General features: G+C 65.2%; 36 protein-coding genes and 3 pseudogenes (1 of these 39 cut by a window edge). 13 read left to right on the top strand and 26 right to left on the bottom strand.

Annotated elements, in window-relative coordinates; translation table 11 throughout:
- From BLA15945_RS11185 to BLA15945_RS11175, 3 genes and pseudogenes are all read right to left on the bottom strand, one after another.
- Positions 1 to 1,428: the 5' portion of a histidine kinase gene (locus BLA15945_RS11185; RefSeq protein ID WP_174992351.1), read on the bottom strand. The gene continues 342 nt to the left of window position 1, outside the view; 1,428 of the gene's 1,770 nt are visible here — the first part of the coding sequence; its start codon is at positions 1,426 to 1,428; the stop codon falls past the left edge of the window.
- Positions 1,429 to 1,512: 84 nt separating this feature from the next.
- On the bottom strand, positions 1,513 to 2,925 hold the full coding sequence (locus tag BLA15945_RS11180; protein WP_059241365.1) for an HD domain-containing phosphohydrolase: 1,413 nt from the start codon (positions 2,923 to 2,925) through the stop codon (positions 1,513 to 1,515).
- Between the two features lie 140 nt (positions 2,926 to 3,065).
- Positions 3,066 to 3,511: pseudogene (locus BLA15945_RS11175) on the bottom strand (GNAT family N-acetyltransferase); the annotation flags it as partial.
- A 974-nt stretch (positions 3,512 to 4,485) separates the two neighbouring features.
- Here BLA15945_RS11175 and BLA15945_RS11170 point away from each other — a divergent pair.
- Entirely contained in the window at positions 4,486 to 5,652 is a 1,167-nt protein-coding gene (locus tag BLA15945_RS11170; protein ID WP_174992417.1) for a porin, read from the top strand.
- Positions 5,653 to 5,778: 126 nt separating this feature from the next.
- On the opposite strand, the pseudogene BLA15945_RS37635 reads toward BLA15945_RS11170, so the two are convergent.
- From BLA15945_RS37635 to BLA15945_RS11160, 3 genes and pseudogenes are all read right to left on the bottom strand, one after another.
- Positions 5,779 to 5,892 (bottom strand): annotated as a pseudogene (locus BLA15945_RS37635) (LysR family transcriptional regulator); the annotation flags it as partial.
- A gap of 118 nt (positions 5,893 to 6,010) precedes the next feature.
- Complete coding sequence (locus BLA15945_RS11165; RefSeq protein ID WP_059241364.1) at positions 6,011 to 6,448, bottom strand: tetratricopeptide repeat protein; 438 nt, start codon at positions 6,446 to 6,448, stop codon at positions 6,011 to 6,013.
- 306 nt (positions 6,449 to 6,754) lie between these two features.
- On the bottom strand, positions 6,755 to 8,026 hold the full coding sequence (locus BLA15945_RS11160) for a peptidoglycan DD-metalloendopeptidase family protein (protein WP_407045097.1): 1,272 nt from the start codon (positions 8,024 to 8,026) through the stop codon (positions 6,755 to 6,757).
- Between the two features lie 1,046 nt (positions 8,027 to 9,072).
- On the opposite strand from BLA15945_RS11160, the gene BLA15945_RS11155 reads away from it, so the two are divergent.
- From BLA15945_RS11155 to BLA15945_RS11145, 3 genes are all read left to right on the top strand, one after another.
- Complete coding sequence (locus tag BLA15945_RS11155; RefSeq protein WP_059241362.1) at positions 9,073 to 9,375, top strand: ArsR/SmtB family transcription factor; 303 nt, start codon at positions 9,073 to 9,075, stop codon at positions 9,373 to 9,375.
- 61 nt (positions 9,376 to 9,436) lie between these two features.
- Positions 9,437 to 10,435 carry a zinc-dependent alcohol dehydrogenase family protein gene (locus BLA15945_RS11150; protein ID WP_174992350.1) on the top strand — a complete coding sequence of 333 codons (999 nt, stop codon included), beginning with the start codon at positions 9,437 to 9,439 and terminating at the stop codon, positions 10,433 to 10,435.
- A 187-nt stretch (positions 10,436 to 10,622) separates the two neighbouring features.
- A complete protein-coding gene (locus tag BLA15945_RS11145; protein ID WP_174992349.1) occupies positions 10,623 to 11,357 on the top strand; it encodes an ABC transporter substrate-binding protein in 735 nt (244 codons plus the stop codon).
- 81 nt (positions 11,358 to 11,438) lie between these two features.
- Here BLA15945_RS11145 and uvrA read toward each other — a convergent pair whose 3' ends face one another.
- The 9 genes from uvrA to BLA15945_RS11100 form a co-directional block, all read right to left on the bottom strand.
- Positions 11,439 to 17,333 carry an excinuclease ABC subunit UvrA gene (gene uvrA / locus BLA15945_RS11140; protein ID WP_059241359.1) on the bottom strand — a complete coding sequence of 1,965 codons (5,895 nt, stop codon included), beginning with the start codon at positions 17,331 to 17,333 and terminating at the stop codon, positions 11,439 to 11,441.
- A 204-nt stretch (positions 17,334 to 17,537) separates the two neighbouring features.
- Positions 17,538 to 17,879 (bottom strand): cytochrome C oxidase subunit IV family protein, encoded by a 342-nt coding sequence (locus BLA15945_RS11135; RefSeq protein WP_059241358.1) that lies wholly within the window; start codon positions 17,877 to 17,879, stop codon positions 17,538 to 17,540.
- An 8-nt stretch (positions 17,880 to 17,887) separates the two neighbouring features.
- Positions 17,888 to 18,595, bottom strand: coding sequence for a heme-copper oxidase subunit III family protein (locus BLA15945_RS11130; protein WP_059241357.1), 708 nt, complete (start codon positions 18,593 to 18,595; stop codon positions 17,888 to 17,890).
- Entirely contained in the window at positions 18,592 to 19,203 is a 612-nt protein-coding gene (locus BLA15945_RS11125; protein ID WP_174992348.1) for a cytochrome c oxidase subunit 3, read from the bottom strand. Before BLA15945_RS11125 ends, BLA15945_RS11130 begins: the two co-directional genes overlap by 4 nt.
- The gene (gene ctaD, locus BLA15945_RS11120; protein ID WP_174992347.1) at positions 19,200 to 20,963 is read right to left on the bottom strand and encodes a cytochrome c oxidase subunit I; all 1,764 of its coding nucleotides are present in this window, start codon (positions 20,961 to 20,963) and stop codon (positions 19,200 to 19,202) included. Before ctaD ends, BLA15945_RS11125 begins: the two co-directional genes overlap by 4 nt.
- 13 nt (positions 20,964 to 20,976) lie before the next feature.
- A complete protein-coding gene (locus tag BLA15945_RS11115; protein WP_059241354.1) occupies positions 20,977 to 22,125 on the bottom strand; it encodes a c-type cytochrome in 1,149 nt (382 codons plus the stop codon).
- 348 nt (positions 22,126 to 22,473) lie between these two features.
- Positions 22,474 to 22,989, bottom strand: coding sequence for a hypothetical protein (locus BLA15945_RS11110; protein WP_059241353.1), 516 nt, complete (start codon positions 22,987 to 22,989; stop codon positions 22,474 to 22,476).
- A gap of 424 nt (positions 22,990 to 23,413) precedes the next feature.
- Positions 23,414 to 23,923 (bottom strand): hypothetical protein, encoded by a 510-nt coding sequence (locus tag BLA15945_RS11105; protein ID WP_059241352.1) that lies wholly within the window; start codon positions 23,921 to 23,923, stop codon positions 23,414 to 23,416.
- 96 nt (positions 23,924 to 24,019) lie between these two features.
- Positions 24,020 to 24,235, bottom strand: a complete 216-nt coding sequence (locus BLA15945_RS11100; RefSeq protein ID WP_059241351.1) for a DUF3820 family protein — start codon at positions 24,233 to 24,235, stop codon at positions 24,020 to 24,022.
- A 164-nt stretch (positions 24,236 to 24,399) separates the two neighbouring features.
- Here BLA15945_RS11100 and BLA15945_RS11095 point away from each other — a divergent pair, with 164 nt between their 5' ends.
- Positions 24,400 to 24,588, top strand: coding sequence for a hypothetical protein (locus tag BLA15945_RS11095; protein ID WP_034192021.1), 189 nt, complete (start codon positions 24,400 to 24,402; stop codon positions 24,586 to 24,588).
- Positions 24,589 to 24,771: 183 nt separating this feature from the next.
- On the opposite strand, the gene cuyB is transcribed toward BLA15945_RS11095, so the two are convergent.
- The 3 genes from cuyB to BLA15945_RS11080 form a co-directional block, all read right to left on the bottom strand.
- Complete coding sequence (cuyB, locus tag BLA15945_RS11090) at positions 24,772 to 26,232, bottom strand: cysteate racemase (protein ID WP_174992346.1); 1,461 nt, start codon at positions 26,230 to 26,232, stop codon at positions 24,772 to 24,774.
- On the bottom strand, positions 26,229 to 27,503 hold the full coding sequence (locus tag BLA15945_RS11085; RefSeq protein WP_174992345.1) for a dicarboxylate/amino acid:cation symporter: 1,275 nt from the start codon (positions 27,501 to 27,503) through the stop codon (positions 26,229 to 26,231). Before BLA15945_RS11085 ends, cuyB begins: the two co-directional genes overlap by 4 nt.
- A gap of 182 nt (positions 27,504 to 27,685) precedes the next feature.
- Entirely contained in the window at positions 27,686 to 28,600 is a 915-nt protein-coding gene (locus BLA15945_RS11080) for a LysR substrate-binding domain-containing protein (RefSeq protein ID WP_059241349.1), read from the bottom strand.
- Positions 28,601 to 29,118: 518 nt separating this feature from the next.
- Here BLA15945_RS11080 and BLA15945_RS11075 point away from each other — a divergent pair.
- The 5 genes and pseudogenes from BLA15945_RS11075 (at position 29,119) to BLA15945_RS11060 (ending at position 37,975) form a co-directional block, all read left to right on the top strand.
- On the top strand, positions 29,119 to 29,868 hold the full coding sequence (locus BLA15945_RS11075) for a response regulator transcription factor (protein WP_174992344.1): 750 nt from the start codon (positions 29,119 to 29,121) through the stop codon (positions 29,866 to 29,868).
- A 952-nt stretch (positions 29,869 to 30,820) separates the two neighbouring features.
- Positions 30,821 to 30,919, top strand: a pseudogene (locus BLA15945_RS38025) (ESPR domain-containing protein); the annotation flags it as partial.
- A 234-nt stretch (positions 30,920 to 31,153) separates the two neighbouring features.
- Positions 31,154 to 35,929, top strand: a complete 4,776-nt coding sequence (locus tag BLA15945_RS11070) for a beta strand repeat-containing protein (RefSeq protein ID WP_455578878.1) — start codon at positions 31,154 to 31,156, stop codon at positions 35,927 to 35,929.
- Between the two features lie 111 nt (positions 35,930 to 36,040).
- The gene (locus tag BLA15945_RS11065; protein WP_174992415.1) at positions 36,041 to 36,835 is read left to right on the top strand and encodes an OmpA family protein; all 795 of its coding nucleotides are present in this window, start codon (positions 36,041 to 36,043) and stop codon (positions 36,833 to 36,835) included.
- Positions 36,836 to 37,165: 330 nt separating this feature from the next.
- Positions 37,166 to 37,975 (top strand): LabA-like NYN domain-containing protein, encoded by an 810-nt coding sequence (locus BLA15945_RS11060; protein ID WP_265095822.1) that lies wholly within the window; start codon positions 37,166 to 37,168, stop codon positions 37,973 to 37,975.
- 105 nt (positions 37,976 to 38,080) lie between these two features.
- Here BLA15945_RS11060 and BLA15945_RS11055 read toward each other — a convergent pair whose 3' ends face one another.
- The gene (locus tag BLA15945_RS11055) at positions 38,081 to 40,180 is read right to left on the bottom strand and encodes an ATP-binding protein (protein ID WP_233464187.1); all 2,100 of its coding nucleotides are present in this window, start codon (positions 40,178 to 40,180) and stop codon (positions 38,081 to 38,083) included.
- Between the two features lie 564 nt (positions 40,181 to 40,744).
- Here BLA15945_RS11055 and BLA15945_RS11050 point away from each other — a divergent pair.
- On the top strand, positions 40,745 to 41,629 hold the full coding sequence (locus BLA15945_RS11050; protein WP_233464185.1) for an EAL domain-containing protein: 885 nt from the start codon (positions 40,745 to 40,747) through the stop codon (positions 41,627 to 41,629).
- A gap of 252 nt (positions 41,630 to 41,881) precedes the next feature.
- Here the strand turns inward: BLA15945_RS11050 and BLA15945_RS11045 are convergent, their stop codons facing one another.
- From BLA15945_RS11045 to BLA15945_RS11025, 5 genes are all read right to left on the bottom strand, one after another.
- Positions 41,882 to 42,874: a beta-ketoacyl-ACP synthase III gene (locus BLA15945_RS11045; RefSeq protein WP_174992340.1), complete on the bottom strand. Its 993-nt coding sequence runs from the start codon at positions 42,872 to 42,874 to the stop codon at positions 41,882 to 41,884.
- A 68-nt stretch (positions 42,875 to 42,942) separates the two neighbouring features.
- Positions 42,943 to 43,272 carry an acyl carrier protein gene (locus tag BLA15945_RS11040; RefSeq protein WP_174992339.1) on the bottom strand — a complete coding sequence of 110 codons (330 nt, stop codon included), beginning with the start codon at positions 43,270 to 43,272 and terminating at the stop codon, positions 42,943 to 42,945.
- Positions 43,273 to 43,355: 83 nt separating this feature from the next.
- Entirely contained in the window at positions 43,356 to 47,216 is a 3,861-nt protein-coding gene (locus BLA15945_RS11035) for a type I polyketide synthase (RefSeq protein ID WP_233464184.1), read from the bottom strand.
- Between the two features lie 52 nt (positions 47,217 to 47,268).
- The gene (ccrA, locus tag BLA15945_RS11030; RefSeq protein WP_233464183.1) at positions 47,269 to 48,534 is read right to left on the bottom strand and encodes a crotonyl-CoA carboxylase/reductase; all 1,266 of its coding nucleotides are present in this window, start codon (positions 48,532 to 48,534) and stop codon (positions 47,269 to 47,271) included.
- 84 nt (positions 48,535 to 48,618) lie between these two features.
- Positions 48,619 to 49,377 carry an SDR family NAD(P)-dependent oxidoreductase gene (locus BLA15945_RS11025; RefSeq protein ID WP_174992336.1) on the bottom strand — a complete coding sequence of 253 codons (759 nt, stop codon included), beginning with the start codon at positions 49,375 to 49,377 and terminating at the stop codon, positions 48,619 to 48,621.
- Positions 49,378 to 49,593: 216 nt separating this feature from the next.
- Here BLA15945_RS11025 and BLA15945_RS11020 point away from each other — a divergent pair, with 216 nt between their 5' ends.
- Both BLA15945_RS11020 and BLA15945_RS11015 read left to right on the top strand, forming a co-directional pair.
- Positions 49,594 to 50,694: a carboxymuconolactone decarboxylase family protein gene (locus BLA15945_RS11020; RefSeq protein WP_233464182.1), complete on the top strand. Its 1,101-nt coding sequence runs from the start codon at positions 49,594 to 49,596 to the stop codon at positions 50,692 to 50,694.
- 64 nt (positions 50,695 to 50,758) lie between these two features.
- On the top strand, positions 50,759 to 51,229 hold the full coding sequence (locus tag BLA15945_RS11015) for a MaoC family dehydratase (protein WP_174992335.1): 471 nt from the start codon (positions 50,759 to 50,761) through the stop codon (positions 51,227 to 51,229).
- A 175-nt stretch (positions 51,230 to 51,404) separates the two neighbouring features.
- On the opposite strand, the gene BLA15945_RS11010 is transcribed toward BLA15945_RS11015, so the two are convergent.
- Both BLA15945_RS11010 and BLA15945_RS11005 read right to left on the bottom strand, forming a co-directional pair.
- The gene (locus BLA15945_RS11010) at positions 51,405 to 52,067 is read right to left on the bottom strand and encodes an OmpA family protein (protein WP_174992412.1); all 663 of its coding nucleotides are present in this window, start codon (positions 52,065 to 52,067) and stop codon (positions 51,405 to 51,407) included.
- A gap of 127 nt (positions 52,068 to 52,194) precedes the next feature.
- The gene (locus BLA15945_RS11005) at positions 52,195 to 56,718 is read right to left on the bottom strand and encodes a YadA-like family protein (RefSeq protein WP_174992334.1); all 4,524 of its coding nucleotides are present in this window, start codon (positions 56,716 to 56,718) and stop codon (positions 52,195 to 52,197) included.
- Positions 56,719 to 57,671 lie beyond the last annotated feature (953 nt).

Genomic DNA, 57,671 nt, shown 5'->3' with positions numbered 1-57,671 from the left:
GAATACCTGGTTCAGTTGCGAAGGCAGGCATTCGACGTGCGGCACCTCGCCGTAGTCGCGCACGACGTCGGCCTTGTACTTGAGTTCGTTATGAACGACGTTCAGCGTGCTCTCGAGCCCTGCATGCAGATCGACCACGCGCCATTCGTCGCTGGCCGGGCGCGAAAAATCGCGCAGGTCCTGCACGATCCGCCGCACGCGCAGCGCACCGTCGATCGACTCGTCGATCAGCGTCGCGATCTCGTCGCGCACGTAGTCGAGATCCGCTGTGCGGCGCGCGGCCGCCAGCGCGTCGCGGGTGGCCGGATCGAGCTGCGGCAGCGCGGCTTCATGCGCCGCGACCACGTCGAGCAGGCTGCGCACCCATGTCTTCAACGTATTGAGGTTCGCGCTGACGAAGCCGATCGGATTGTTGATCTCGTGCGCGACGCCGGCCGCGAGCTGGCCGATCGACGCGAGCTTTTCCGACTGCAGCAGCTGCTCGTGCGTTTCCTCGAGCACCTGCAGCAGGCGCCGCTGTTCGTCCTTCTCCTGTTCGAGCAGCGCGTGCGCAGCCTTGCGTTCGTCGATCTCGGTCGCCATGTTCTCGCGCGTGCGCTGCAGCATCTGTGTCGTCTGCTCGTAGCGGCGCAGTGCGCGTTCGAGCTCGTCGGTGCGCAAGCGCACGAGCCTCTCGAGCGTGTCGGTCATGCCGCGCAGGAAGGTTGTGCGCGCATCGAAGCGGCACAGCATCAGCGTGACGACCAGCGTCGCCATCGTGAACAACGCGACCGTCGTCGCGAGCCACGGCGCATCGACGCCTTGCGCCGCGCCACAGCGTGCGTCCGGCGCGAAATGCGCGGCCGCCATGCCCGTGTAGTGCATGCCGGTGATGGCGAGGCCCATGATGACGGCCGCGCCGACGCGTTGCGCGGTCGCATGGCGCGCCTGTTGCACGCGCAACGCCTGCGCAATCCAGAGCGCGGCCGTCGATGCGATCACGGCAATGCCGATCGAGGCGGCGAACAGCGCGGCATCGTAACGAATGCCCGGCTGCATGTGCATCGCGGCCATCCCCATGTAATGCATGCCGGCAATGCCGCCGCCCATCAGCACGCCGCCCGCGCACAGCCGCCGCCAGCCCAGCCGCGCGCGCGTGACGACGTTCAGCGCGAAATACGACACGAGCACAGCGATCGCCAGCGAGATGCCCGTGCCCTGCCATGCATAGCCGAGCGGAATCGGCAGCGAGAACGCGAGCATGCCGACGAAATGCATCGACCAGATGCCGGTGCCCATCGCGGCCGCGCCGCCGCCCAGCCACGCCCGCTTCAGCTTCGGGTTGTCGAGCAGCGAAATGAATGCCGCGAGATCGAGCGTCGTATAGGAGGCCAGCGTCGCGATCGCCAGCGACAGTACGACGAGCGGCAGGTTGTAGGTGCCATGCATGATCGGGCGCCTGGAGCGGGTTGAATGCATCGCCGCGGTGCGCGGTTGATCGCGCACCGCGGCCGTCACGCCATCGTTGCGCGGTCAGGCCGGCGGCGCGCCGGCGTTGGGCGCCTGCGCCGACGCAGCCGGGCCGGCCAGCACGAGGATGTCGAACGGCGTGCCTTCCCGCGTCTCGAAGCGCCGCACGAGTTCGATCTGGTGCGCCGACATCACGCTGCCCTTCGTCATCAGCAGCACGCCGCGATGCGTACGCAGATCGTCGGCGAGCCGCATCCCCTCGCGCAGCTGCGCCGACTTGATCTCGGCGACGGACGCCGCGATGCCGAGACTCGCGGGGTCCCGCATCAGCTCGACGAAGCGCGCGACGAGTTGCGGGTCGTAGCGGACGCTCGCCTGCGAGCGCAACACGTCGATTGCCTGCTCGATCGAATGCGGCACACCGATTTCACCGTGACGCAACCCTTCGAAATCGCGTGCGATCGCCACGATCCGCGAGCCGAGCGGGATCGCATCGCCGACCAGTCCGTCCGGCGTGCCGCGTCCGTTGAAGCGCTCGTACTGGTGCAGCACGATCGATGCGACCTTGTGCAATTGCGCGACCGGCGTCAGCACCATCTGCGCACGCAGCGGATGTTCGTGGAACAGCCGGTGCTCGTCCGTGCTCATGCGCGTGAGCGGCTTGTGCAGCAATTCGTCCGGCAGCGACAGCTTGCCGATGCCGTGCAACAGCCCCGCGAAATAGACGTCCTGCGCGTGCAGTTCGCTCATCTCCGCCGCGAGCGCGAGCCGGCGTGCGATCTCGCCGACCCGCATCGCATGCCCGCTTGCGGCCCCGCAGCGAAGCTCGATCATGCTCGCGCAGACCTGGACCATCGCCGTGAAGCTGCTTTTCAGGTCGCGTTGAGCGGCTTCCAGGAACATCACGGTCTGGCCGAGTTCCTCGGTACGCGCGCGCACCTGCGTTTCGAGCTCCGTATTGAACAGGCGCAGCGCGTCGTTCTGCGCTTCCGTCAGCGCGGCCAGCCGGGCCGCTTCGCGGCGCAGGCGACGCTGCTCCAGCGCCTGCTCGATGGTCAGCAGCAGGTCGTGATCGTCCCACGGCTTGTTCAGATAGCGATACACGCCGCCGTCGTTGACGGCCTGCACGACCGACGCGATTTCTGCATAACCGGTCAGCAGGATGCGCATCGTGTCCGGGTACAGCGCCCGTGCGCGCGCCAGAAACTCTGCGCCGCTCATGTGCGGCATCCGCATGTCGGACACGATCAGGTCGACATCGGTCGACGCCAGGATCCCGAGTGCGGCCTCGCCGCTCTCGGCAGTCAGGATGTCGTAGCCGGCGGGCCGGAACACGCGCCTGAGCGCCGACAGCACGTTCGGTTCGTCGTCGACCAGCAGGATCGATGGTACGCGGTCCGCGTCGCCGGATGCCGACGTTGAGCTGGATGTGTCGAGCAGCGCAGCATTGACGCCGTTTATTGCAGATGTCGTCATAATTGGCCTCGGTTCAATTATTCACACCCTCTCTGCAACATCGGCCGCCTTCGCGTTTTCCATATTGGTGGAAACGCTAATTCTTCCGATGACTTCCACTTCCGGCCTGGCTTCAACCCGCGTACAGCGCGCGGGCGCTGCGTCATTGCCGTGCGCGGCTCGCGCCGGTAGTCAATGTCCCATTCCGCTTCGTCGGCTCGCACGAAGCCGTGTCGTTCGGAGAAGCGGTTCGAGTCGCCATCGCGCAATGCGCCGACACGAACGGGCATCCAGTGTTCGCCGGCTTCGGCAAAACGCTCGCGCAGCACGGCGGCGCCGATGCCCTTGCCCTGTTGCTCGGGCGCGATGGACCGGTGATCGCGCCGCCAGCGATCTGCCGCCGGGCGAACCACGTCGAAGCGCACGCACGCCTTGCCGGCTTCGATGAAACGGCAGAACGCCGGGGCGAACGACGCGAGCAACCGGTCGCGCGCACGCTGCGGATCGAAACGACCGATGCGTTCGAGGCGGTCGCGCATCGCGGCGATGCGGATGGCGACGAGGGTTCGGCATCGGATTGCGCGACGGGGACGAAGGTCGGGTTCATCGGCTGGCGGGATGCTCGGAAGCAAGTGCTCGGCGTGGCGGCGCAGCGCTGCCCGGGTGCCGAGGGCGAACATCCGCGCGTGTCGATGCGTTGCGCTCGCATGGTCGGAAATCGCGGGTACTTGCCGCCCTCGTCTTCGGAAACGCCGTGCCGCCCCTCCCACGTCGGCGCGCACCAGCTTGTCTGCGGCGCGGTCGAGATTGCCGAATTCGAACTGGGACGCCCCGAGCGTCAAATGCTGGGACGGGTTGCCGATTGCATTGGGGAAACGCCTCGCGTAACCGGAATTGTCACGTCCCGCAGTGATCAGCGTGACGACGCGGACCTCGATAACACTTCGTCTCGATGCCGCTCCTATAAGGGAAACTCCGTAAAGCGTCAGGTTATCAAACGAGATTAACTTATATCAAACAAATTTTGACGTCGAATTATGTTCCTGATATGTTTTTTGCACTTGCAAAGCACAACCCGGCTGCGTGGGTGCTCGTCGAAAAAGTTCGTGCACGTCGCCTGTGACTGAACGGGACTCTCAATCAGTCTGCAAGGACGGCCGGTATTTCCGGCTCGCTTGTTGTCGCAGGTGGCGCATGGTCCGGTTCCCGCATCGCTGACCTCGCTCGCAGGAACTGCGCGAGCGTGAAGCACGGTGCTGCAGTACTTCTTCGAAATGCCATCGGAGAAGCGTCTGGTTCAGCACGGCGATCCGCCCGCGCTATTCGGCTGTGCGGATTCGGTACCGCAGTTCGCCCGGATTACGAATACGGCAGAAGGCAGGACAAGTCGACATGTTTAGCGTTTCACAACTAAAAATTTTAAGGACGCCAAAATGAGTAAATTCAGCAAGCCGATCTGACGAATATGACACCGGTCGTTGCGGCCGAGGCGACGCACGGGCCGTGCGCCGTCACCTGCATTCGAATACAACACACGCCGTTTCAATCCACCCCGAAACTATTCCTGACAGTGACATGCAGATGAAAAGCAAAATAATCAACGTCAGCGTTATCGCTGTTGCCGCCTTCGCAGCATCTTCGGCAGCAATGGCACAGTCGTCAGTCACCCTGTATGGCATGCTCGATGCGGGCATCGGCTACACGTCGAACGTCAATGGTCACAAGCGGTTCGGCCTCGATGGCGGTGCAGCCGGGTCGAACAAGTGGGGCCTCAAGGGGCAAGAGGATCTCGGCGGCGGCCTCCAGGCGGTCTTCAAGATCGAGAATGGTTTCAACATCTCGACAGGCGGCATTGGCGGTCAAGGGCCTATTGGTTCCACGCGTTCGCTGTTCAACCGCCAGGCCTACGTCGGCCTCGCGTCCGATCAGTACGGTACCCTGCGTATGGGGCGCCAGCTTGACGCCGTGACGGAAATGGTTCAAGGCCTCACGGGTGACGCCATTTCGGCGACGACATTCTCGACGCCAGGCGACGTCGACAACAACGACAACACGACGAACCAGAACAGCGCCGTGAAGTACATTTCGCCGATCATCCACGGCTTCCAGGCTGAAGGCGCGTACTCGTTCGGCGGCGTTGCCGGTGCAATGGGTTCGGGTCAATCGTGGTCGGCGGCTGCGACCTACGCTCAAGGCGGCCTGACGGTCGCCGGCGGGTACTTTCACGCAACGAACCAGGGTGAGAACGGCTGGCTGAACGCAACGGCGCAACCGAGTTTCGGCGGCGCGCTGGGCTATCCGAGTTCGGGCTACAACGGTGGCAATGCGTTCAAGAGCGCGGGCATCGCGCAAATCGCGACTCAGTACCAAATTGGGCCGTATACGGCTGGCTTGCGCTACTCGAACGCCCAATACCAGGGCAACAACGGCCAGCCGTCGATCCACTTCAACGTGCTGGGGGCCCTCCTGCAGTACCGGGTCACGCCGGCGCTGTCGCTGGCTACCGGGTACACCTACGTGTACGGTTCCGCAGCCACCCCCACGCAAGCTGCCGAAGGTCGCACGATGGCGTCGATCAACCAGGTGTCGCTGGGTGCAACGTACTCGCTGTCGAAGAGCACCGCGCTGTACGCGATGGGGGCCTACGTCCATGCTCAGGGCGCTCAGGCTTCGGCTGCCGACTTCGGCGCCACCTCATCGGGCGGCAACCAGGTTCAGGTCAACATCGGCATGTTCCACGGTTTTTGATCGCCACCCCGGAAGTCCGGAGTAATGGCCGCATTACTCCGGCAAAGAACACTTCTGCCGGCAGGGCTGTACGTCAAACATCCGGCTCGATGATGCGCAGCACATCAGTCTCGCCGGCCTCGAGCGTCGAAAGCCAGGCGACGCGACAGGACACACGCGGCGCCCCTCGGCGAGATCGCGCTGGATCGGCGGCAGCGATGCCGGCACCACGCCCAGCCCCTCGATGGCCGTGCCGAGCTGAAACGTGGCGCCGGGAAGACGACGGCGGGTCGGGTTCGTTGGATCGTGGGTTCGTGCGGGGCCACGTGCCCGTGTGGCGATGCAACGCGACACGGGACGTCGGTTGCGAACGACCTCGTCAGGGTGCCTCGATGCCTTCCGCCCGCGTGGCCAGGAACCGCAGATACTTGTCGTCCTCGTCTTCGAACAGCTCCGGCCCGCCGCCCATGTAGGCGCGCATCAACTCATCCGCTGCGCGGTCGAGATCGCCGAGTTCGAACTGGCACTGGCCGAGCCTCAAGTGCAGGAACGGGTTGCCGATCGCATTGGGGAAATGCATCGCGTGGCCGAGATTGTCGCGGCCGGCCGCGTAGTCTTCCTGGAAGAAATTCGCGTCGCCGATGGCGGCCATCAACCAGGTGCCGGCCTCCCAGTTGGTCTTGGGCTCGGGAAGCAGATCGAACGCCTCCCAGTACTTCGCCAGCGCGCCTTCGAAATCCTCGTCTTCCGCCAACGCGTCGCCTGCCTCGCTCAGCGCGCCGATGCGCTCGTAAAGTGCGTTGTCGAGTTCTGCCATGGGGGTCCTTGTCCGGGAGAGGGAAGTGGCGTCGTGGTGCGAACGGGGGCGATGCGATCGTGGTGTCGCCCGCTCCGCCCATCGTCGATGTCTGGTTGGCTCAACAGACCAACAGTGACGCAGCATACCCGAGCGGAGTGAAGGATGTGCGTCGGTTCCCTGTGTATCCACCCGGTTTGTACAGAATGATCGTCACGGCTGCATGGCGTTCACTCGCACGATCACCCTACGGCACAACGGCGCGACCGGAACCGTGACGGCCACGTCGGCGCTCTGGCTACAGCAGGCAGCACGAGACCGGCATGCTCACGAACTCACGCATTCCGGCACCACGGGGTCGTAGCTGCCCGTGTAGATGAATCCGTCGGAGATCCATTGATTCGAGTCGAGTCGATACCAAAGCCGCGTAGCGCCCCAGTTTCCATTCACGGAGTCGCCGTACTGGTGGCAAGCGAGCTGCACGGTGCGCCCATTCTCGAGCGAACCGACAATCGGCGCCGACAACGAAGGCGCGCTGCGCAGATTCGCCGGACCCGGTGCCTGTACACGTGCGCTCACGGGCGTGGGCGGATCGCCGGAATCCGCGCTCCCGTAGTTGACCAGCCATGCCTGCGGGGAGACGCGCCGCTGATTTCGAACCGCGTATCCCGAATACGGCCCAGTACCCTCGAAGAATTGCCAGCCGCCGATCGTCATGCCATTGACGGACACGTCATTGCCATCCTTGCTCAATGAAAAGTGAACATGCGGCCCCGTCGTTTGCCCGCCGCACGGCAAGCCGTTTCCGACGCTGCCGAGATATTCCCCCTGACGGACACGCGTGCCGCTGTTCAGCGACGTCAGCTGGACCATGTGGTAATAGGTCGTCGCATAGCCATTGTCGTGAACCACCTTCACGATTGCGCTGCCGTTGCGCTCGCAGCTCTTGTAAAGATAGCCGTCTCGCGCCGCCAGCACGCGGCCGTTACCCCCCGAGAAATCGAGGGAATTGTACGGCCTGCTTTGTCCGGACCAGCCGTGTGCGCCGCCGGTCCAGTACCACCCCGCATTCGATTCCCACGGCAACGCAAGGCCCGGTTGCGGCAACGCAGCCGACCGTGGTGCAAGCGCGGTGCGCCGTGACGCCAGATTCTTCCGCTCGTCGGCCGCGAGCAGTGTGGGGGGCGCCGCATCGAGCAACGCTCCGAACGTGCTGCTGCCCTCCACACCTGCGATCCACCGGCCATTCACGTTGCGTGCAATGAACAGCTTCGTGACGGGATCGGCAGATTCGTCATCACGCAGAATTTGCGTCGCAGTGCCAAATACCCACCTGGAAACGTCGTCGGTTCTTATTGCCTCGACCAGACTGCTGTCCGACTGGGCCGGCAGTTTCAGCGTCTTGCCCGACCGGGATTCAAGCGCCTCGTCGACCGAGCGTTGCAACGACGTCTCGATTGGCACCGCATGGGCGGTTTCGGCAAGGCTGGCTGCAATCAGCAGAATTCCAATGATGGATTGAATCGAATTCAATGCAGAACGACCTGATGAATTGCGCATAGTTAAATTCACCACGTATGGAGTTTTCAAGAAAATCATGACGACGGCCTCAAGCCTACCTCATTCATCATTCATTGCAAGGAAAATGCAATATATCCGAGCCAATTTCCCAATAGCCTGCTTCAGCTGAAATTCTTGACGCGATAATTTCACAATGATTTAAATGACCTTGAAACCGGAGTCGGTCGATATTGAATCATCTTGGGGGCCTGGATGGATTTTCCACGATTCAATTCGGCTTGATCGAACACGCTCCGCTCATGCATTTCCGCCCAAGCCAATGCCTCTCGCCACCGAGGGATGAAGGTGGCGCCGTGATGTGCGTTCACCGCCGCACGCAACCATTCCCTCGTCATTTATAAGCCGCGTCGAAATCACTCCATTCTCGCGACGTAGCGCTACCGCCTTGCGAATAACAATAAGGCTTGATGCCGCTCAGATTTTTGCCACTGCGTAATTGCATCTAATTGATTTGACGAGGCGAGCATTCGCGCCTTGCGGTCGGTTCACGTAGCGGGTCACCACGTGGCGCGCCCGGCAGGCTTTTAACTGCGAAATGGCCTCGATCGTTGCCCACGATCCCGCACCATGAAGCAGTCGGTCTCGATGAGCACGACCCGTCGCCGCGAACTTCCGGGCAAGCGGCGGCCCATCCGTGCTCCTGCAATAAATGTGTTTCGTCACGGTATCGCGGTGACGGCGCCGCTGGAGTGGCGGCGAACCGCACCCGAGGTGGACTGCGCCACGTCACATGCCTGCCTCGCAAGCCACGATGCTGAGGCGACTCGCGCATGAGTCTTGCAGCAACATGAGTCGAACACCTTGAAGTACCGATCGCCAGGTGGCGAAGCGAGAAGCATCCTGACCGGTTTTTCCCGCTCGATCGCGAACCCGAAAAATGGCGCCCCCGCTTCGGCTGCCAGATGCGCCTCGGGCCGACCTGGATACCCGTCTTCAAAGCTGCAACAGGCGCACGCAGCATCAGGTCCGACGGAGGCGTCGACCCAGCCAACCGCATCCCCCCTTCTCCATGACGACAGCGCGCCCCACATTGACATATCGGTAAATCTCGATATACTCGCGCCATGGACTTGCTCGAAATCTTCAAAGCTCTCTCGAACCGGACGCGCCTTGAAATCCTGAAGGGTTTGAAGGATCCCGCGAAGCACTTCCCTCCGCAGGACGAGGGGGACGTTCATACGGTGGGCGTCTGCGTCAGCAGCATTCAGGAAGGCGTCGGTTTGTCGCAGTCCACGGTGTCCGATTATCTGGCCACACTGCAACGCGCCGGCCTGGTCGAAGTCAGGCGCATCGGCCAGTGGACCTACTACAAGCGGAACGAAGCAGCCATCAGTGCCCTTGCCGCGAGCATCGGCAAGGACCTGTAATTTTTTGCCCCATGATATCGATAATTCCCGATATCCCTTTTTATCGAAACGAGGATGTGCGATGAAAGCAATGCAACTCAAGTCGTTTGGCGGCCCGGAATCGTTCGAACTTTGCGACGTGCCCACGCCGGTGCCGCACGCGGGACACGTGCTGGTCCGCGTACATGCCACCTCCATCAATCCGCTGGATTACCAGGTCCGACGGGGCGACTATCGCGACCTGGTGCCGCTGCCGGCCATTACCGGGCATGACGTCTCCGGCGTGGTCGAGGCAGTCGGCCCGGGGGTGACGACCTTCTCCCCGGGAGACGCAGTCTGGTACACCCCGCAGATTTTCGACGGCCCGGGAAGCTATGCCGAGTACCACGTTGCGGCAGAAGGCATCGTCGGGAAGAAGCCGTCGTCGCTGAGCCATCTTGAAGCGGCAAGCCTGACCCTGGTTGGCGGGACGGCGTGGGAAGCCCTGGTCGTGCGCGCGGCATTAAGAGTCGGGGAAAGCATTCTGGTACACGGCGGCGCGGGCGGCGTCGGTCATGTGGCGATCCAGCTCGCCAAAGCCATCGGTGCAAGGGTGTTCACGACCGTGCGCGAAACCAACTTCGCGTTCGCGCGAAGCCTGGGGGCCGACGTGGTGATCGACTACCAGAAGGACGATTACGTCGATGCCATCCTGCGGGAAACGGGCGGCCGCGGCGTCGATGTCGTGTTCGACACCATTGGCGGCAACACCTTGTCGCGTAGCCCCGACGCGCTCGCGCAACTCGGCCGCGTCGTGACGATCGTGGACATCGCACAGCCGCAAAACGTCCTTCAGGCCTGGGGCAAGAACGCGAGTTACCACTTCGTTTTCACCCGGCAGAACCGCGGCAAGCTCGACGAGTTGAGCGCGTTGGTCGAGCGCGGCCAGTTGCGGCCACACGTGGGCGCCGTCTATTCGCTTGCCGACATTCCGCTCGCCCATGCCCGGCTGGAGAGTCCTGACAACGGTGTTCGGGGAAAAATCGCGATCGCGGTTGCGCCGTCTGCTCAGCTCGTTTCCGGTCAGCACCGGAACGAATAGCCGAACCGTCATAGGCCACCCGGACGGGGGAGCTACGACCATGAAGCGGGCGTTCCGGCTCGACGTTTCGAAGCCGGCGCGCCCCGCGACACGCTCCCCCCGGCGTCCGGGTGATAAGCTCGACATCGACGCGCCGTTGCGCGTCCCCCGTCACCCTGCCGCCCCTACGCCGCCCACGAGCCCGCTCATGCCCATCGCCCCTTCCGCCGTCTCCGCCTTCACCCCGACCGGCAAGCTCCGCGCGTCGATCAACCTCGGCAACCCGATCCTCGCGAATCGCGACGCTGCCACGGGCGAACCCTTCGGCGTCTCGATCGACCTCGCGCGCGCGTTCGCCGAGCGCCTGTCGGCCGAACTGGAACTCGTGGTGTTCGACGCCGCCGGCAAATCGGTGCAGGCACTGACTGAAGAACGCGCCGATTTCGGCTTCTTCGCGGTGGATCCGCTGCGCGGCGAAACCGTCGCGTTCACCGCGCCGTACGTGCTGATCGAAGGCTTCTATCTCGTGCCCGACGCTTCGCCGATCCGGACCAACGACGACGTCGACCAGCCGCACAACCGCGTGGCCGTCGGCAAGGGCAGCGCATACGACCTGTTCCTCACGCGCGAACTGAAGTCCGCCCAGATCGTGCGCGCACCGACGTCGCCGGCTGTCGTCCCGACGTTTCTCGAACAGCGGCTGGAAGTGGCGGCCGGCGTGAAGCAGCAGCTCGAAGCCGACGCCGCGAAAACGACCGGCCTGCGCCTGCTCGACGAGCGCTTCATGGTGATCCGTCAGGCGATGGGCGTGCCGAAAAGCCGCGGCGATGCGGCCGCAACCATGCTGAATGCATTCGTCGAAGAAATGAAAGCGTCCGGCTTCGTCGCCGATTCCCTGCGTCGGCACGGCATCACGGGCGCGTCCGTCGCGCCGGCCGCCTGACCGGCCGCCGCATGACGAAATAAAAACGGCCCCGGTGTCCGCCAAGACACCGGGGCCGTCGGCTGACCGGCAAGGTCGCGCTCAACCGACGCGCGCTTCTCCCTGCCGCTCGGCCTCACCCTCAGCCGAATCCGTACGCGCCAGCACCGGCTTCAATGCCTGCCCCGTATGGCTCGCGCTCACCTTCGCCAGCGCTTCCGGCGGCGCCGCCGCGACGATCGTGCCGCCGCCCACACCGCCTTCCGGCCCGAGATCGATGATCCAGTCGGCTTCCGCGATCACGTCGAGGTCATGCTCGATCACGACGACGCTGTGCCCTGCATCGACGAGCCGGTGCAGCACGCGAATCAGCTTCGCGACGTCCGCCATGTGCAGGCCGACCGTCGGTTCGTCGAGCACATACAGCGTGTGCGGCGCCTTCTGGCCGCGCCGCGTGATGTCGTCGCGCACCTTCGTCAGTTCGGTGACAAGCTTGATGCGCTGCGCCTCGCCGCCGGACAGCGTCGGCGACGGCTGGCCGAGCGTCAGATACCCCAGCCCGACGTCCTTCATCAGCTGCAGCGGGTGCGCGATGTTCGAGATCGGCGCGAAAAACTCCACCGCCTCGTCGATCTCCATCGTCAGCACGTCCCCAATGTTCCGGCCGCGCCACGTGACGGCGAGCGTCTCCGGGTTGAAGCGCTGGCCGTGGCACACGTCGCACGGCACCTTCACGTCGGGCAGGAAGCTCATGCCGATCGTGCGTACGCCCTGCCCCTCGCATGCGGGACAACGCCCGTCGCCGGTATTGAACGAGAAACGCGACGCCGTATAGCCGCGTGCGCGCGCCTCCAGCGTGTCCGCGAACAGCTTGCGGATCGTGTCCCACACGCCGATGTAGGTGGCCGGACACGAACGCGGCGTCTTGCCGATCGGCGTCTGGTCGACTTCGAGCACGCGATCGATCTGCTCCCAGCCGCTCAGCGACTCGCAGCCCTGCCACGCATGCGTGACGTTCAGCGACGGCCGCGGCGCGCTGCGCGCGAGCACGCTCGAGCGGCGGTTGGCCGCTGGCGCGTCCTGCTGCGCGGCCTTGCGCGCACGCCGCGTGGCTGGCGACGACAGCACCGAGCGGCCGACCGCGTCGAGCAGGTTCGTCATCAGCACGTCGCGCGCGAGCGTCGATTTGCCCGAGCCGCTGACGCCCGTCACCGCGACGAGCCGCGCGAGCGGAATGCCGACCGTGACGTCGCGCAGGTTGTGCAGCCGTGCGCCGTGCACGGTCAGCCACGCTTCCGGCACCGCGTCGCCGCCCTTCTTGCCGGGCAGGCTCACGCTGCGGCGCGGCTGCAGCGGATGCGTCATCGGCTGCGCGAGCAGCCGGCCCGTGACCGAATCGGCCTGCGCGGCAAGATCGGCGACCGCGCCCTGCGCGACCAGCGTGCCGCCGCGCTTGCCGGCGCCCGGGCCGACGTCGATGATGTGATCGGCGCGGCGGATCGTGTCCTCGTCGTGCTCGACGACGACGAGCGTATTGCCCTTGTCGCCGAGCTTGCGCAGCGCATCGAGCAGGATCTGGTTGTCGCGCGGATGCAGGCCGATCGTCGGCTCGTCGAGCACGTAGCAGACACCCTGCAGGTTGCTGCCGAGCTGCGCGGCGAGCCGGATGCGCTGCGCTTCGCCGCCCGACAAGCTCGGCGCCGCGCGGTCGAGGCTCAGGTAGCCGAGCCCGACCTCCTCGAGAAACGCGAGGCGGCTGCCGATCTCGCTGACGATGTCGCGTGCGATCTGCGCATCGCGCCCGGTAAGTTCGAGCGCGTCGATCCAGCGGCGCGTGTCCGACACCGTCCACTGCGCGACCTCGACGATCGGATGCGCGTCGAACGTGACCGCGCGCGCCGCAGGGTTCAACCGCGTGCCGCCGCAATCCGGGCACGGTTCGTTGCCGACGCCTTCCGGTTCCTGCTCGTCCGACGGCAGCGTCTGCTCGCGGCCGCGGCCGTCCTCGGCGAGCACCGTGTCGTCGTACGCCGCGCGCTGTTCGCGCGTGAGCGTGACGCCAGTGCCGACGCAGGTCGTGCACCAGCCGTGCTTGCTGTTGTACGAGAACATCCGCGGGTCCAGCTCCGGATAGCTCGTGCCGCACACCGGGCACGCACGCTTGACCGACAGCACCTTGACCGTGCCGACGCGCGCGGTCGACCGATCGCCCTGCATCGCATCGTGCAGCCCGTCGAGCGGCGCGAGCAGGTGCATCACGCCCTTGCCGAGCTCGAGCGTCTCGTCGAGCTTGCGCCGCAACTCGGCCTCGTTGTCCGGCGACACGACGACATCGGCGACCGGCAATTCGATCGTGTGCTCACGGAAGCGGTCGAGCTTCGGCCACGGATCGACCGGCACGAACTCGCCGTCGACGCGCAGATGCGTGTTGCCGCGCGCCTTCGCCCATTTCGCGAGATCGGTATACACGCCCTTGCGGTTCACGACGAGCGGCGCGAGCAGCCCGACGTGTTCGCCGCGATGATCGCGCAGCAGCTGCGCGGCGATCGATTCGACCGATTGCGACGTGACCGGCGTGCCGTCGTGGATGCAATGCTGCAGGCCGAGCTTCACATACAGCAGCCGCAGGAAGTGCCACACTTCGGATGTGGTCGCGACCGTACTCTTGCGCCCGCCGCGCGACAGCCGCTGCTCGATCGCGACGGTCGGCGGAATGCCGTACACCGCATCGACTTCGGGGCGCCCGGCCGGCTGCACGATCGAGCGTGCGTACGCGTTCAGCGATTCGAGGTAGCGGCGCTGCCCTTCGTGGAACAGGATGTCGAACGCGAGCGTCGACTTGCCGGACCCCGACACGCCGGTGATCACGTTGAACTTGCCGTGCGGAATGTCGACGTCGAGCGCCTTCAGGTTGTGCTCGCGCGCGTTGACGATCCGCACGACGTCCTCGCCTTCGATCGCACGGCGCTCGCGCGCCGCATTCAGCACGGCCTGCAACGGCACGCCTTCGTCGGCGAGCGCCGCTTCGGCATCCATCGCGCGGTCGTACTGCAGCAGCGCCACGCCCGTATGCGATTCGGCGCAGGCCTTCACGTCGTCGGGCGTACCCGCGCACAGCACGAGGCCGCCGCCGTCGCCGCCTTCCGGGCCGAGATCGATCAGCCAGTCGGCCGCGCGGATCACGTCGAGGTTGTGCTCGATCACGATCAGCGAATGGCCGGCCGCGAGCAGCTTGCCGAACGCCTGCATCAGCTTCGCGATGTCGTCGAAGTGCAGCCCGGTGGTCGGCTCGTCGAACATGAACAGCTTCGCGCGGGCGACGCGCGCTTCTTCCGTCGCGACCCGGCGCCCGTTGGCCGCCGCCGCGGATTCGGCGAGGAAGCCGGCGAGCTTCAGGCGCTGCGCCTCGCCACCCGAGAGCGTCGGCACCGGCTGGCCGAGCTTCACGTATTCGAGGCCGACATCGACGATCGGCTGCAGCACGCGCAGCACCTCGGCGTCGGTCGCGAAGAACGCGGCCGCTTCGCTGACGGTGAGGTCGAGCACGTCGGCGATGTTCAGCGCACGGCCGTTGCGCTCGATGCGCACTTCGAGAATCTCGGCGCGGTAGCGGCTGCCGTCGCAGTCCGGGCAGCGCAGGTAGACGTCGCTCAGGAACTGCATTTCGATGTGTTCGAAGCCCGAGCCGCCGCAGGTCGGGCACCGGCCGTCTCCCGAGTTGAAGCTGAACGTGCCGGCGCCGTAGCCGCGCTGCAGCGCGAGCGGCGCCTTCGCGAACAGCTTGCGGATCTCGTCGAACGCGCCGACATAGCTCGCCGGGTTCGAGCGCGTGGTCTTGCCGATCGGCGACTGGTCGACGAACACGACGTCGCCGACCTGGTCGGCACCGGCGAGGCTGCGGTACGCGCCCGGCGACTCGGTCGCCTTGCCGTGGTGCCGCGCCATCGCCGGATACAGCACGTCCTGCAGCAGCGTCGATTTGCCGGAGCCGGACACGCCCGTCACGCAGACGAGCCGCTGCAACGGAATCTCGACCGTCACGTCGCGCAGGTTGTGTTCGCTCGCGCCTTCGAGCACGATGCGCGGCGTATTCGCGTCGACCGCCCGGCGCGCCCAGTTCGATGCATGCGCGACCTGCTTGCGGCCGCCGAGATATTCGCCCGTCAGCGTATGCGCCGAACGGATGTCGGCCGGCGTGCCGTCGTAGACGATCGTGCCGCCGCGCTCGCCCGGGCCGGGCCCCATGTCGATCAGCCGGTCGGCCGCGAGCATCACCGACGGATCGTGCTCGACGACGACCAGCGTATTGCCCGCATCGCGCAGCCGCTGCATCGCCTCGACGATCCGCGTCAGATCGCGCGGATGCAGCCCGATACTCGGTTCATCGAGGACGAACAGGGTTTTGGTCAGCGACGTGCCGAGCGCCGTCGTCAGGTTGATCCGCTGCACTTCGCCACCCGACAGCGTGCGGCTTTGCCGGTCGAGCGTCAGGTAGCCGAGCCCCACGTCGCACAGGTATTTCAGGCGCGTGCGCACCTCGGCGAGCAGCAGCTTCAACGCATCGTCGAGCAGCGCGCTCGGCAGGCTGATGTCGTCGAAGAAGCGGCGGATGCGCTCGATCGGCAGCAGCATCAGGTCGTGCACGGTCAGGCCCGGCAGCGCTTCGAGCTGCGTGCGGTTCCAGCCGACGCCGCGCGGCATGAAGCGGCCGGCCGGCGCGAGCACGCCGTCGGCGTTCTCTTTCGAGCCGAGCCGCCACTGCAGCGATTCCGTCTTCAGGCGCGCGCCGCCGCAGACGTCACACGGCGTGTAGCTGCGGTATTTCGACAGCAGCACGCGGATGTGCATCTTGTACGCTTTCGATTCGAGGTAGCCGAAGAAGCGCTTCACCCCATACCACTGGCTCTGCCACTTGCCGTTCCAGTCCGGCGAGCCGTTGACGACCCAGTCGCGCTCGGCGTCGGTCAGCTCGGACCATGCCACGTCGCGGCGGATGCCGGCTTTCGCCGCATAGCGCATCAGGTCGTCCTGGCACTCTTTCCATGCGGGTGTCTGCATCGGCTTGATCGCGCCGCCGCGCAGCGTCTTGCGCGCGTCGGGAATCACGAGGCCGAGATCGACGCCGATCACGCGGCCGAAGCCGCGGCAGGTTTCGCACGCGCCGTACGCCGAGTTGAACGAGAACATCGCCGCTTGCGGCTCCGCGTAGCGCAGGTCGCTGTCGGGATCATGCAGCCCGGTGGAGAACCGCCATACCTGCGGCTCGGCGATCGCGTTTTCCGCCTCCGGGGCAAGCACGTACACGTTCACGCGGCCGCCGCCGCGCTTCAGCGACGCCTCGATCGCCTCGACCACCCGCACCTTGTCGGCCTGCTGCACGCGGAAGCGGTCGGCCACCACGTCGAGCACCTTGCGCGGCCCGGTGGCCGACGCGACTTCGCGCTGCGCCTGCACGCGCGTGTACCCGCTCGCCGACAGCCACTGCGCGATTTCCTCGTCGGACACCGCTTCCGGCAGCTCGACCGGGAACGTGACGACGACACGCGGATCGTCCGCCTGCGTGCGCGCGACGAGATCCGCGTAGATCGTCTCCGGCGTGTCGTGGCGCACCTGCCGCGCGGTCTGGCGGTCGAACAGCTCGGCCGCGCGCGCATACAGCAGCTTCAGGTGATCGTTCAGCTCGGTCATCGTGCCGACGGTCGAACGCGAGCTGCGGACCGGGTTGGTCTGGTCGATCGCGATCGCGGGCGGCACGCCGTCGACCCGCTCGACCTGCGGGCGGTCCATCCGGTCGAGGAACTGGCGTGCGTACGCGCTGAAGGTTTCGACGTAGCGCCGCTGCCCTTCCGCATACAGCGTGTCGAACACGAGACTCGACTTGCCGGAGCCCGACGGGCCGGTGACGACCGTCATTTCGCCGGTGCGCAGGTCGAGATCGAGATTCTTGAGGTTGTGCTGACGTGCTCCGCGAATGCGGATCAGATTGCTGGATGACAATTTGCCTGCCCGTCTGAATGAGTTAGCCGGAATTCACGGTGCCGGAACGCTGCGGCGGATACCCGCAGGCGCGGCGCACGTGCCGCAAGGGTTGCACCTGTGCGGCTCGAGTTCGACGGGTACTATACTGTATATTCATACAGTTTTCCATGACGACCCTGCGGACGTCATGGGCAGGCGGCCGGGAAGCCGCCGGCAAAGGAATCAACGGAAGAAGAGCGCCCGCATGCCGAACGTGTGATGCGCTTCGGCCGCCATCAGCACCATGAGCACCAGCAGGCACAGGGGCGGAATCAGGATCGCGTACACCAGCGCCAGCCGCTCCCACATCATGTGCATGAAGATCGACACGATCAGCCCGGCCTTCGCGATCATGAGCACGACGATCAGCACCCAGCGCAGCAGGCCCTGCACGCGGAAGTAATCGACCAGGTACGACATCGTGCTCAGCAGGAACAGCAGGCCCCAGATCTTCACGTAGAGGCCGACCGGATGCTGCTGGCCGTGCGCGGCGCCGGGTCGATCGGCGGGATCGGAGTGGTCCATGGCCTGCCTCACCACAAATAGAACAGCGCGAAGATGAACACCCACACCAGGTCGACGAAGTGCCAGTACAGGCCGGCGATCTCGACGATCTGGAAGTTGCCGTGCTCGCTGAACCCCGGCTGCAGGATCTTGCGTGCGACCAGCAGCAGGTAGATCACGCCGCAGGTCACGTGAAAGCCGTGGAACCCGGTAATCGTGAAGAAGCACGCGCCGAACTGCGCCGCGCCCAGCGGGTTGCCCCACGGCCGGATCCCTTCGTGGACGATCAGCTTGGTCCATTCGAGGGCCTGCATCGACACGAAGGCCGCGCCCAGCAGCGCGGTCGCGAGCAACAGCGCGCCGGCGCGCCTGGCATTGCGCCGGTAGCCGAAGTTGACGGCCATCGCCATCGTGCCGCTGCTGGTGATCAGGATGAACGTCATGATGGCGATCAGCAGCAGCGGCACATCCAGCCCCCCCACCGTGAGCCCGAACACCTTCGACGTGTCGGGCCACGGCGCCGTGGTCGAGATGCGCACCGTCATGTAGCCGATCAGGAAGCTGCTGAAGACGAAGGTGTCCGACAGCAGGAAGATCCACATCATCGCCTTGCCCCACGGCACCTTGAAGGCTTCGCGGTCGGCCGACCAGTCCGTGACGATGCCGCGCCAGCCGTCAGGCCCGGCATCGTCCGGCGGGGAAGTCCCGGATTCGGTGGGGAGCAAGGGCGAGGTCACGGCGCGGCTCCATACAGCGGCCCGCAGATGGCGGCAACGATCCCGGGGGTGAGCCACCACATCGCCGCCAGCAGCACGAGCCAGACGGCGAGCAGGAAATGCCAGTAAAGGGCGCACAGCGCGACGGCGCGCCGGGCCTGGAACGGGTCCGCGCGCCGGAGCGTCGAAAGCGTCACGGCCCAGGCCGCCAGCCCGCCCAGCACATGCAGCCCGTGCAGCCCCGTCAGCAGGTACAGGAAGCTGTCGGACGGATTGACGACGACGGTCTGCCCGGCCGCCGACAGCAGGCGCCAGGCGGTCAGTTGCCCGGCCACGAATACGGCCGCCAGCACGCCGCCGCACACCAGCCATGCCGTGCGATGCAGGGTGAGTTGCCGCGCACGCTGCATGGCGAGGCTGGCCAGCGCCAGCGCAACGGTGTTCCACCCGAGCAGCGCCGGATGCGGAACCGGCTGCCAGTCGGGTTCGCGCATGCGCATTGCATAGGCGAGCAGCAGCAGCGAAAACAACGTCGTGGCGACCGCCATGAAGACCATCAGGCCGACGCGGCCCGCATCCGGCAGGCCGGGTCGCGCATCGGGAACGATGGGGCGCGGCAGCGTGGTCATTCGCGGGCCTCGCCGGGTTGAAGCGTCGGATGCGCCGGATGCGCCGGTTCGGGCGACGCCGCGGGCGGCCGGTTTTGCGGGACGAAGTCTTCCGCCTGCCCCGGCGGGCTGTATTCGTATGCCCAGCGGTAAACCACGGGCAGCGCGGCACCCCAGTTACCGTGCGCGGGCGGTGTTTGCGGCGTCTGCCACTCCAGCGTGGTGGCCCGCCACGGATTGCCGTCGGCGCGCTTGCCGCGCACGAGGCTCCACGCCAGGTTGAACAGGAACAGCAACTGTGCCGCCGCGACGATCAGCGCAACGACGGTGATGAAGGTGTTGAGCGTCTGTGCCGAATGCGGAATGAAGCTGTAGCCCTGATATGCGTAATACCGTCGCGGCATGCCCAGGATGCCGAGATAATGCATCGGGAAGTAGATCGCATAGGTCCCGACGAAGGTGATCCAGAAGTGCGCGCGCCCGAGCGTGTCGTCGAGCATGCGGCCCGTCACCTTCGGGTACCAGTGGTAGAGACCGCCGAACACCACCAGGATCGGCGACACGGCCATCACCATATGGAAGTGCGCGACCACGAAATACGTGTTCGACAGCGGAATGTCCACGCTCACGTTGCCGAGGTAGAGCCCCGTCAGCCCGCCCAGCACGAACGTGCTGATGAAGCCGATCGCGAACAGCATCGGCACGGTCAGGTGGATATCGCCGCGCCACAGCGTCAGCACCCAGTTGTAGACCTTGAGCGCGGTCGGGACGGCGATGATCAGTGTCGTGGTCGCGAAGAAGAAGCCGAAATACGGATTCATGCCGGCGATGAACATGTGGTGCGCCCAGACCACGAAGCTCAACGCGCCGATGATCACGATCGCCCACACCATCATCCTGTAACCGAAGATGCTCTTGCGCGCGTGCGTGCTGATCAGGTCCGACGCGATGCCGAAGGCCGGCAGCGCGACGATGTAGACCTCCGGATGCCCGAAGAACCAGAACAGGTGCTGGAACAGCAGCGGGCTGCCGCCGGCGTGCCTGAGCGTCTGCCCCATCGACACCACGGCCGGTATGAAGAAGCTGGTGCCGAGCGTCCGGTCGAGCAGCATCATCACCGCCGACACGAACAGCGCCGGAAACGCCAGCAGCGCCATGATGGTCGCGATGAAGATGCCCCATACCGTGAGCGGCATGCGCATCAGCGTCATGCCGCGCGTGCGCGCCTGCAGCGTGGTGGTCACGTAATTGAGGCCGCCCATGGTCGCCGCGACGATGAAGATCGCCAGCGACACGAGCATCAGCACGATGCCCCACTCCACGCCCGGCGTGCCCGGCAGGATCGCCTGCGGCGGATACAGCGTCCAGCCCGCGCCGGTCGGCCCGCCCGGCACGAAGAAGCTCGCCAGCAGCACCAGCACCGCCACCAGATAGACCCAGTAGCTCAACATGTTGAGAAACGGGAACACCATGTCGCGCGCGCCGAGCATCAGCGGGATCAGGTAGTTGCCGAAGCCGCCCAGAAACAGCGCCGTCAGCAGGTAGATCACCATGATCATCCCGTGCATGGTGACGAACTGGTAGTAGTGGTTGGCGTCGATGAAGGCGAACTTGCCCGGGAACCCGAGCTGCAACCGCATCAGGTCCGACAACACGAGGCCGACCAGGCCGATGGCGATGGCCGTCAGTGCATACTGCACCGCGATCACCTTGTGGTCCTGGCTCCACACATAGCGGGTCCAGAAGCTGTGCGGGGCGTGGTCGTTCTGCGCGTAGGGCATGACATCTACTCCGTCAGGGCTGCGCCGCGGCGCTGGCAGGCGGCCCGCCTTGTGCCTTGATGTAGGCCACCAGCGCAGTCAGTTCCTGGTCGCTCAGGTCGAAGTGCGGCATGATCGGCGAGAAGCCTTTCACGACGCGTGCCGTCGGGTCGCGGATGAACGCCCGCAGATAGGCTTCGTCCACCTTCGCGGTGCTGCCGTCGGCCATCGTTTCGGTCTTGCCGTACAGGCCCTTCCAGGTCGGGCCCACGCGCGGACTGCCGTCGACGGTATGGCAGGCGACGCAGCCCTTGGCCGCCGCGAGCGTCTTGCCCAGGTCGGCAAGTGCCTGCGCGCTGCCGCCGGCAGCGGCGGGCGCTGCCTGCACCCTGGCCTGCTGACGTTGCGCGAACGTGGTCTGCTGCGCCAGCCAGCGCGCGAACGATGCTTCGTCTTCCACCACCACCACGCCTCGCATGCTCGAATGCCCGATGCCGCAGAGCTGCGCGCACAGGATGTCGTAGCGCCCTGCCTTGGTCGGCGTGAACCAGAAGGTGGTCACCATGCCGGGCACCATGTTCATACGCGCCCGGAACGGCGGGACGTAGAAGTCGTGCAGCACGTCGCGCGACCGAGTCAGGACCTGGATCGGCCGGTTGAGCGGCAGGTGCACCTCGGGCGTCTCGACCAGGTAGTTGTCGCGGCCGTTCGGGTCGGCCGGGTTCAGCCCGAACGGATTGTCGTTGCTGATGTAGCGCACGTCCGTCGTGCCCAGCTTGCCGCCGGGGCCGGCGAAGCGGAAGCGCCATTGCCATTGCTGGCCGAGCACTTCCATCTGCAGCACGTTGCGCGGCGGCCGGATGTAGTCCGCGTAGACGAACAGCCCCGGCGCCAGCAACGCCGCCACGCCGGCGGCGGTCAGGCCGATCAGCCACCATTCGAGCCGCCTGTTGTGCGGCTCGTAGGCGGCGCGATGCCCGCTGCGATGGCGGTAGCGCACCAGTGCGATCGCGATGAACAGGTTGATGGCGATGAAAAACACGCCGGTAATGACGAGCGTGATCGTCAGCATGTCGTCCATGCGCACCCAGTTCGACGCAATCGGCGTGATCCACCAGGGGCTGGCAAAGTGAAACCCCACCGCCAGCATGACGATCAGAATCAGGGCAATCGCAAGCGCCACAGGCCGCCTCACTGCATGTCACTCGCCGGAGCCGCAAACACGTGCGCCAGCGTCGTCGTGCCGCCCCGCCGTTCTTCGTCTTGTTTTCGCCGGCAGTCCGCCAGGACCGATTCGCCTGGCGTTGTTAGCGGCCCTAAAGAAAAGGTAGTTCGCTCCCCGGCATCGTTCAAGACAGCGCATGAGCGACGCGCGCCGCCATACGAACCGCTCGCAAGACGACGTCGAATGGTTGCGTCGCGTGCGGCGACGCCGTGCGACACGGCCGCCTCCGGCACGGGTTGCCGACGCGGCCATCGCCGGACGAGCGCCGGCTGATCAGGGCCGGCGCATCGGGAAAAACGCGCCGCGTCAGTCCGCGGCGTGCTGCGTGCGTCGCCGTTCCAGCATGCCGTACGTAACCGCGGCCACCACGCCGAACAACAGGTTGGCCAGCAAGGGTCCGGAACCTCGTTCCGAGATGAACCAAGGGAACACGGCCGTCATCACATAGAAGTTCCAGCCATACGCGACGATCCCGAACGCAAGCCCGATGACCGCCTCCATGCCCACGCTCGAATCGAAGCGAAACGGCGCCATGATTGCGGCGAGGATCATCCCCATGATCGCGCCGAGCACGTAGTGCAGCAGCAGCGCCATCGCGACGATTTCGAGGCTGAATTGCGACAGCTGACCGAGCGCGCTGCGACCCATCACCATCGCCGCGATCTTGTGGGTCGGTTGCCACGGGCTTTCACCGATCACCAGGGTCGACCAGAAGAATTCCAGCGCGATCACCAGCGCGCCGCCCGCAAGACCGGCCACGGCAGCGCAGAGCCAGTCGGGCGTCCGCCGCTCCCAATGGTGTGATTGAATGTGCAGTTCCATACGACCTCCTTGCTGACGGTTCCACCTCAGCACACAAGTTCAGAAGGCGCCACGCGCGTCAGGCCGGAAGCACGTCCGTTGCGCGGTTCATCAGGGCAGACAGGCGAGCGAACGCACGGGTCGCCAACCCTGCGCGGTGCGTGGCACCACGACACGCAGCACCACGTTCGGCATCGGCGTGTCACGCAGGCAATTGGCGCGCGGTGTCGTTCCGTTCGCTCACCGGGCGGGAACGAGGCTGATGCACCGTAACGGGCGGGGCCCGTCACGCCGGTCCCGGCGCGCGCAACGCAGCAACGCAGCAACGCCCGAGTCGGCTGCATCGAGACGCAAGCGCCCGTCGCCCCAGGCCACGGCTATGCGACAACGCGTCAGGAAATACGCGTCGACGCGCTCGGGCGCCGTGCCTGCCGGTATTCGCGTGTCAGGGGAAGATCGGCGTCGTAGGCTCGCCACCCTCCAGGTCCGCCCGCGGGAAATGCTGGGCGACCATCTCCTCGATTTCCTGCTCTCGCAATCCCGGCACGTCGGCCATGATCAGGATCTGGCCTTCCTTGATCGCTTCACGAAATCGCTCGAGTCGCGCATTCGGCTCGGCGATGCCGATCATCGCGGCCGTCCACGCGCCGAAGCCTGCCCCCATCACCGTCAACGCGACGACGGCGCCGCCCGCGATCACGAGCTCCGCAGGAGGAAACACCAGCGCGACGAGGCCGATCAGCGCCCCCGTTGCGCCGCCGAATGCGACGCCGCGCTCCAGCGCGTGCACGACATCGCTGCTTTGCAGCAACGATGCTTCGGGCAACTGATCGAGTGTGACGCTGTGATTGGCGAGGACGTGGATATGTCGCCAGATGATGCGCGCGCGCAGCAAGTCATCGACGATCGCCTTGGCCATCTGCGTATCGGGTACGAGAAAATAAAGGCGTCTCATGTTGGCACCCCTTTTTGCCGTCAACTACTCTTTCCATTCTATGTCAGCAACGGCAACGTGGTAGGTGCACGCTGGGCCATTCGCCCCTGATTGACGCTATCCGCATTTGCGCAACGGCTCCAGCAAGTCCCTCAGGCCGTTGTGATCGATTTCGTGCATCAGCGCAAGCTGCCGGCCGATTTCGCCGCGCGGAAACCCCTCGCGGGCAAGCCAGTTGAGGTAAGGCCCGGGCAGGTCGGCAATGAGCCGGCCCTTGTACTTGCCAAAGGGCATCGTGACGGTGACGAGGTGTTCGAGGTCTGGGGTCTGCATGCGCGTATTGTGCACGGCTTTCCACTCCTGTCGCGCGCCGGGCCGACAGGCGACGCGGCGAACCGTCCGGCAACGACCTCGCGGAAAAGGTCGTTGCGAACCGCCCGCGCTCCCTTTCCGGCCTGCTAGACTGGAATTCCCCCCTGCAAACGATGGAGGGAATCATGTTGTCCGTCTACGTCGTGAAGACCGGCGAGCAGTTCCTCTGCACCGCCGAAGATGGCGATATCGGCATGGCACCGGCGGTTGAAGATGCCACGTCGTTTCGTTCGTATGAGGAAGCGGAAAAGGCGGCGCACGTGCATGCCGACCCCGGGTACGAAATCGTGGCCGTTTGCGTGCTGAGACACTGACATGGCGCCCGCTGCCGGGGGCCTTGCTTGCCCGCCTCCGGACACTGCTTCATCACGCGCGCGGTCGCCGCGCAATCGAACAAGGCCGGCCGCGGCCGATCGACGCCTGCGCCGCTCGAACGGCGCGACACATCGGGCATGCGCCGGCCGCAGCGTCGAAGGCGGCACGGCCGGCGGGGCCGCTCAAGCCCCGGCAGCCGTCGCGTACGCAACGCATTGGCGAGCGAGCACGTCGGTCGGATCGACCAGCGTCGCACGCGCACCGTTCGGCGCGACGTATTCGCGGCCCGGCAGCAGGATCGGAAGCTCGGTGCAGCCGAGAACGATCACTTCGACGCCGTCGGCAATCAGTGCCTCGACGGCGGCGCCGATATCCGCTTTGCACTGGCCGGTCGTAAAGCCGGCCTTGACGCCACGCTCTCCGTAGATCGCCTGCATGACGCGCGCCTGCAGCGCCGGTTCCGGCCTGACCTGTCGGAATCCGTACGATTCGAGCGCCTTTTCATACACGCCGCTTTCGATCGTGCCCGACGTTGCCAGCACGCCGACTTCGCACAGCCCCGGATACGCGTCGCGCAGATGGGCGGCCGTGACGGTCAGCATGTTCACGATCGGAATGCCGAGGTGCGGTTGAACCCGCTCGACAAACGCGTGCGCGGTATTGCACGGAATCGCGATGACATCCGCCTCCCCTTCCTCGAGCCTCCTGCACGTCGCATACAGCGAGATCGTGGGGTCCGTACCGCCACCGACGAGGTTCGCCGTCCGATCCGGAATTTGCGGATTCTGTTCGACCAGCAGCTTGATATGCTCCTGATCGCGCGAAGCCGGTGTGTTCCGGACGATCTTGTCCAGGAAGTCCACTGTCGCGGCCGGCCCGACGCCACCGACGACCCCGATCTTGAACACCGGCGCGCGGGCAACGCATCGTGCCGAAACCGCGTACTGCGCATACGCGAGATTCGAATCGATCAGCGGTATCCGCCGTGGCCCGATTTCGTCCGCGACGAGCGCGATCTCCGTCAGCCCCGGAACGATGACCTGCGCGCCCTGGTCTGCCAGATCCTCGCAGGCGTCGCGCAGCAGTTCGACCGGCCGGCCGCGAAGATGGCCGCGCTTGATGCCGTCCGGCCCGTAGATCGCCTCGGTAACGGGGTCGACATCGCCGCGCGGCCGCGGATAAACGATCTCGAACTGCGGCGACGGGAAATACCGGTCGAACAGCCCGTCGGCCCGCACATAGTCCGAAGCCAGCACGCCGATACGGGTGGTGCCGGGATACGTGCGCTGCACGTGGCTGCGAACGGCTTCGACGATATCCACGATCGGCAGGCGCGTATTGGCCTTCAGTTCGTCGATGAAGGTGTGGCTCAGGAAGCACGGCAACACCACGGTCGTCACGCCGCGTTTCTCGAACGCGCGGATCATGTCGAACACGTACAGCTTGCGCGCCGTCGTCGCCGCGCTGCCCGAACCCGAACCCCTGAACGGGTGCTGCTCGAAGATCAGATCGACATGATCCTCGTCGGACGACGCAGGTGTCGCCCTCACCAGCTTGAAGAACACGTCGGCGCTTCCCAACGGCCCGAGGCCGCCGACCACGCCGAACTTCCGTCCCGTGCCTGCGATTTCCCGGCGCGTCATGCGTTCAGCTCCTGCGAATCGAACGCGGCGCCATCCGGCTGCGCGGCCCGCGCGCCTTCCCACTTCGCGATCACGGCCGTCGCCACGCTGTTGCCGATCACGTTCGTCATCGTGCGGCCCATGTCGAGCACCTGGTCGATCGCCAGGATCATGGCCACGCCGGCGGCCGGCAAATGGAACATCGGCGCGACGGCCGCGACGACGACCACCGATCCGCGCGGCACGCTCGCCATGCCCTTGCTGCTCAACATCAGGATCAGCAGCATGAATACCTGCTGCGAAAGCGGCATGTGCACGCCGAACGCCTGCGCGATGAAGATGGCCGCAAACGCCTGATACATCATCGAACCGTCCAGGTTGAATGCATAACCCAGCGGCAGCGTGAAGCCGACGACCTTCTTGTCGACGCCGAACTTCTCGAGCTGCTCGGTCAGGCGCGGATACGCCGCTTCGCTGCTGGCGGTCGAAAACGCGATCAGCGCGGGTTCGCGCACGGCCTTCAGCAGCGCTCCCACGCGCCGCCCGAGAAACAGGTATCCGGCGCCGATCAGGATCGTCCAGAGGACGAGCAGCCCGAGATAGAACGCGCCGATCAGCTTGCCGTACGTGTAGATCACGTCGAGCCCGCGCAGCGCGACTGACGACGCAATCGCACCGAAGACCCCGAGCGGTGCCGCGCGCATCACGTAGTTCGTCAGGCGCAACATCACGGGAACCATGCCGTCGATCGACCGGATGACGATGCCGACGCGTGCATCGTGCTTCAGCGCGCTCAGCGCGACGCCGAGAAAGAGGGAGAAGACGAGGATCTGCAGGATGTCGTTGCGCGCCATCGCATCGAGCAGGCTGGTCGGAAACGCGTGCGTGATCACGTCCCTGGCGTTCAGCGCCGCGGTATTCAACCCGAGGTTGGCCTCGCCTGCGGTTTCCGCCAGGTTCAGTCCGGCTCCCGGTTGCAACGCGTTGGCCATGACGAGGCCGAGGCCCAGCGAAACCAGCGATGCGCAGAGGAACCACGCAACCGAGCGCAGGCCGATGCGCCCGACGTCTTCGCCGCCGTCCATGCCGGCCAGACCGGAAACGAGCGTCACGAACACCAGCGGCGCAATGATCATCTTGATCAGCCGAAGAAAGATGTCCGTCACGATCGAGAAATAACCTGCGATCGTCTTGAGCGTGCCCGGGTCCGCGATGCTCGTGTGACACGCATAGCCGGCCGCGACGCCGAGGATCATGCCGATTGCGATGCTTAAGGTAAGGCGATTTTTCATGTCCATCCGTCCTTGGGTGACACCCGACCGCCTGGAGGCGATGAGCAGGCGCTGCGATACGGGCCGCGCGACGCGGGCCATGCGTCACATTTGCCGTTGGAACGAATGGTAGGGACGGTCGAACACACCATGATGCCGGTGCATCATGGCGGTATGCGAGACTCGCATAAGGCGGGAAAACCCTAGCCGCGCCGCGACGGTTCGGCGCGCAGATGCTGCCAGAGCGTCTCCAGGAACTCGTTGCGATTGGACGCATCGCGATAGACGCGCAGCTCGATTTCGAGGTTCCATGCCGCCGGCCCGGCCGGTACGAGTTCGCCGGCCGCCAGCTCGGCGGCGATCGTGCTCCGCGGCAGCCACGCCACGCCCTCGCCTTCCATCACGAGCTTTTTCAGCACCTCGGCCATGTCCGATTCATAGTGCAGCTGCAACGCCGGCGCGTCGGCGGCACGATCGAGCAGCAACGCGAGGCAGCGCCCGAAGTAGCTGGTTTCCGTATAGGAGATGAGCGGCAGCGGTTGCTGCTTCGTTCCGGGAAGACGAAATGCGGGTGCCGACCGGCGGTTGGGCCGGCAGGCGGGCATCAATGTGTCGAGGCCGACCGTCAAGTGCTCGTATCTGACCGGATCCAGATGGAGCGGCAGCTCCGGATGGTGATAGGCGAACATGAGCTCGCAGTTGCCGTTGACGAGCATCAGGATCGAATCGTGGACGTTCGTCGGCACGACGCGTGCCCGCACCTCGCCGAAATGCGGCGCAAGCGCCTTGAGCCAGGACGGCAGGAAATTCAGCGCGATCGTGTGGCCCGCCGCGATCTGCAGGCTCTTGCCCGCGATGCGCTGCTCGGTGCGGATGATCGCCCGTGTGTCGAACAAGCGGCTGAGGACGTCTTCCGCCGTCTCGCGAAACAGCCGCCCTGCCGGCGTCAGCACCGGCGGAAAACTGCTGCGGTCGATCAGTTCGGCGCCGATCCATTGTTCGAGTGACTGGATGCGACGGCTGAAGCCCGACTGCGTGACGTTGCGGAACTCCGCAGCCCGGGAAAAGCTTTGATATTGAGCGAGGGCGATGAAATCCTCGATCCACTTGATTTCCATGTTTGCCTTGGAGGACTGCAACCGGATCGACTTGAAGCCGACCTGGGTCACGATGCTGGCCGGGATGGCGAAAAGTTTACGAGGCGGGCGCGCGATTCGTCAAACCGGGCGACTCGCGCCGCAGCGCCGCGTTGCGAGAACTTGCGCGGCGCGCCTGCGCCGAATTCCAGGCGCGCCGAAACGGAACGATCGCGGTTCGGCTCCGGCTGGCTTCCGGCAGCGCTGCTGCGGGGTCCGGGCGCTCTTCTCACCGCACGTGCGAAGCCGTTGGCGAGCCGAATCGAGATACGCGACGCGAGTAAAATTTACCCGGATATCGTCATTTTTTCCGGTTTTATCGGGCCATGCGATTCATCTGATGAATTTCACAAAAAGTCACATTTGGTTTCGGTTCCATTGCTTTATATTTCCCAACCGTTCATGTCGCATGCACCCAAACGCAAACGTTTGCTGCGTGACAAAAACATGTCCGACGGGTGCCGGTCGAGCAAGCCGGCCACGATATTTTGGGGGCACGAATGCGCATATTGGTGGTGGAGGATGATCCCGTTCAAGCCGAGGAAGTACAAAACGCGCTTGCCTCCTTCAGTCACATGATCAAGGTCGTCGTCAACGGGGAACAGGCGCTGCGGTTCCTGCGCGCCGAGTCCGTCGACGCGGTCGTGCTCGACTGGCATCTGCCCAACATGACCGGAATCGAGGTATTGAACTGGATTCGCACGCGCGCCGATGTCGAATACGGCGTGCTGTTCCTGACCAGCCGCGTCGAGGAACTCGATGTCGTGCGCGCGCTCGAGGCCGGCGCCGACGACTACCTCAGCAAACCGTTTCGCGCGGAAGAACTGGCCGCACGGGTCAATGCGCTGCTGAGGCGCGTCGCACGAAACGTCAAGCGCGACGAACAGATTCGGGCGGGCGAATACGTGCTGGACCCGGTGGAACGTGCGGTCTGGCTTCGGGACAGCAAGATCGAGCTCACGACCAAGGAATTTCAGCTCGTTGCCTGCCTGTTTCACAACCTCGGCAAGATCATGTCCCGCGAGCTTCTGGCGACGACCGCATGGGGCCGCGAGCTCGGGACGGAATCACGCTCGCTCGACACCCATATCTACAGGATCAGGCAAAAACTGAAGCTGAGCATCGAGAACGGCTTGCGCCTGTCGGCCGTCTATACGCTGGGATACCGGCTCGACCAGACCAAGGCGTCTGCCGATGCGCCGGACGATGTCCGCGGCGACGTCGACATGCTGATGGAAAGCCGCGTCTGAGTTTCGTCGCATGCGGGAGCCGGTGTTTGCGGCAGGAGGCGCTGCTTCCCGCATGCTTGCACGGGCGATACTCGCCGGCGCTTCGTCGTGGTAACGAAGCGCGATTCCGTAACGGGAATATCCGATTCCGGCGCCGCAAAGGTGTTACACATCCTGGCTATCGCCCCCCCTTCCCCATGAGTTGCCTCCACGGTGCGCGTGAAAGCCGCTGACCGATGCGCCCGGCTTTCTCGAGCTGCACTGGCGAGTCGCGCATTGGCTCGCTTTAATTTCGAATTCCTATTTATTGTCGATCTTCGGTTGATAATCGTCGGCACGCCGACAATGCGCCCGGCGTTTTCTCGCCGATTCACGCGCGGAGGATCGCCGCTGACCATCCACGCACAAGCGGATGCAATCAATTTCGGGTAATAGGCGTCACCGCACTTTATCAATTAACCAGGAAGTGACAAATGTTCACTTTTTAATTCAAAGCTTCCCTCCTAATATCTAACATCACAACGATCACTTAATTAATTCGACATTAATTTCAATGCTCAAACAAGCCCATCAAAATTAATCGACCGTCATTTTTTAAAGAACCGTCGTATAGAAAAAATTGTATTTTTTAAAGTAACGGCGGCCTGCCGCCGAGCAATACTTTTCATATTGAGATAAGTGAATGGAAAATATCGTGAAGCGCCCCAGGGTCGCCGAGAGTGCGTGCCGTCGTATCGCGAGCGACTTTTCCGGCACAACCGCACGCCCGATTCGTGCAACCTCGACCCAGCTCCACGCCCGGCCCGACATCCGTTTCCGGTCGAGCGAACTCGGTTCATTCCGGGCTTTCCATACAAGCATCACTTGATGCCTCGATCAGAAGATCGCTGCGTTGCTTCGTTTTCAATTCTCAGTTAGCACAACTACTCAGTCCGCATTGATATAGATTTCTCTTTTACAGAGGTCGGAAAAAATGAACCGAGTGCACAAGGTCATATGGAGCAAGGCGCGCGGCGCGCTCGTCGCCGTATCGGAAGTCGATACGGCCGGCGGAAAAGGGAAACCGGGAGCGTCAGGTGCCGTTGACCGACGTGGCGAAGCCATCGACGGCGAATGCTCCGTCAAGCATCGTGCAGCGGCTGCCCGGTCGATCGAACGCATGCGGCAACCGTCCATGCGAGCGGTCGTCGCCGCTTCAATCGGTATCTTCGCCGCGGGCATGCCGGCGTTGGGGTACGCGCAGGCACAGGGATCGGTCACGGTCAACGGCCTCAACTGCAACCCGGCCGCCGCATTCACCAACTCGATTGCTGCCGGTTGCTCCGCCAATGCCGCCGGCCCGGGAGCGATCGCACTCGGCTTCGCCGCCGGTGCGGGTGGCGGCAATGCAGTCGCACTGGGTGAACACACGCAATCGAACGGTAATGCGTCAACCGCCATCGGCGCTGCTGCGACCGCGACCGCGGACAGTAGCGTGGCGCTCGGTGTGCTGGCCACGGCCTCCGGAACGATCAATGCGATCGCGATCGGCGCGAATACCATAGCGAACGGGACCAGTGCGACAGCGACCGGAGCCAAAGCGCTCGCGAACAACACGGGCACGAGCGCTTACGGGCAGGCCGCGACGGCGTCCGGCAGCAGCGCTACGGCAATCGGCGGCAACGCCACGGCGAGCGGGACTGGAGCGACCACGTTGGGACAAGGATCGCTCGCGACCGGTACGAATGCGTCCGCGCTCGGGACCTGGTCGGTCGCTACCGCAGAGAACGCGAACGCAATCGGGGATTTCGCAACCGCGTCCGGGGTCGGCAGCACGGCATTGGGTCCGGGAGCCCGGGCTACCGCGGACAACGCGGTCGCGACCGGATTGAATGCAGTCGCTTCAGCCACGTCATCGATTTCCGTCGGTAACTCGTCGACGGCGTCCGGCAATTCCGCGACGACGCTCGGCGCGGGTGGCACCGCATCGGGCGATCACTCGACCGCGTTGAGTACGCAGTCGACGGCAGCAGGCGGCTATTCGATCGCCATGGGCTTCAAATCCATCACGGCCGGCACGGCCGATGCGGGCGTGGCATTGGGTTCCGGCGCGTCCGTCAGCGGCGCATCCGGCGTCGCGATCGGCGTCAACAGCGGCGTGTCGGGCGTGAACGCGGTCGCGATCGGCCCGGGCGGCACGGCTGGCGTCCCGGGTTCGGGCACGCAGGCGACCGGCAATCAATCGGTTGCGCTCGGCTACAACGCGCTCGCCAGCGGCACCACCGCGCAGGCATTCGGCAGTCAGGCAACGGCCAGCGGCACCAGTTCGATCGCCATCGGCAATACCGCCGCGGCGTCCACGCTGTTCGGCATTGCCGTCGGCAACCTGGCCTCCGCTTCCGGCGTTTCCGCCGTTGCATTGGGCCCGGGCGCCACCGCAAGCGCCGACAATACGGTCGCCCTCGGCGTGAATGCCAAAACCTCGGCAGCCAGCAGTGTCGCAATCGGTACGACTTCGCAGGCGCTAGCCGCATCGACCGTTGCAATCGGCGACACCAGCACGGTGGCGGCGGCCGCAGGCACCGGCTCCATCGCGGGCGGACACAACTCTCAGGTGACGAGCGGCACCGGCGCGGTCGCACTCGGCGAAGGTCAGACCGCAAGCGGCAACGGCGCGGTGGCGATCGGCGATCCGAACACGGCCACCGGCAACGGTGCAGTCGCGATGGGCGCCAACAACACCGCGAACGGCAATGGCGCAATCGCGCTGGGCAATACGAACGTCGCGGCCGGACAAGGCGCGGTTGCGCTCGGCAACGCGTCGCAAGCCAATGTCGCGGGCGCAGTCGCGATCGGAGACAGCGCGAACGTGCAGGCCGCAGCGACGAACGGCGTCGCACTCGGCTCGGGCGCCACGACCAGCGTGGCCAACAGCGTCGCACTCGGGGCGAGTTCGACGACCACGGCAGCTACGCCCACTGCCGGCGCGACGATCGGCGGCGTCGCCTACACCTTCGCCGGCGCAGCGCCCGCTGGCGTGGTGAGCGTCGGTGCACCCGGCGCCGAGCGGCAGATCCAGAACGTCGCGGCCGGCCAGTTGAGCGCAACCAGCACGGATGCCGTGAACGGCTCGCAGCTGTTCGCGACCAACCAGCAAGTGACCGCAAACACGACCGCAATCACGAATATCAACAATGGCGTCGGGATCAAGTACTTCCACGCCAATTCGACGCTCGCGGACAGCCAGGCATTGGGGACGGACAGCGTCGCCGTCGGTCCTCAAGCCGTCGTCCAGGCCACGGCAACCAGCGGCATCGCGCTCGGCTCGGGCGCCACGACGAGCGTGGCCAACAGCGTCGCACTCGGGGCGGGTTCGACGACCACCGCGGCTACACCCACCGCCGGTGCGACGATCGGCGGTGTCGCCTACACCTTCGCCGGCGCAACGCCCACCGGCGTGGTGAGCGTCGGCGTCCCCGGCGCCGAGCGGCAGATCCAGAACGTCGCGGCCGGCCAGTTGAGCGCAACCAGCACGGATGCCGTCAACGGCTCGCAGTTGAACGCGACCAATCAGCAGGTGACCTCGAACACGACCGCGATCACGAATATCAACAACGGTGCCGGGATCAAGTATTTCCACGCCAACTCAACGCTCGCGGACAGTCAGGCGTTGGGCACCGACAGCATCGCCGTCGGCCCTCAAGCGGTCGTGCAGACCGGCGCGACCAGCGGCATTGCAATCGGTCCGGGCGCCACGACCAGCGTGGCCAACAGCGTCGCGCTCGGGGCGGGTGCGACGACCACGGCGGCCACGCCCACCGCTGGCGCGACGATCGGCGGCGTCGCCTATACCTTCGCCGGCGCAACGCCCACCGGCGTGGTGAGCGTCGGCGCTCCCGGCGCCGAGCGACAAATCCAGAACGTCGCGGCCGGCCAGTTGAGCGCGACCAGCACGGACGCCGTGAACGGCTCGCAGCTGTTCGCGACCAACGAACAGGTCACCTCGAACACGACCGCGATTTCGAATATCAACAACGGCTCGGGGATCAAGTACTTCCACGCCAACTCGACGCTCGCGGACAGTCAGGCGCTGGGCACGGACAGCGTCGCAGTCGGCCCTCAAGCGGTCGTCCAGGCCACGGCAACCAGCGGCATCGCGCTCGGCTCGGGCGCCACGACCAGCGTGGCCAACAGCGTCGCGCTCGGGGCAGGTGCGACGACCACGGCGGCCACGCCCACCGCCGGCGCGACGATCGGCGGCGTCGCCTACACCTTCGCGGGCGCGGCGCCCACGGGCGTGGTGAGCGTCGGTGCGCCCGGCGCCGAGCGGCAGATCCAGAACGTCGCGGCCGGCCAGTTGAGCGCGACCAGCACGGATGCCGTGAACGGCTCGCAGCTGTTCGCGACCAACGCGCAGGTCACGTCGAACACGACCGCGATCTCGAATATCAACAACGGCTCGGGGATCAAGTACTTCCACGCCAACTCGACGCTGGCAGACAGCCAGGCAACGGGCACGGACAGCATCGCCGTCGGCCCTCAAGCGTTAGCCGGCGCAGCCGGCAGCTTCGCGGCAGGCACCGGTGCGCAATCGGGCGCGGCAAACGCAACGGCGCTCGGCGCGCAGACGACCGCGTCGATTGCAGGCAGCGTCGCGATCGGTTCGGGCTCCGTGTCCGACCGCGCCATCGCGGCCGGCAGCGGCACCATTCCGGCCGGCAGCCATACCGTGCCGTTCAACACGTCCGACGCCACCCTGCTCGGCGCCGTCTCGCTCGGCAGTGCGGCCGGCAACACGTACCGGCAGTTGATCAACGTCGCCGACGGCACGAGCGCGCACGACGCGGTGACGGTCAGGCAGTTGACCGGCGCGCTGCAGTCGTTCTCCGTGACGCCGACGATGTATTTCCACGCCAACTCGACGGCGGCCGATTCGCTCGCCGTGGGCGCGGAGTCGATCGCGGTAGGGCCGAAGACCGTCGTCAACGGCGACAACGGCGTCGGGATCGGCAACGGTGCGACGGTTCAGCAGACCGCGCCCGGCGGGGTCGCGATCGGCCAGGCCGCGAATTCCGGGCAAGCCGATGCGATCGCGCTGGGCAGCGGCGCGAATGCGACCGGCCCGCAATCGATCGCCCAGGGCGCCAACGCGGTCGCCAGCACGTCGGGCGGCATCGCGTTCGGCTCAGGCGCGAACAGCAGCGCATCCGATGCCATCGCGCTGGGCGCCGGCGCGAGCGCAACCTTCGCGAACAGCATCGCGCTCGGTGCCGGGTCCGTCACGACGGTGGGCGCGCAATCGAACTACATTGCGTACGGCCTGAGCAGCCCGCAAACGTCGGCCGGCGAGGTCAACATCGGAAACCGCAAGATCACCAGCGTCGCCGCCGGGTCGGCCGGCACCGATGCCGTCAACGTCAGCCAGCTCGAGGCCGTCAACCAGAGCCTGACGACCATGATCCAGAACATCAGCAATACCAACGGCGGCACCGGCGGCTTCCCGTCCACCCCCGGCTCGTCGAACCCGGCCAACTCGACCGGCTCCAACTCGTCGGCCGGCGGCAACGGCGCGGTCGCCTCGGGCTCGAACAGCACGGCGGTCGGCAACGGCTCGACCGCGTCCGGCACCGGCTCGACCACGCTCGGTGCGGGCTCGACGTCGACAGGCAACAACTCGGTGGCAATCGGTGCAGGCAGCAACGACGGCGGACGAAGCAACGTCGTATCGATCGGCACCTCGACCTCGCCACGGCAAATCACGAACGTCGCGGCGGGCACCGCCCCCACCGACGGCGTCAACGTGCAGCAGCTGAATGCGGCAATCGGCAACGCGAACGCTTATACCGACGCGAAGATTCAAAGCCTGCGGCGCGACGCGGACGGAGGAACGGCGAGCGCCATGGCCGTCGCGGGCCTGCCGCAGCCGTCCGGGCCGGGCAAGAGCATGGTGGCGATCGCCGGCAGCGTCTATCGAGGCCAGTCGGGACAGGCAATCGGCATCTCCACGATCTCGGACAACGATCACTGGATCTACAAGGCCGCCGTGACGACCAACACGCGCAACGACTACGGCGCCGTGATCGGTGCGGGTTACCAGTGGTAATCGCGTGAGCCGGCGTCCAACGGCGATGCACGGCCACCGCGCGCGACGTTCCGCAGGGCGTCGCCGCGGTGCGCGGGTGTGCTGCTTCCTATTCGACGAGAGAAAATGATCATGAAAATCCACTGGGTACTTGCGCTGTCCGTCAGCCTGTTTTCCGTTGCCGCCCTCGAAGGCTGTTCGGTCGACGGGCCGCCCAAATTTCCGGATCCGCGAGCCGCGAGCCCGAAGGGCGGCACGTTCGTGAACGTGGGCAATCTGCGTAATGTCGGGCCGGGCCTGAACAAGGACCAGATGTTCGACCTCCTCGGCCCGCCTCACTTCAACGAGTGGTTCGTCGGCGGCCATGTGTGGAACTACCTGTTCGACTTCCGTCGCGGCAATGAAGTGATCTCGTGCCAGTACCAGGTCCGCTTCGACCGGCAGATGAAGGTCAGCAACACGTACTGGCGCGATTCCGCCTGCGAGGATTTCGTGCATCCGAAACCTGCCGCTGCCGTCGCCGCAACCGAGCCGCCGGCCGCGCCCCTCGAGCAGTTCACGCTGCAGAGCGATGCGCTGTTCGCGTTCGGCAAATCGGGCCTCGACTCGATGCTGCCGGCTGGCAGGGCGCAACTCGACAATGCGATCGAGCGAATCAAGCGCCATGCGGACGTGACGCGCATCGCCGTCGTCGGGCACACCGACCGTATCGGCAGCGACAAGGTGAACGAACCGCTGTCGCGTGCACGCGCACGGACGGTCCGCGGCTACCTGGTCTCGCACGGCCTGAACGGCAGCATCATCGACGCGGACGGTGTGGGCTCGAGCCAGCCGGTCACGCACTGCCCCGAAGGCCGGAGCGCCGCCGTGATCGCTTGCCTGCAACCCGATCGCCGCGTCTCGATCACCGTGAGCGGCCGCAGCTGAACGCAGCGAAGCCGGCAGCGCCGATCGCGCCTCGCCTGCGCGACCGGCGCTGCCTGTCGAGCCGACAGGCGAAAACGGCATCGCGCGCTGCCGGGCGGCCGATCGCGCACTGCCTGTGCACGGCGCGCTGCGCGACCATTCTGCAATCCAAATGATCGAATCGGGCCGCCATGGCAGCCGGCTCGTCAGGTTCGAATCGCCTTCCCCTGGGCAAGTCGTGGGTCGGGCACCACGCGCGCAAACCCGTATCCCCTGCAGTTTTGACTGGCGACAAGATCCGACGACGCCAATCCCGTCACCCGGTCGAAACCCACCAGCACTCGGGATACGATGACGAGAAGGGTCGGGGTTTATGTGGATGGAAGCAGCATGGACGCGAATGGCGGCCACATGATGCGATATGAAGTATTGCGCGCGCGCCGGCGCGCCGGTGCCACGATCCAGAGGCTGCACGCGTATCTGAGCGTCGACGAACGCCGCGCGGCCCGCTCCGTCGACTACGAGGCGCGAATCAAGGGTTATCAGGCGGTGCTGCGGGACAAGGGATTGCGCGTCACGGTGAAGCCGCTCAGGCACTACGCCGACGAAGACGGCACGGAGACGGTCAAGTCCAATTCGGATCTCGGCATGGCGATCGACACGTTATCGAAATCCGACCGGCTCGATACGGTTCTGGTCGCAACGAGCGACGGCGATTTTGTCGAAGTGGTGAAAGCGCTGCAGAAGAAGGGCGGCCGGGTCGAATTGCTGGGTTTCGACAACGTCCCGTTCGACCTGCGGGATGCCGCCGATCAGTTCATCGGCGGCTATCTGGTTCCCGGCCTGCTTCCGGTTCGCGATTCGGCGCCCGGCCTGCCTGCGTGGGGGCAAGCCGGTTCCCGCGTGCGCGGCCTGTGCAACCGGTTCGAGCCGGACGACGGATACGGCTTCATCGCGTTCCGGTCCGCCCTGCCCGATGCGCCGCTGCTCGCGGCCGCCGAGACCAGTCCGGCGTACTTCCGCAGCAGCAGCGTGCAGAACCTGTCCGTGCTCGCCCGGCTGCCGTCGAGAAATACGGTGCTCGAATTCGAGCCGGCATCGCCGGCGAAGCAGAACGGCGCGCCCGAGGCGCGACGGATCCAGGTCGTTTCCGGCGCCTGACGCCGCGGCTTCACGACGATGCGCTTCATCCCGGGTGCGGAGCGCCGGTGCAGACGGATGGCGTCGCCATCCGCCATGCCGATTCGCGCAACGCCGGCACCGCGGTCAGTGACCCAGCGCCGTGTCGTGATCGTGTTTCGACAGGAACATGAGAAAGGTAGTCCCTTCGCCGAGCGTCGACCGCACCTGCAATTTCCCGCCGAGCGAATCCACGACCGTCTTCACGAACGCGAGCCCGAGGCCGTGCCCGGACAACGACGAACTTCCGTCCAGTTGCGTGAATTCCCGGAACAGCTTTTCGCGGTCCTGGTCGGAGATCCCGATTCCATAATCGGTCACGGCGATCTTCACATGCTGCTCGGTCGCCGACAGCTCCACGTCGACGGTGGACGCTTCCCGGCCGAACTTGATCGCATTGCCGATCAGGTTCACGAACGCCCGCCGCAGCAGTTGCACGTCGGCGATCGTGCTCAGCCCCGGCTCCGCAACCAGGTTGACGACGGTGGATTTCGCGCTCGCCTGCGGCAGCAGATCGTCGACGGCATCGCCCAGCACCAGCGCGGGGTCGACCGGCGACAGCTTCGGCGGCAGGTTCTCCGCCTTCGCGAGGAACAGGAAATCGTCGGACAGGCTCAGCGCGCGCGTCGCATACTGCGAAACCAGTTCGGCAAACCGCGGCAGCGTATAGCGCGACGGATCGCGACGGACCTGCGAAACCAGCGCGAGGATCGACGCCTGCGGCGAGCGCATGTCGTGCGACAGGAATCGCAAGGCCATGTCGCGCTGCCGCTCGGCCAGCCGCATCGACGACACATCCGCCACGTGAAAGACCAGCGCGCCTTCACGACCGGTGGACGCCCGGATCGGCGCGCACTTGATCAGCAACGACAGCCCGCCTCGTGCGTTGGCGATTTCGATGCCCTGGTCGAGCTGCGATTTCGTCTGCGCCGACAGATCGTCGCCTTCCGGCCATCGATTGAGCGATGCCAGTGCCTGCGTGGCGAATTCGCTGGCCCGATGCGATGCGGTGATCTGGAACAGCACGTCGGACACCGATCGCCCCGCCGGCGTGCTTCTCGATACCCGATGCGCATCCAGTTCGCCGCACAACGCCGCGGCCCGCTTGTTCGCCAGCAGCACGGTGCCGGTGGTCGACGCGATCAGGGTCGCCTCGGGGAGGCTGTCGACCCATTCGTCGATCAGCTCGCGATACCTGCGTACCTGCTCTTTCAGCGACGCGGCGTGGCCGATGCGGCGCTGGACCGGGTCCATGAAATACCTGGCCGGAACCGGCTTCGCCGGCAGCGACGGTTCGGTCCGCATCCTGTCGGACAAGCCGGCGACGAAGCGCAATACGGCCTCCAGACGGCGCCACGACAGCAGCAGACAAGCCAGCGCGCAGACGAACATGCCGGTGGCGGGCGGCACGAGCCGATCCGCGAAACGGAACATCGCGAACGCGGCCGCCGCGATCGCGACCGAGAGACCGAACGAGGCGGCCAGGCCCGCGCGGGGACTCGACAGGTAAAGCCATGCGCAAATCAGGCAGACGATCATCTCGTTGAACAGCAACTCGCCGACGAAGCCGACCGGGCGCGGCATCGCGCGCGCAGCGAGGACGTCCGTTTCGACACCCCGTCCGCTCGCGGCCGCGAGCGACGGCGCGTTGACCTGCGGCCACACCGATAGCGTGCCCACATCGCCGGCGTACGCACGAATCACGACCGGACGGCTGCGCAACAGGTTCGGCGATACCGTCCCGTCCAGGACATCGATGTACGAATAGCGTTCGACGCGCCGGTTGCATCGAAGCAACGCCGGGTATGAACAGGGTTCGTCGGCGCCCTCGACGCCGGCGCCGCGCGACGGCGATGCCGTACCGGCACTGCCGCGGCCCGGCGCATCGCTCGCGGCACGGCCGGGGGAACGGCCCGCACCGGCACCGCGCAGGCTCGCGAGGTCGATATCGATCGCCGTGACGCCGCTTTCGGCAAGCCGATCGAGCATCCGGATCCGGGCTTCTCCACTGAACGGCCAGCCGCCGAGGCGATCGACGGTGCGATCGTCAACCACGATCGTCGCCAGCGGCTCGGCGGTGCTGCCATGCGCCAACCGAAACGCGAGATCGAAAAATGCCAGATCGACGCGATACAACGCGTGGCTCGCGGTCAGCACCAGGCAGACCAGCACGAGTGCGAACGTCAAGGCGCCCCACTCCTGCGCGAGATGGGTGCCGGCCAGCGCTGCCGCCGGGTTGACTCCATTACGTGAACCACGCAATCGCGTACGGAAAAATCTTCCTAGCATGTCAATTCGACAATGTTTCACCAATATCGCATCGGACGACACTCGAAATCCGGCCCACCGGATTTGGAGAATCCGAAAAAGCAAAAGCCGGTAATCCAGGCACCCATCTCAACTCGAACATCCTTTCAATTTCATTGACAACCGACCAGAATCAATTCACGTACAAACGGTGTAATTATACATGATTTCGTAAACAATATTAACATCGATTTATTTCCATGCTTCGCAAATCAAATAAAATAAGATATCGAATAATATTTAAACCATTCGCCGTCGCAGCCAGGCTCAAATAGCCACAACAACTCCTTTATATACAAGGCACTACACATTTTTCAGGCGACCCTTAAATTCACCAAATAATTACACATTTCCCGGCATGAATTCACACAAAAATCGCAATCATTAGACGCCACATAAAATCGATACCATCAAAACAAAGTTACATTTGTTCAATATTTAAAGTTGAAAATCACGGATTCACTCAATAGAATTCCCCCATCGAACACGCGGCACCCCTCGGCTCGGCCCATCAATACATTCATGAATCGCACACTTGTTTCCCATCATCCGCTCAGCGATGCCGAACGAGGACTTCACCAGGACGAATTCTTTTTCCTGCTGCAGCCCAAATTCGCGCTGCAGGCATTCGACCTTTCCGGCTTCGAATGCCTGATCCGCTGGCAACATCCGGAACGCGGCGTCCTCGAACCGGTATCGTTCATCAGCATGGTCGAGGATTCGTTCCTCGCCGGACGCTTCACCGAATTGCTCGTCCGGCTGGCGACGCGCACGCTCGCGCAATGGACGGCGGCCGGCCACGAAGCGCTGTCGCTGGCGATCAACCTGTCGTCGCTGGAACTCGGGCAAGCGGATTTCCCCGAGCAGCTGTCTACCCTCCTTGCATCCCACGATCTCGACCCGCGCCGCCTCGAGATCGAATTGACCGATGCCGTTGCCCCCGACCGGCTCGACTGGCTGGTGGAAGCCATTCATGCCGCGCAAACCGTCGGGGTACGGGTCGCGCTCGACGACTTCGGCGCCGGCTTCAATTCGCTGACGCTGCTGCAGCAACTGCCGGTGGACATCGTCAAGTTCGATCGCTCGCTGATTCGCGACGTGCCGCACAACGGCGAGTCCGCACGCGTGGTCGAAACCCTGGTGCACCTCGCCAAGGATCACGGCAAGCGAATCGTGATCTCCGGCATCGAGACGGCGGCGCAACTCGACTGGGCGACAGCGCTGCCCGGTGTCGAAGGCCAGGGGTTCTACCTCGGTGAACCGCTTCCGGAGCAGGACATCGAGGCATTTATTACCCGCTGTTCCCGCCATGCTCATTCGAGGATGTAAATGCAACCGTATCCCCGGCAACCGGGCGAGCATGGCCGCACGTGACTCGCGGCCATCATAGAACGGCGTGTTGGCTCACAAAGTGAACCTTTGTCACCGTCGCGGCCCTGACGGAAAGAACCGGCGAGCACCGGGAAGAAACACGCCGTTCGACGCGGCCAGCGCGTACGCGCTTCGCGTGAAGCAACGCGTGCAGCAGCCCACGGATGCGGGCCGCTGCGAACGATCGTGTCGAGAAAAAGGAAGCGCAGCCTACCAGCGGATCAGCGCCGCGCCCCACGTGAAGCCCGAGCCCATCGCGGGCGTCAGAACGAGATCGTTGTCCTTGATGCGTCCGTCGGAAACGGCTTCGCAAAGCGCCAGCGGAATCGACGCGGCCGACGTGTTGCCGTGCTTGCCGACAGTGAGCACGACTTTCTCCATGGGCAGATTCAGCTTCCCGCCGAGGGTTTGCACGATTCGCTGGTTGGCCTGATGCGGCACGACCCAGTCGAGATCGTCCTGGGTCAGGCCATGCGCGTCGAGTGCTTCCTGCGACGCCTCGGCGAGATTCACGACGGCATGCAGAAACACGTCGCGCCCCTCCAGATGCATCTTGCCGGCGCTTTGCGTCGACGATACCCCGCCGTCCGTGTGGATCTTGTCCTGATACCGTCCGTCGGAATGCAGATGCGTGGAGAGGACACCGCGCGGCTTGTCGCCGTCACGCCGTTCACCGCGCAACACCACCGCGCCGGCCCCGTCACCGAACAGCACGCAGCTGTTGCGATCATGCCAGTCCACGATACGCGACATCGTTTCCGCACCGATCACGAGCGCGGTACGCGCCTGGCCCAGCCGGATCATGTTGTCGGCCACCGAAAGCGCGAATACGAAGCCCGAGCACACGGCCTGCACGTCGAACGCCACGCCGCCATGCATGCCGATGGCCTCCTGAACGCGCACGGCCGTCGACGGCATCGTACGATCGGGTGTGCAGGTCGCGAGCACGATGAGATCGACGTCGGCCCCGCCGATACCGGCGTGATTCAGCGCCGCCTTCGCGGCGCCGATCGCGAGATCGGACGTATTCTCGCCGCGCGCCGCGATGCGGCGCTCCTTGATTCCCGTGCGCTGCGTGATCCACTCGTCGGTCGTGTCGACCATGCGCGCGATCTCGTGATTCGTCATGCGGCGTTCGGGCAGTGCCGACCCGCAACCGAGGACGCGCGACATCCAGCCGTCCGCGCGATTGATTTCCGCCATCTTCTGTACTCCGATTAAATTCGACGAAGCGCCGGGCGGCCAACCGGCTCCGGGCCGGCGCACGCGTGTTACCAGTTTCCGGCGCTCGCGCCCTCGCCAGCCTCCGCGCCGGCGCCGGTATCCTGCGGGCTCAGCGATACAAGATGCTCTGCGAGCGAGATGAAGGTCGGGTAATCGTAGAGCACCGTGTCGTCGATCTTGATCTTGAGCCGCTCTTCGAGGAAGAACGCCAGTTCGACCGAATGCATCGAATCGAAGCCCGCATCGGCAAAGGTCTGATCGAGATCGGTCGGCACCTGGAGGTTGTTTGCTTCGGTCCATTCCTGAATCCAGGCAAGAATGGTCCGCTCGGTCACCTTGGACCCCTTGATGGTTTCAGCTTGAAGTTGATCGCTCATGGTATCGATTTCCTGAAGTCGGACTGACAAGAATGAAGGCGCGGCAGCGACGCCGAACCGGGTATGAACCGCAACACGATTGCCTATGCCGTCACCTGCGGGTGCGTTCCGGCCGCCGCATGCAACGCGTCGGCGCCGCCGCCGAGGAAGCGCGCCAGCTGCCGCGCGGAAGGCTCGCGCACGATGGAGTTGTGATCGTCGTCGAACTGGCTCACCGCGATCGCACCGCACGTGAGAACACGCAGGCATTGCGCCGCCTGTGCGCTCGACATGCCGGTGGCGCCACGTTCGGCGAGCGCGTAGTCGATGCGGGCGCGCACCTGTTTCGGCCGATGATGGGCAAGCGCCACGGCGTTCGCGGCGTGCAGACGCGCGATGTGCCCGAATGTGGCGGGTTGGGCACGACGCCGCGCGTCGGCAAGATAAAAGTCCTGATCAAGCATCGTGTCGAAGCGCGGATCGGCAAGCCACGTCTCCACCGTCCGGAATCCGTCGGCGGCGTCGCCCCCGTTGACGAGCTCGCGCAGTCGCGTCGTAAAATCGCCTTCGTCGAGCGGCGTGTCGACGATCATCAGCGGCGGCGCGGCGGTCCCCTCCGCTTCCCACTGCGCCGTCATTTCGTGCGCGACGATCCCGCCGAACGACCAGCCGCCGAGATAGTCGGGCTGCCGGTGTCGTGCGGCCACCAGCGCGGCGCGATAGCGGGACGCCAGTTGCGCGATCGAAAGATACTCGGGCATGAGACCTTGTTCGGCGTACGGATGACGAATCGCGACGATCGTCGGATCGCCCGGCCATACGTTCGCCAGGTCCTGGTAACAGAGCACATTTCCGCCGACCGGGTGCACCAGCGCGATGAGCGGCCCCGTGCCCTCGCGCAGCGTGACGACGAGCCCGCGATCGTCCGTCGAATCGGGATCGCGCTGCTTGTCCGGCGATACGGTTTCGTCATGCTGCGCCGTGCCGCGCGACGCGTCGAACCATCCCGCCAGGGTCGAGAGCGACGCTCCGCGCGCGAGCATGGAAATCGGCGGCATCTTGCCGAGGTGTTGTTGCAAACGCACGCGCAATTCCGTCAATGCGAGCGAGTCGAAGCCCTGGCCGACGAGCGAAAGGTCATCCACGAGGGTAATGCCGTCCGGCGCGACCTCCGCCGCGATCGCCCGCAGCGTCGCGAGCATGTGCGCGGCATCCGCACGTGGTGCGCCGTCGCCGGTCCCGGCCGCTCGAGAATGCGGTTGCCGGTTCTCGTCGTTCGCCGCGAGATCGCGTCGATGTTGTGCGACGCCGCGCTCGAAGCCGGCTGGCGCGCGGTCCGGGAACGGCAACTCGAAACGCTCTGCGTCGAAGGCATAGCCCGGCGCTTCGGCAGGCCGCGGCACGTTGCCGTAAAGCCGGTGCCACGCGATCGTCTGTCCCGTGCTGTAGAGGCGTGCGCAGCCGTGCGCAAACCCGGTCGCTTCATCTTCCTCGTCGCCATCCGGCCCGTCGGCGAGCGAAGCGACCGCACTGTGCCAATCGCCGTTTGCCATCGCGCGTGCGAGCTTCGCGAGCGCCGCGCCCGGCCCCACTTCGACGAAGAGGGTCTTGCCGTCGGACGCCGCAAGCAACGCTTCGTGAAAGCGCACCGGCTGTTCGACGAGATCGAGCCAGTGCTCGACCCCGGCAATCGCGTCGGTCGCGAGTTTGCCCGTGAGGGTGGAAATGATCGGGATCGATGGCGGTGCAAGCGTCAGGGGCTCGAGTGCGCGACGAAACGCATCGCGCATCGAACTCAACAGCGGCGAATGACCCGGCGTGCCGTAGGTGCTGAGCAGCGAAACACGCTTGCCCGCCGCGACCATCGCGTCCTGAACCAGCTCGACCGCGGCCTGCGTGCCGCTCACGACGGTCTGCGCCGGCCCGTTGATGCCGGCCACGAACAGGTCGGCGCCGAATGCGAACCGTGCGGCAAGCTCGTCGACGCCGGTGGCGACCGCAAGCATGGCGCCCGTCGGCGTCTCGGTATCGAAAAGGCGACCGCGGGCCGTCACCGCCTTGAGGCCGTCATCGAGCGACATCACTCCGCCGAGCACGGCGGCAACATGCTCGCCGAGCGAGTGCCCGATCAGCAGATCGGGCTGCACGCCCAGATCCATCCACGTGCGCGCCAGTGCGTAGCACACGATGAAATGCGCGAGCTGCCCCGGATGATGGCGCACCGTTCCCGCCGCGCTGCCGAGGATCGCATCCAGCACGTTGCGTGCCGTGTCGGGCCCGAGCAGGCTCAGGCACACGTCCGCGTGTTTGCGGAACAATCCGTTTCCCTGGTAAAGACCCGCACCCACGCCCGGCTTCCATGCCCCTTGGCCGGGTACGAGAAATGCGACGCGCGGTTTCTTCGGGTGCTCGTTCGCGTGCCATTGCCCCGTCGGATTCTCCGTGAGGAAAGCGTCGAGTGCGGCGACGAAATCTCCGTTCGTCCTGCCGACCAGCGCGACCCGGTGATCGAAATGATCGCGTCGCACGTTCGACGTGTGACAAGCCTCGCGCAACGGCGCGGGCGTGCCCGCGAGCCAGTCGCGCCACGCCGAAGCGGCGCGCCGGCGGGCCTCGGGCGACCGGCCCGAAAGCGTCAGCACGCGCTCTCGCTCGACCTCCGCGGCAGCGTCCGGCAAGGCGTCGGGTGTCGAAAGAATCAGGTGAACGTTGGTGCCGGTAATGCCGAAGCCGCTCACGCCGACGAACGTCTCGCCGTTGCCCAGCGGTATGCCTTCACGCGGAATCTCGAGTTGCGAACCTTCCCAGTGAAAGCGCGGATTCGGCGTCGCGAAGTTCACCTGTGCGGGTACGCGGCGATGACGCAGAATCAGCATCGCCTTGATGAAACCCGCCATGCCCGCGGCGCCTTCGAGGTGCCCCAGTTGCGACTTCACCGAACCGACCAGAACCGGCTTGTCGCGTTCGACGGAGCGGGCATAGACGTTGCGCAACGCGGAAAGCTCGATCGGATCGCCCAGCGCCGTTCCCGTGCCATGCGCCTCCACATACGACACGGACTCGGGACGAACGCCGGCCCGCGCCATCGCGCGGCGAATGACGGCCTCCTGCGCGGCGCCGTTCGGCGCGGTGAGGCCATTGCTCGCACCGTCGCTGTTGACGGCCGACCCGGCCAGCACCGCGTCGACCCGATCGCCGTGCGCACGTGCGTCGCCAAGCCGCTTCAACACGATCGCGCCACCGCCTTCGCCGCGAATGTATCCGTCCGCGCTTGCGTCGAAGGGCCGACACTGACCGGACACCGACATCGCCTGAAGCCGCGCGACGCCGATCGTTTCCTCCGGCCCCAGGATCAGGTTCACGCCGCCGGCAATGGCGACATCGCACTCGCCTGCCTGCAGGCTCTGTGCGGCAAGATGGATCGCGACGAGCGACGACGAACAGGTCGTATCGACGAAGATCGCCGGGCCGCTCAAGCCCAGCACGTGCGAGACGCGGCCCGGCGCCATCGCGCGCAGATTGCCGAGCTTCGAGTAGGTGGTAATGCGCGTGGCATCGCCGGACCATACCGAGCGCCGGCCATAATCGGCCTCGCCGGTCGTCATGAAAACCCCGACGTTCTTGCCGCGCAACCGGCCCGGCGCCATGCCCGCGTTCTCGAGCGCGGCCCATGCGAGCTCCAGCATCCAGCGCTGCTGCGGGTCCATCTCCATCGCCTCGGCCGCCGACGTGCGGAAGAATTTGCGGTCGAAGAAGAACGGATCGTCGACGTAGCCCGCCACGCGCGAATACGTGGTGCCGGGCTGGTCGGGATCGGGTGAATAGAACGCGTCGATATCGAACCGCTCGCGCGGTGTTTCCCGAATCGCCGTTCGCCCGGAATTCAGGAGTGTCCAATAGCTCGACGCACAGGAAGCGCCGCCTGGAAAGCGGCACGACATGCCGACGATGGCGACTTGTTGCAAATGGGTATTTGACCGGTCCATACCGTACTCTCGGCAAGAATGATGCTTGATGTCAGTGGCGTCGGGCCGCGTCGAGATCGTCGCTGCTGCTTGCCTGCACCAGCACCGCCATGTTCCCCGGCAGATGCTGATTCCCGCGGATCTTCGCGTGCGCCTCCGGCAGACGGTGCCAGGGAAACACTTCGGACAGGCACGGATCGATCCTGCCGCTCATCACGAGCCGGTTCGCCTGTGCCGCCTCCTTGAGGTTCGCGAAATGGCTGCCCTGGATGCGCTTCTGTCGCATCCATACGTAGCGCGCGTCGCAGGTCAGGTCGTAGCCGCTCGTGGCGGCGCAGAACACGACCATGCCTCCGCGCTTCACGACATAGCAGGACGGCGCGAACGTGTTCCGGCCCGGGTGTTCGAACACCATGTCGACGTCGCGCTTTTCGCCGAGTGCGTCCCAGATCGCCTTGCCGAACTTCTTCACGCCGTCGACATAGGTTGCGTAGGCTTCCTTCTCGTCGACGGACGGCGGCACGCCCCAGCACGAAAACTGCGAACGGTTGATGACGCCCACCGCGCCGAGGCGCTTGACGAACTCGGCTTTCGAATCGTCGGAGACCACCGCGACGGGACGTGCGCCGACCAGGGCCGCGAGCTGAATCGCCATCGTTCCCAAGCCGCCAGCCGCCCCCCAGACGAGCACCGATTGCCCCGCCGAAAGCACGTGGGGCTTGTGGCCGAACAGCATGCGATACGCGGTCGCGAGCGTGAGCGTGTAGCACGCACTCGCGGCCCACGTGAGGTGCTTCGGGCGCGGCATCAGTTGCGTGGCCTGTACGCGTGCGAATTGCGCGAACGAACCGTGGGACGTTTCGTATCCCCAGATACGCTGCGAAGGAGACAACATCGGATCGCCGCCGTTGCATTCTTCGTCGTCGCCATCGACCTGCGAACAATGCGCGACCACTTCATCGCCAACCTTCCACTTCCGCACGTTCGCCCCGACGGCCCATACGATGCCGGACGCATCGGAACCCGTGATGTGATACGGGTCGTCATGCAGGTCAAGCACCGAAAACGGCTGCCCCAGGGCGGCCCACACGCCGTTGTAGTTGACGCCGGCCGCCATCACGAGAATCAGCACGTCATTGGGGCCGATCGACGGCACATCGACGATTTCCTTCGTAAACGCGCGTTGCGGCTCTCCGTGGTTTTCGCGGCGAATCGTCCATGCATGCATCTTCTTCGGCACAAAGCCCAACGGGATCGGGCAACCGGTGTCGAAAAGCTCGGGCTGGGTGTTTCTCGTTCCGGCAACCATGTCCAACATTTTGGTATCCATATCGATATCCATGAAAGAATTGATCCGGCGGGTATGCGTGCTCGCGACGAAACCCGTGAGGGTGGCGGTATGTCAGGCCGCCGCCATGCCGCCATCCACCGACAGCGCGGTGCCGGTCATGAAGGAAGATGCATCGCTCGCGAGGAACACGACGGCCTCCGCGATCTCCTTTTCGGTACCCAGGCGTCCGATCGGATGAAAGCTCCTGATCTGATCGGTCATCCCGGTTTCCTCGAGAAAGTTCTCGACCATCGCCGTCGCGACGAACGCGGGGCAAATCGCATTGACGCGGATATGCTGCTTCGCGTATTCGAGCGCGGCCGCTTTCGTCAGCCCGAGGATGCCGGCCTTCGACGCGTGATAACTGCTGCCCCCGAATGCCGATGCCACAAGGCCGTAAGTCGACGACATATTGACGATCGAGCCGCCGCCGGCCTTCAGCATTTCTGGAATTTCGTATTTCATCGAGAGGAACATCCCTTTCAGATTGATGTTCATGACGAAATCCCAACTGGCCTCGTCCGTGTCGGCCACGGTTTTGCCGAACGCTTCAACGCCGGCATTATTGAAGGCGACATCGAGTTTTCCGAATTCGCCAACCGTTCTTGCGACCGCATTGGCGCAATCCTCGGCCCGGGAAACGTCGGTTTTCACGAACATCGACTCGCCTCCCGCTTTGCGGATCTCTTCGACGACGGCCAGCCCTTCTTCAATACGGCGCGACGCAATCGCGACCCTCGCACCTTCCCTGGCAAACAACAACGCCGTGGCCCGGCCGATACCGGAACTTCCTCCGGTCACCAGCGCGACCTTCTCCCGAAGCTTCAGCACTGCACTCTCCTGATTGCGTCGATGTGACGGATTTCTTACAGCGATCCGGTGAGCGATCCCACATGCTTGAAATTAATCGACACCGTTTAATGTCGCTGATTCTAGACGCGGAAAAACGCGCGCCGGTGAAAGTTCATAAAAGTTCAGAATCGCATTCCGGGCACGCGAATATGATCACAACGTCGATATTTTCTTCATTCGAGCGATTGACTCACCATGCAAGCCCAGACGAAATCCAGGCATGAAATCGGCATGTCCGTCATCCATGCGATCGGACACGAAGGCTTCAGCAGCCTCAGCGCAGCACTCGACAGGCTCGACCCCGATTTCAAGCGACTGCTCGTCGAGGGTGCTTATGCGGACATCATTGCCCGCCCGAATCTCTCGCTGGAGCATCGCGAACTCGTTACCGTCGCGGTCCTTGCGACGATGGGCAATGCCGAATCCACGCTCAAATACCATGCGGGCGGCATGTTGAATACCGGCTGGGCGCCGGAAGCCGTGGCGGAAACCGTCTTCCAGACGCTCTATTACGCAGGCGTACCCGTCGCAATGGCTGGTATACGCCACGTCGCGGCGTTGCTGCGGGAGCGCGGCATCGACGTCAGCCACGAGGTCGATCTGCTCGGACAATACGAAACGGCCGTCGCGTGCCTCTTTCAACGGAGACAGGCGCCGTGTGCTGCGCTGACGCACAAGGAGCGTCGGCTCGCCGCACTCGCCATCGTCATTGCCAGCGAGAATCAGCACGACGCGGTACGGCATCATTTGCAGGCATGCCTTCGCGTCGGCTGGACACGCTGCGAACTGACGGAAGTCCTGATTCAACTCACCGGGTATATCGGCTGGCCGCTCGTGCTGCCGGTCGCGCGCATTGCGCTCGGCGTCTTCGACGCGGCAGAAGGCTGCGCGAGCGCGGAGCAGACGCATGCGTTCGCCGAACGGCAATCGCGGGAACCCGATCGATACGCGCCGGCCGGCATCGCGGAGATTGCCCCCGACCTCGCCCGTCATCTCGACGAACCGGGCGCGACGACAGCGAGTCTCGAATCGATCGAACAGGAAAAAGCAAGGCATCTGACGGCCATCGCATGCCTGACGTGCCTTGCTCGAAATGCCGATGCCGACCTGCTCGCCACTCATATGCACGAAGCGCGTTCGCTGGGCGCGACACGGCACGAAGCCGTCGAGGCGATCGTCGGCGCACTGCCCTACGCGGGCATGCTCGCCGTGCAATCGGCGTTGCTCGTGGCAAACCGGCTCTTTGCACCGGCAGATCCGCACGCGACCGCCGCGCATCGAGCTGCGGCGACATGACGGGTGGCACCGCCCGGCGCCCCCATCGACATCACACACGATACGAACGACACAGGAACAGGCGATGAACGACGAAGGTGGTTACGATCTCGAAGACCTCATGCCAGGCATGACTGCGCAGTTCTTGAAAATTCTGTCCGAGCGCGACGTCTTTCTGTTTGCGAGCGCCTCCGGCGACCGGAATCCCGTGCACCTCGACGAAGACTATGCGCAGCGGACCCGTTTCGGCGGCCGCATCGCGCACGGCATGTTGTCCGCGTCCGTGATTTCCGCGGCGATTGCGTCGCGTCTGCCGGGCCCCGGGTCGATCTACCTGTCGCAGGACCTCCAGTTTCGCCGCCCGGTCAAGCTTGGCGAAACCGTCTGCGCGACCGTGACGATCAAGGAGATTCTCGGAAGTCGACGGCGAGTCGTGCTCGATACCCGATGCGAGGTGAACGGGCTCGTCGTCGTGGAAGGCACGGCGGTCGTCATGCCGACGACCGTCGCGGAGCGCGCGAAAGACACGGCCCGATTGCAAGGTCAGGAAACCTGACGGCTACGCTCGCCATTTTCAGTCCCGCCCTGGTCGTCTCGATCGCCGGCGATACGTCTACCTTCATCGCCGACAACCCGGCGGTCTCGATCCGAGGCGACACGCATCCCGCCTGACAACGCATCGGATGCATGCGAGCGCCGTCGCGTGACCGGCGCTCGCAGCGTACTGCCCGCTAGTTCTGCAGCAGGATCTCCACACGCCGATTGCGCGCTCGCCCTTCGGCGGTCTCGTTGGAACCCACCGGATCGGCCTCCCCCTTTCCGGTGGCCGTCACGGCATCCGCGTTCACGCCATGCTCGCGCAAATACGTCGCGACCGCCTCCGCGCGGCGCCGCGACAGCGCGAGATTGTGAGCATCCGAGCCGACCGAGTCGGTATAACCGGTCACGTTCACCGCCGAGAAATGCCGGTCTGTCTGACGGCTCAACAGTGCGTCGAGCGAAGCCCGGGCGGCGGGTGTCAGCGTTGCGGAGTCGGTCGCGAAGTACGTGTCGCCGGTCAGGCTGACCTTTTCCGCGGCGACCGGTACCGCCGCCACGGGCACCGGAAGCGGCGCGGGCGCCGCGCCGCACTGGAACTCGATCGACCGCGGATCCGCGCCGTCGCGGAACGGCGCAGCCGAATCGACCAGGCGAACCGGTTGCGTGTCGCACATGCGCGTCGCGACCTTCATGCAGGTCTTTTCGCTCGACAGGATGCCGTGACAATCGACGCGAAACGTCCGGACGCCGTTTCTCGGCTGCAGTTCGTATGCGTTGAACGTCGGCCCGGACGCGCTCGTGCAAGCGGCGAGAGAGGCCACGGACACGAGCAGGGCAAGAGAGATTTTATTCACTGATTCACTCCGTAAAATCGATTCGATCTCGCACATGCGGCGCGGCAGTGCGGCCGCATGCGGATGCGTTCTCGTTCGGCGCGAACCGTTCCGGCGCTATCCGCCGGAACGGTTCGATGCGCACGGATCACTTCCACTGATACAACATACCCGCGCCGACCACGCGCTGACTGCCGGCAAAACCGCCGTTCAGCGTCGCCTTCAGGTTCTCCGTGAGGCGCGCCTGCATGCCGACGGCCATCGCCTTCTGGCCCAAGAAGGTCGCCGTACCGACCCCCATCGCGAAGTTCGAATCGCGGTCCATGTGCGGGATCGATGCCATCGCAGCCGTCGCGGCAATCCCGTCGCGCGCCATCGAATCGGTCTGCTGGATCTGCTGCTGCATCTGCGTGAGCTGATTGTTGACCGTGTTCAGCGATTGCGTGAACTGGTTCGATACCGCGTTCAGCTGGTTCACGTTCACGGCGTCGGTACCCTGCGTACCGGCCGCGACGTTGACGACCTGACGCGCCGAATCCGCGGAACCCACGGCGACGACATTCGAGCGCCCGCCGTCGTTGCTGCCCGTGCCGATCGCGGTCGAACCGTTGCCCGTTGCGGTCGAGCCGACGCCGATCGCGGTCGATCCGTTGCCGGACGCCAGCGCGCTGTTGCCGACCGCCGTGCTGTTCGAACCCGATGCGACCGCGCCCGAACCGCCCGCCGACGAATTCGATCCCGTCGAGCCCGGCGGCACGTTCGTGCCGGTCGGATTCGTCGTGTACGAACCACCGAGGTTCGACGTGCGCTGCGTGATCAGCGTCGTCAACTGGTTGGCGACCGAGTCGAGCTGCGACACGTTCACCGCGTCCGTGCCGCTCTTGCCGGCCGCGAGGCCGGTGATCTGCCGGTTGCCGATGTTGACTTCGCCGGCTGACGACTGCGGGCTGCTCAGGCCGTATGCGATGTAGTTCGTCTGCGCGCCAACGGTGGTCAGCGAACCTGCGCCGAGCGCGATGCTGTTCGCGAACGTCGCCGACGCACCTGCGCCGAACGCGAGCGCATCGGTCGCCGTGGCGTGCGCGCCCGAACCGAGCGCGACGCTGCCGACGCTCGCCGCGACCGCGTTGGCGCCCTGTGCCACCGACTGTGCGCCGGTGGCCGTCGCGCCGCTGCCCAGCGCCATCGCATCGGCCTGCGCAGCGCTTGCCGCCTGGCCGATCGCGACGCCGCCCGGCGCGGTGGCATCGACGATCGCGCCGTTGCCGATCCCCACGCCGCTGTCGCCGTTGACCACCGTCGTCGGGCCGACCGCGACCGACTCCGCGCCGACGGCGAGCGAATCCACGGCCGTCGAGTTCGCGTGGAAGTACTTCGTGGTCGTGACCGCGAACGACTGCAGCGCGCCGGCCAGCTGGCGCACGGTCACCGCGTCCTGCTGGCCGGTGCCGTCCGCGACGTTGGTGATCTGGCGATACGTCTTGCTCGTCGCGTCGCCAAGCGATACCGCGCCCAGCAGCGTCTGGTCGGTCGTGTTGAACGGAATCGACGCGCTGCCGTTGCGGATGGTCCCCGAGGCCGGCACCGTCGCGCGGTCGGACACCGAACCGGCGCCGAGCGCGATGCTGCCGTCCACCTTCGCGATCGCGTTCGGGCCGATCGCGACGCTGTCGAGCCCGAGCGCCTGGCTGTCCGGCGCGGTGGAGTTCGCGTGGAAGTACTTGATGCCGTGCGCGTTGATGTTGTCGATCGCCGAGCCGACGTTGTTGTTGATCGTCGTCGAGCCGTCGCCGTTGTACGTCACGTACGACGGCGCGGAGATCGTGCCGGTCGTCGGGTTGTAGGTGGCGCCGCCGCCGATCGCGCCGGCCGTGCTGTTACCGAGGTTACCGTTGTTCGACGCGATCGAGCTCAGGCCGGTCGACAGCGAACCGATGCCCGTCGACGTCGCGGTGGACAGCGACGTCAGGTTGCTGTTCGTGCTCGACAGGCCGGTGGACAGCGAACCGACGGTCGTCGAGGTCGACGTCGACAGCGACGAAATCGAGCTGGTCGTCGAGCTGAGGCCGGTGGACAACGAGCCGATGCTCGTCGACGTGGCGGTCGACAGCGACGTCACGCTGCTGTTCGTCGTGCTCAGGCCGGTCGACAGCGAACCGATGCCCGTCGATGTGGAGGTCGACAGCGACGTGATCGAGCTGTTCGTCGAACTCAGGCCGGTGGACAGCGAGCTGATGCCCGTCGACGTCGAAGTCGACAGCGACGTGACCGAGCTGTTCGTCGAACTCAGGCCGGTGGACAGCGAGCTGATACCCGTCGACGTCGAAGTCGACAGCGACGTGACCGAGCTGTTCGTCGAACTCAGACCGGTGGACAACGAGCTGATGCCCGTCGACGTCGAAGTCGACAGCGAAGCCACCGAGCTGTTGGTCGAACTCAGGCCGGTCGAAGTCGACGTGGACAGCGACGTGATCGCGCTGTTGGCCGACGACAGGCCGGTCGACGTCGAGGTCGAGAGCGACGTCACTGCGCTGTTGGTCGAACTCAGGCCGGTCGACAGCGAGCTGATGCCGGTCGACGTCGACGTGGACAGCGACGTGATCGCACTATTGGCCGACGACAACCCGGTCGACGTGGACGTCGACAACGAAGTCACCGAGCTGTTGGTCGAACTCAACCCCGTCGACAACGAGCTGATGCCGGTCGACGTCGACGTGGACAGCGACGTGATCGCGCTGTTGGCCGACGACAACCCGGTTGACGTGGAGGTCGACAACGAAGTCACCGAGCTGTTGGTCGAACTCAACCCCGTCGACAGCGAGCCGATACCGGTCGACGTCGACGTGGACAGCGACGTGATCGCGCTATTGGCCGACGACAATCCGGTCGACAACGACGACACACCCGTCGACAACGAACTGACGCTCGACGCAGTCGAAGTCGACAGCGAATTCACCGCCTGGTTCGTCGCATCGAGCTGCGACCCGTTGATCGCATCCGTGCTTGCCGAGTTGATGCGCCCGGCCGCGACATTGGTGATTTGGCGCTCGGTACCCGGCGCACCGACGCTGACGACGCTGGTCGGCGACGTGCCGTTGAAGTTGTATGTGACGCCGCCGATCGTCGCGCTTGCCGTCGGATTGGGCGCGGCCGTCGTCGACCCTGAGCCGAGCGCGACATCGCCCGCATTGTTCGCCACGGCCGACGCGCCGAACGCCAGCGCACCGGCCGCCGCGGCCGTCGACGTGTTGCCGAGCGCGAGCGAGCCGGTACCCTGCGCGATGTTCGAATTGCCGATCGCGACCGCGCCGTTGCCGTTCGCCGTGTTGTTCGCCCCGGCCGTGACCGCGCCGGTGCCGATCGCGGTGCTCGGGTCGCCGATCGCTACCGCACCGTTGCCGCTGACCGTCTGGCCCAGGCCGAGCGCGACGGCGCCGGCACCGCTCAGCACCTTCGAGCTGTTGCCGCCGGCGATCGAGCCCGCGCCTGCCGCAGCGGCGACCGAGTTGCTGTCGCCGATCGCGACGGTCGAACCCGCCGCCGCGACGCTGTTGATGCCGATGGACGTCGCATTCGTGGCCGACGCCGTCGCACCGGGCCCCAGTGCGGTCGCCGAAACGCCGCTGCCGAGCGCGAGATTGCCGAGCGCGACGGCGAACTGCTGCGTCGCGGTCGATTGCACGCCCATCGCGATCGAACTGACGCCCGACGCGTTGGCGTTCAGGCCGAACGCCATCGCCGTATCGGCGCCGGCCGTCGTGGACGAGCCCAGCGCGATCGAGCTGGTGCCGAGCGACTGCGTACCCGAGCCCGGTACGCCGGCCGTGCCGCCCCAGCCGATCGCGATCGACGTCGCGCCCTTCGCGCCGCTGTTGACACCCATCGAGATCGAGGAATTGCCGGTCGTCAGCGCACCGCTACCCACCGCGACGCCGGCCGCGCCGGAACTCGTCGACTGGTTGCCGAGCGCAACCGCACCCTGATTGGTCGCCTGTGAAGAAAAGCCGAGCGCAACGGTGCCGATGGCCGACGAGACCGCGCCGAGTCCGAGTGCAACCGCATTCTGGCCAGACGCCGTTGCATTGTTTCCGAGCCCGATAGCGGACGTGCCGCTCGCGGTCGCGCCGCTGCCGATCGCCACCGTGCCGGACTGCGTCGACTGCGCGGCATTACCGACGGCAACCGCAAATGGTCCCGAACTGATCGCCTGCACGCCGAGCGCCGCACTGTTGACGCCGGTCGCCTGCGCGTTGATGCCGACCGCGGTCGACCCATCGGCCATCGCATGCGCGCCCGGACCCAGCGCCGTCGCCGACACGCCTTGCGCCGTCGACAGGTTACCCAGCGCGGTGGAATTCTGCTGCGCCGCACTCGACCCGACGCCGATCGAGATCGACGTCACGCCGCCGGTCGCGGAGCCGCCATCCTGCGCGTACTGCGCATGCGCGCCCGCATGGAACAACGCAAGATACGTGGACGCCATCAGCACGGCCAGTCGTCGCGGCGACGGCGCCGAAAGCAGGCCCGTGCGTATCGCGGCGCCCTCGTTCGCCGCATGCTCGCGTGTGCCGCACGCCGACGCAACTCGCTTGCCGCGCGCACGGTCAAGCTCGGAAGCCGCGACCCAGGCCCCCAGTGCTTCGTTCCAGATCGACTTGAACGACTTGTTCATCTTGTGTTCCCTCGGTTCTCATGTGCTGGATGACGCAGCAGCGAACGCGACGGCAGGCGATGATGCATCGGTCTGCCTCCTCGCCCGTGTCGCGACGCTTTGCGCTTCATTTTGGATAGCTAACTAAACGATCGAACAACGCTGCTCGGCAATCGCGATCGCCAGGGCGATCGCGCGACTGCACGCCGCACGCATGCGTCGGCACGCTGCGCGGCGGCACTCGCCGGTTATCGGGTCATGAAGGCCGATGTCGCGGGAAAGACGGAGACGCGCTGCCCCGCGCATCGCGAATCCGCGTGCGCGCGCCGTCGCGTCTAACCGGCGGCGACCTCGAATGTCATGGGAAGGCGTCGTTCAGACGCCGGATGGACGGATGCCGGCCCGCACCCGGGACGGCCCGTCAAGATTCATTCAGGAGGAGGATGACGCCGAGTGGTCCCCGGGTATGAAGCATGCGCATCCGGTTCGCTCGAACCGGTGCGTTGATCTGTCATGCCTGTCGCGCTCATATTTTTTCGTGCCCGCCTGATTCGAGAGCGCGCTGCGCGATCGTGCCCGGACGGATCAGACCGCCCGGCTGCCCACGCGAAGCCGCTCACCCTCTCCGCCGGCAGTCAAACGCTTTTCCGGATTTCCGGAAAAGCGCCCGACTTGCCGAACGACCCCCGCATCGATTTAATCGGTCGAATTTTCTTGACGATTTTTCCAGTCGATGCGTCACACCCCGACCAACCTCACGATTTTTCCGCCTGTCCTGTATACGAACATATTCGGAAAATTATGAAATTTGTATTACCCTCGTGCCAATTTTCTTGTCTGCCATCGCATTCCCAGATCCTGAGAATTGCCATCATTCGATGTCACATTGAATATCGCGTCATCCGAATCTGGAAGCGGCAAGGAATCCACGAACAGCCGTTCCCCTCGAAGAACCGATTCCAGCCGCGCCGGGG

Origin of the sequence: Burkholderia arboris, assembly GCF_902499125.1 — a bacterium.
GTDB lineage: Bacteria > Pseudomonadota > Gammaproteobacteria > Burkholderiales > Burkholderiaceae > Burkholderia > Burkholderia arboris.
This window is presented reverse-complemented; position numbering and strand designations above follow the sequence as displayed.

Coding starts and splice junctions, on each gene's coding strand:
- BLA15945_RS11180 (WP_059241365.1), bottom strand. CDS start 2,925: ATGACGACATCTGCAATAAACGGCGTCAATGCTGCGCTGCTCGACACA.
- BLA15945_RS11170 (WP_174992417.1), top strand. CDS start 4,486: ATGAAAAGCAAAATAATCAACGTCAGCGTTATCGCTGTTGCCGCCTTC.
- BLA15945_RS11165 (WP_059241364.1), bottom strand. CDS start 6,448: ATGGCAGAACTCGACAACGCACTTTACGAGCGCATCGGCGCGCTGAGC.
- BLA15945_RS11160 (WP_407045097.1), bottom strand. CDS start 8,026: ATGATTTTCTTGAAAACTCCATACGTGGTGAATTTAACTATGCGCAAT.
- BLA15945_RS11155 (WP_059241362.1), top strand. CDS start 9,073: ATGGACTTGCTCGAAATCTTCAAAGCTCTCTCGAACCGGACGCGCCTT.
- BLA15945_RS11150 (WP_174992350.1), top strand. CDS start 9,437: ATGAAAGCAATGCAACTCAAGTCGTTTGGCGGCCCGGAATCGTTCGAA.
- BLA15945_RS11145 (WP_174992349.1), top strand. CDS start 10,623: ATGCCCATCGCCCCTTCCGCCGTCTCCGCCTTCACCCCGACCGGCAAG.
- BLA15945_RS11135 (WP_059241358.1), bottom strand. CDS start 17,879: ATGGACCACTCCGATCCCGCCGATCGACCCGGCGCCGCGCACGGCCAG.
- BLA15945_RS11125 (WP_174992348.1), bottom strand. CDS start 19,203: ATGACCACGCTGCCGCGCCCCATCGTTCCCGATGCGCGACCCGGCCTG.
- ctaD (WP_174992347.1), bottom strand. CDS start 20,963: ATGCCCTACGCGCAGAACGACCACGCCCCGCACAGCTTCTGGACCCGC.
- BLA15945_RS11110 (WP_059241353.1), bottom strand. CDS start 22,989: ATGGAACTGCACATTCAATCACACCATTGGGAGCGGCGGACGCCCGAC.
- BLA15945_RS11105 (WP_059241352.1), bottom strand. CDS start 23,923: ATGAGACGCCTTTATTTTCTCGTACCCGATACGCAGATGGCCAAGGCG.
- BLA15945_RS11100 (WP_059241351.1), bottom strand. CDS start 24,235: ATGCAGACCCCAGACCTCGAACACCTCGTCACCGTCACGATGCCCTTT.
- BLA15945_RS11095 (WP_034192021.1), top strand. CDS start 24,400: ATGTTGTCCGTCTACGTCGTGAAGACCGGCGAGCAGTTCCTCTGCACC.
- cuyB (WP_174992346.1), bottom strand. CDS start 26,232: ATGACGCGCCGGGAAATCGCAGGCACGGGACGGAAGTTCGGCGTGGTC.
- BLA15945_RS11085 (WP_174992345.1), bottom strand. CDS start 27,503: ATGAAAAATCGCCTTACCTTAAGCATCGCAATCGGCATGATCCTCGGC.
- BLA15945_RS11080 (WP_059241349.1), bottom strand. CDS start 28,600: ATGGAAATCAAGTGGATCGAGGATTTCATCGCCCTCGCTCAATATCAA.
- BLA15945_RS11075 (WP_174992344.1), top strand. CDS start 29,119: ATGCGCATATTGGTGGTGGAGGATGATCCCGTTCAAGCCGAGGAAGTA.
- BLA15945_RS11065 (WP_174992415.1), top strand. CDS start 36,041: ATGAAAATCCACTGGGTACTTGCGCTGTCCGTCAGCCTGTTTTCCGTT.
- BLA15945_RS11060 (WP_265095822.1), top strand. CDS start 37,166: ATGACGAGAAGGGTCGGGGTTTATGTGGATGGAAGCAGCATGGACGCG.
- BLA15945_RS11045 (WP_174992340.1), bottom strand. CDS start 42,874: ATGGCGGAAATCAATCGCGCGGACGGCTGGATGTCGCGCGTCCTCGGT.
- BLA15945_RS11040 (WP_174992339.1), bottom strand. CDS start 43,272: ATGAGCGATCAACTTCAAGCTGAAACCATCAAGGGGTCCAAGGTGACC.
- ccrA (WP_233464183.1), bottom strand. CDS start 48,534: ATGTTGGACATGGTTGCCGGAACGAGAAACACCCAGCCCGAGCTTTTC.
- BLA15945_RS11020 (WP_233464182.1), top strand. CDS start 49,594: ATGCAAGCCCAGACGAAATCCAGGCATGAAATCGGCATGTCCGTCATC.
- BLA15945_RS11015 (WP_174992335.1), top strand. CDS start 50,759: ATGAACGACGAAGGTGGTTACGATCTCGAAGACCTCATGCCAGGCATG.
- BLA15945_RS11005 (WP_174992334.1), bottom strand. CDS start 56,718: ATGAACAAGTCGTTCAAGTCGATCTGGAACGAAGCACTGGGGGCCTGG.